At 72.7% G+C, this 57671-nt stretch carries 46 protein-coding genes (2 of these 46 cut by a window edge); 27 read left to right on the top strand and 19 right to left on the bottom strand.

What is annotated here, in order from left to right:
* On the bottom strand, nucleotides 1–4734 hold the 5' portion of the coding sequence (locus JNB62_RS19505) for a rhamnogalacturonan lyase family protein (protein ID WP_220301802.1). Its footprint begins 1575 nt before the window's first position; 4734 of the gene's 6309 nt are visible here — the first part of the coding sequence; the start codon lies at nucleotides 4732–4734; the stop codon falls past the left edge of the window.
* 361 nt (nucleotides 4735–5095) lie between these two features.
* Here JNB62_RS19505 and JNB62_RS15275 point away from each other — a divergent pair, with 361 nt between their 5' ends.
* Both JNB62_RS15275 and JNB62_RS15280 read left to right on the top strand, forming a co-directional pair.
* A complete protein-coding gene (locus tag JNB62_RS15275) occupies nucleotides 5096–6466 on the top strand; it encodes an alpha-hydroxy-acid oxidizing protein (RefSeq protein WP_220301756.1) in 1371 nt (456 codons plus the stop codon).
* An 82-nt stretch (nucleotides 6467–6548) separates the two neighbouring features.
* Nucleotides 6549–6872, top strand: coding sequence for a DUF4870 domain-containing protein (locus tag JNB62_RS15280; protein WP_220301803.1), 324 nt, complete (start codon nucleotides 6549–6551; stop codon nucleotides 6870–6872).
* Nucleotides 6873–6881: 9 nt separating this feature from the next.
* On the opposite strand, the gene JNB62_RS15285 is transcribed toward JNB62_RS15280, so the two are convergent.
* Nucleotides 6882–7538 (bottom strand): hypothetical protein, encoded by a 657-nt coding sequence (locus JNB62_RS15285; protein ID WP_220301757.1) that lies wholly within the window; start codon nucleotides 7536–7538, stop codon nucleotides 6882–6884.
* A 159-nt stretch (nucleotides 7539–7697) separates the two neighbouring features.
* Between JNB62_RS15285 and JNB62_RS15290 the strand changes: the two genes are divergently transcribed.
* From JNB62_RS15290 to JNB62_RS15300, 3 genes are all read left to right on the top strand, one after another.
* On the top strand, nucleotides 7698–9557 hold the full coding sequence (locus JNB62_RS15290) for a vWA domain-containing protein (RefSeq protein ID WP_223231183.1): 1860 nt from the start codon (nucleotides 7698–7700) through the stop codon (nucleotides 9555–9557).
* 8 nt (nucleotides 9558–9565) lie between these two features.
* Nucleotides 9566–10591, top strand: a complete 1026-nt coding sequence (locus tag JNB62_RS15295) for a hypothetical protein (protein WP_220301758.1) — start codon at nucleotides 9566–9568, stop codon at nucleotides 10589–10591.
* Between the two features lie 69 nt (nucleotides 10592–10660).
* On the top strand, nucleotides 10661–12046 hold the full coding sequence (locus JNB62_RS15300; RefSeq protein WP_220301759.1) for a glycine--tRNA ligase: 1386 nt from the start codon (nucleotides 10661–10663) through the stop codon (nucleotides 12044–12046).
* Nucleotides 12047–12407: 361 nt separating this feature from the next.
* On the opposite strand, the gene JNB62_RS15305 is transcribed toward JNB62_RS15300, so the two are convergent.
* On the bottom strand, nucleotides 12408–14231 hold the full coding sequence (locus JNB62_RS15305) for a choice-of-anchor K domain-containing protein (protein WP_220301760.1): 1824 nt from the start codon (nucleotides 14229–14231) through the stop codon (nucleotides 12408–12410).
* Between the two features lie 242 nt (nucleotides 14232–14473).
* On the opposite strand from JNB62_RS15305, the gene JNB62_RS15310 reads away from it, so the two are divergent.
* Both JNB62_RS15310 and JNB62_RS15315 read left to right on the top strand, forming a co-directional pair.
* On the top strand, nucleotides 14474–15490 hold the full coding sequence (locus tag JNB62_RS15310; RefSeq protein WP_220301761.1) for an ATP-binding cassette domain-containing protein: 1017 nt from the start codon (nucleotides 14474–14476) through the stop codon (nucleotides 15488–15490).
* A complete protein-coding gene (locus JNB62_RS15315) occupies nucleotides 15487–16308 on the top strand; it encodes an ABC transporter permease (protein ID WP_220301762.1) in 822 nt (273 codons plus the stop codon). Before JNB62_RS15310 ends, JNB62_RS15315 begins: the two co-directional genes overlap by 4 nt.
* Before the next feature lie 415 nt (nucleotides 16309–16723).
* On the opposite strand, the gene JNB62_RS15320 is transcribed toward JNB62_RS15315, so the two are convergent.
* Complete coding sequence (locus tag JNB62_RS15320; protein ID WP_220301763.1) at nucleotides 16724–17446, bottom strand: hypothetical protein; 723 nt, start codon at nucleotides 17444–17446, stop codon at nucleotides 16724–16726.
* 84 nt (nucleotides 17447–17530) lie between these two features.
* On the opposite strand from JNB62_RS15320, the gene JNB62_RS15325 reads away from it, so the two are divergent.
* Both JNB62_RS15325 and JNB62_RS15330 read left to right on the top strand, forming a co-directional pair.
* Nucleotides 17531–19117 (top strand): HNH endonuclease signature motif containing protein, encoded by a 1587-nt coding sequence (locus JNB62_RS15325; RefSeq protein ID WP_220301764.1) that lies wholly within the window; start codon nucleotides 17531–17533, stop codon nucleotides 19115–19117.
* Nucleotides 19118–19275: 158 nt separating this feature from the next.
* Nucleotides 19276–19731, top strand: a complete 456-nt coding sequence (locus JNB62_RS15330) for a DUF6176 family protein (RefSeq protein WP_220301765.1) — start codon at nucleotides 19276–19278, stop codon at nucleotides 19729–19731.
* Here JNB62_RS15330 and JNB62_RS15335 read toward each other — a convergent pair.
* The 3 genes from JNB62_RS15335 to JNB62_RS15345 all read right to left on the bottom strand — a co-directional run bounded on the left by JNB62_RS15335 (nucleotide 19714) and on the right by JNB62_RS15345 (nucleotide 24326).
* Nucleotides 19714–22701, bottom strand: a complete 2988-nt coding sequence (locus JNB62_RS15335) for an ATP-binding protein (protein ID WP_308291826.1) — start codon at nucleotides 22699–22701, stop codon at nucleotides 19714–19716. The two genes, JNB62_RS15330 and JNB62_RS15335, sit on opposite strands and share 18 nt — an antisense overlap.
* 629 nt (nucleotides 22702–23330) lie before the next feature.
* Nucleotides 23331–23756, bottom strand: a complete 426-nt coding sequence (locus tag JNB62_RS15340) for a DUF1801 domain-containing protein (RefSeq protein ID WP_220301767.1) — start codon at nucleotides 23754–23756, stop codon at nucleotides 23331–23333.
* A 3-nt stretch (nucleotides 23757–23759) separates the two neighbouring features.
* Nucleotides 23760–24326, bottom strand: a complete 567-nt coding sequence (locus JNB62_RS15345) for an HhH-GPD-type base excision DNA repair protein (RefSeq protein WP_220301768.1) — start codon at nucleotides 24324–24326, stop codon at nucleotides 23760–23762.
* Nucleotides 24327–24501: 175 nt separating this feature from the next.
* Here JNB62_RS15345 and JNB62_RS15350 point away from each other — a divergent pair, with 175 nt between their 5' ends.
* The 11 genes from JNB62_RS15350 to JNB62_RS15400 all read left to right on the top strand — a co-directional run bounded on the left by JNB62_RS15350 (nucleotide 24502) and on the right by JNB62_RS15400 (nucleotide 37833).
* Nucleotides 24502–26886: a hypothetical protein gene (locus tag JNB62_RS15350; protein ID WP_220301769.1), complete on the top strand. Its 2385-nt coding sequence runs from the start codon at nucleotides 24502–24504 to the stop codon at nucleotides 26884–26886.
* The gene (locus JNB62_RS15355) at nucleotides 26883–29630 is read left to right on the top strand and encodes an ABC transporter permease (RefSeq protein WP_220301770.1); all 2748 of its coding nucleotides are present in this window, start codon (nucleotides 26883–26885) and stop codon (nucleotides 29628–29630) included. Before JNB62_RS15350 ends, JNB62_RS15355 begins: the two co-directional genes overlap by 4 nt.
* A gap of 4 nt (nucleotides 29631–29634) precedes the next feature.
* Nucleotides 29635–30699: an ABC transporter ATP-binding protein gene (locus JNB62_RS15360; RefSeq protein ID WP_223231184.1), complete on the top strand. Its 1065-nt coding sequence runs from the start codon at nucleotides 29635–29637 to the stop codon at nucleotides 30697–30699.
* On the top strand, nucleotides 30696–31481 hold the full coding sequence (locus tag JNB62_RS15365; protein WP_220301771.1) for an ABC transporter ATP-binding protein: 786 nt from the start codon (nucleotides 30696–30698) through the stop codon (nucleotides 31479–31481). The genes JNB62_RS15360 and JNB62_RS15365 overlap by 4 nt, the downstream gene beginning before the upstream one ends.
* Nucleotides 31482–32407: 926 nt before the next feature.
* The gene (locus tag JNB62_RS15370) at nucleotides 32408–33922 is read left to right on the top strand and encodes a protoporphyrinogen/coproporphyrinogen oxidase (RefSeq protein ID WP_220301772.1); all 1515 of its coding nucleotides are present in this window, start codon (nucleotides 32408–32410) and stop codon (nucleotides 33920–33922) included.
* Between the two features lie 87 nt (nucleotides 33923–34009).
* A complete protein-coding gene (locus tag JNB62_RS15375) occupies nucleotides 34010–34393 on the top strand; it encodes a hypothetical protein (protein ID WP_220301773.1) in 384 nt (127 codons plus the stop codon).
* Nucleotide 34394: 1 nt separating this feature from the next.
* On the top strand, nucleotides 34395–34799 hold the full coding sequence (locus tag JNB62_RS15380) for a phage holin family protein (RefSeq protein WP_220301774.1): 405 nt from the start codon (nucleotides 34395–34397) through the stop codon (nucleotides 34797–34799).
* The gene (locus tag JNB62_RS15385) at nucleotides 34789–35067 is read left to right on the top strand and encodes a hypothetical protein (protein WP_220301775.1); all 279 of its coding nucleotides are present in this window, start codon (nucleotides 34789–34791) and stop codon (nucleotides 35065–35067) included. The genes JNB62_RS15380 and JNB62_RS15385 overlap by 11 nt, the downstream gene beginning before the upstream one ends.
* Nucleotides 35068–35250: 183 nt before the next feature.
* Nucleotides 35251–36096 (top strand): uroporphyrinogen-III synthase, encoded by an 846-nt coding sequence (locus JNB62_RS15390; RefSeq protein ID WP_220301776.1) that lies wholly within the window; start codon nucleotides 35251–35253, stop codon nucleotides 36094–36096.
* Nucleotides 36097–36100: 4 nt separating this feature from the next.
* Nucleotides 36101–37084, top strand: a complete 984-nt coding sequence (gene cofD, locus JNB62_RS15395; protein ID WP_220301777.1) for a 2-phospho-L-lactate transferase — start codon at nucleotides 36101–36103, stop codon at nucleotides 37082–37084.
* Nucleotides 37084–37833, top strand: coding sequence for a sulfite exporter TauE/SafE family protein (locus JNB62_RS15400; RefSeq protein WP_220301805.1), 750 nt, complete (start codon nucleotides 37084–37086; stop codon nucleotides 37831–37833). Before cofD ends, JNB62_RS15400 begins: the two co-directional genes overlap by 1 nt.
* Before the next feature lie 165 nt (nucleotides 37834–37998).
* Here the strand turns inward: JNB62_RS15400 and JNB62_RS15405 are convergent, their stop codons facing one another.
* From JNB62_RS15405 to cofG, 7 genes are read right to left on the bottom strand one after another with little or no spacing between them, the layout of a single operon-like run.
* Nucleotides 37999–38262 (bottom strand): hypothetical protein, encoded by a 264-nt coding sequence (locus JNB62_RS15405; protein WP_220301778.1) that lies wholly within the window; start codon nucleotides 38260–38262, stop codon nucleotides 37999–38001.
* A 2-nt stretch (nucleotides 38263–38264) separates the two neighbouring features.
* Nucleotides 38265–38969: a class I SAM-dependent methyltransferase gene (locus tag JNB62_RS15410; RefSeq protein WP_220301779.1), complete on the bottom strand. Its 705-nt coding sequence runs from the start codon at nucleotides 38967–38969 to the stop codon at nucleotides 38265–38267.
* Nucleotides 38966–39397, bottom strand: a complete 432-nt coding sequence (locus JNB62_RS15415; protein ID WP_220301780.1) for a cupin domain-containing protein — start codon at nucleotides 39395–39397, stop codon at nucleotides 38966–38968. Before JNB62_RS15415 ends, JNB62_RS15410 begins: the two co-directional genes overlap by 4 nt.
* Before the next feature lie 45 nt (nucleotides 39398–39442).
* Nucleotides 39443–40186, bottom strand: coding sequence for a 2-phospho-L-lactate guanylyltransferase (cofC, locus tag JNB62_RS15420; protein WP_220301781.1), 744 nt, complete (start codon nucleotides 40184–40186; stop codon nucleotides 39443–39445).
* Entirely contained in the window at nucleotides 40183–41196 is a 1014-nt protein-coding gene (gene fgd / locus JNB62_RS15425) for a glucose-6-phosphate dehydrogenase (coenzyme-F420) (RefSeq protein WP_220301782.1), read from the bottom strand. Before fgd ends, cofC begins: the two co-directional genes overlap by 4 nt.
* Complete coding sequence (locus JNB62_RS15430) at nucleotides 41193–42689, bottom strand: flavin-containing monooxygenase (RefSeq protein ID WP_220301783.1); 1497 nt, start codon at nucleotides 42687–42689, stop codon at nucleotides 41193–41195. Before JNB62_RS15430 ends, fgd begins: the two co-directional genes overlap by 4 nt.
* On the bottom strand, nucleotides 42686–45394 hold the full coding sequence (gene cofG / locus JNB62_RS19295; RefSeq protein WP_308291827.1) for a 7,8-didemethyl-8-hydroxy-5-deazariboflavin synthase CofG: 2709 nt from the start codon (nucleotides 45392–45394) through the stop codon (nucleotides 42686–42688). Before cofG ends, JNB62_RS15430 begins: the two co-directional genes overlap by 4 nt.
* Nucleotides 45395–45497: 103 nt before the next feature.
* On the opposite strand from cofG, the gene JNB62_RS15445 reads away from it, so the two are divergent.
* A complete protein-coding gene (locus tag JNB62_RS15445; RefSeq protein ID WP_220301784.1) occupies nucleotides 45498–45962 on the top strand; it encodes a hypothetical protein in 465 nt (154 codons plus the stop codon).
* A gap of 339 nt (nucleotides 45963–46301) precedes the next feature.
* Here the strand turns inward: JNB62_RS15445 and JNB62_RS15450 are convergent, their stop codons facing one another.
* Both JNB62_RS15450 and JNB62_RS15455 read right to left on the bottom strand, forming a co-directional pair.
* On the bottom strand, nucleotides 46302–47126 hold the full coding sequence (locus JNB62_RS15450; RefSeq protein ID WP_220301785.1) for an ABC transporter permease: 825 nt from the start codon (nucleotides 47124–47126) through the stop codon (nucleotides 46302–46304).
* Nucleotides 47123–49138: an ABC transporter ATP-binding protein gene (locus tag JNB62_RS15455; protein WP_220301786.1), complete on the bottom strand. Its 2016-nt coding sequence runs from the start codon at nucleotides 49136–49138 to the stop codon at nucleotides 47123–47125. The genes JNB62_RS15450 and JNB62_RS15455 overlap by 4 nt, the downstream gene beginning before the upstream one ends.
* Nucleotides 49139–49254: 116 nt before the next feature.
* Between JNB62_RS15455 and JNB62_RS15460 the strand changes: the two genes are divergently transcribed.
* The 4 genes from JNB62_RS15460 (at nucleotide 49255) to JNB62_RS15475 (ending at nucleotide 52812) form a co-directional block, all read left to right on the top strand.
* A complete protein-coding gene (locus JNB62_RS15460) occupies nucleotides 49255–50322 on the top strand; it encodes an enoyl-CoA hydratase/isomerase family protein (RefSeq protein WP_220301787.1) in 1068 nt (355 codons plus the stop codon).
* Nucleotides 50323–50335: 13 nt separating this feature from the next.
* Entirely contained in the window at nucleotides 50336–51184 is an 849-nt protein-coding gene (locus JNB62_RS15465; protein WP_220301788.1) for an LssY C-terminal domain-containing protein, read from the top strand.
* Entirely contained in the window at nucleotides 51181–51750 is a 570-nt protein-coding gene (locus JNB62_RS15470) for a hypothetical protein (RefSeq protein WP_308291828.1), read from the top strand. Before JNB62_RS15465 ends, JNB62_RS15470 begins: the two co-directional genes overlap by 4 nt.
* Before the next feature lie 147 nt (nucleotides 51751–51897).
* Nucleotides 51898–52812, top strand: coding sequence for a J domain-containing protein (locus JNB62_RS15475; protein WP_220301789.1), 915 nt, complete (start codon nucleotides 51898–51900; stop codon nucleotides 52810–52812).
* A gap of 323 nt (nucleotides 52813–53135) precedes the next feature.
* Here JNB62_RS15475 and JNB62_RS15480 read toward each other — a convergent pair whose 3' ends face one another.
* Complete coding sequence (locus JNB62_RS15480) at nucleotides 53136–53816, bottom strand: FadR/GntR family transcriptional regulator (protein ID WP_220301790.1); 681 nt, start codon at nucleotides 53814–53816, stop codon at nucleotides 53136–53138.
* A gap of 28 nt (nucleotides 53817–53844) precedes the next feature.
* On the opposite strand from JNB62_RS15480, the gene JNB62_RS15485 reads away from it, so the two are divergent.
* The gene (locus tag JNB62_RS15485) at nucleotides 53845–54696 is read left to right on the top strand and encodes an amidohydrolase family protein (protein WP_220301791.1); all 852 of its coding nucleotides are present in this window, start codon (nucleotides 53845–53847) and stop codon (nucleotides 54694–54696) included.
* 570 nt (nucleotides 54697–55266) lie between these two features.
* Here the strand turns inward: JNB62_RS15485 and JNB62_RS15490 are convergent.
* Both JNB62_RS15490 and JNB62_RS15495 read right to left on the bottom strand, forming a co-directional pair.
* Nucleotides 55267–56025, bottom strand: a complete 759-nt coding sequence (locus tag JNB62_RS15490) for an SDR family NAD(P)-dependent oxidoreductase (RefSeq protein ID WP_220301792.1) — start codon at nucleotides 56023–56025, stop codon at nucleotides 55267–55269.
* Entirely contained in the window at nucleotides 56022–56882 is an 861-nt protein-coding gene (locus tag JNB62_RS15495; protein ID WP_220301793.1) for a fumarylacetoacetate hydrolase family protein, read from the bottom strand. Before JNB62_RS15495 ends, JNB62_RS15490 begins: the two co-directional genes overlap by 4 nt.
* A 120-nt stretch (nucleotides 56883–57002) precedes the next feature.
* Here JNB62_RS15495 and JNB62_RS15500 point away from each other — a divergent pair, with 120 nt between their 5' ends.
* Nucleotides 57003–57671, top strand: partial view of an enolase C-terminal domain-like protein gene (locus JNB62_RS15500; protein WP_220301807.1) — the 5' portion only. It continues 627 nt past the right edge of the window; only the first 669 of its 1296 coding nucleotides appear in the window; its start codon is at nucleotides 57003–57005; the stop codon falls past the right edge of the window.

A 57671-nucleotide genomic window follows, 5' to 3' on the forward strand; every position in this document is an offset into this window, starting at 1 on the left:
GAGGTCCGACACGTGCAGCGCATCGCCGTGGCCGAGGCCCGTCGAATACAGCAGCGAGCCGTCGTCGTCGACCGTGGCCGAGCCGTAGACGATCTCGTCCTTGGCGTCGCCGTCCACGTCGGCCACCGACAGGTTGTGGTTGCCCATGCCGTAGAAGCCCTCGTTGCCCTCGTCGTTCGAGTCGAGCACCCAGCGCTGGTGCAGCTTCGAGCCGTCGAAGTCGTACGCCGCCATCACCGCGCGGGTGTAGTACCCGCGGCTGAAGATCGCGCTCGGGTGCTCGCCGTCGAGGTAGGCGGTGCCCGCGAGGAACCGGTCGACCCGGTTGCCGTACGTGTCTCCCCAGGCCCCGACGTCGCCGCGCGGCGGCACGTAGTCGACCGTGTCGATCGCGGCGCCGGTGAGGCCGTCGAACACCGTGAGGTACTCCGGACCGCTCAGGATGTAGCCCGAGCTGTTGCGGTAGTCGGCGCTCGCGTTGCCGATGGGCTGGCCCACGCCGTCGATCGTGCCGTCGGCGGTCTTCATCATGACCTCGGCGCGGCCGTCGCCGTCGTAGTCGTACACCTGGAACTGCGTGTAGTGCGCGCCGGCACGGATGTTCACGCCGAGATCGATGCGCCACAGCCGCGTGCCGTCGAGCCGGTAGGCGTCCAGCAGCACGTTGCCGTTGTAGCCGGCCTGCGAGTTGTCGTGCGAGCGGGCGTCCCACTTCACGATCAGCTCGTACTGCCCGTCGCCGTCGACGTCGCCGAGGCTGGTGTCGTTGGCCGTGTAGGTGTAGGGCTGACCGTCCTTCGTGTACCCGTCGGCGGGCTTGTCGAGCGACACCGACAGGTAGTCGCCGTCCTGCACGCCGAACGTCTCGGTCTCGGTGGTCTCGACGCCGTCCAGCACCTTCGTGATGAAGTACGTGGATGCCGCCGACCCGGTCGTGTCGAGATAGTTCGTCGAGTCCGTGATCGGGGTCGTGGTCAGGCGCGTGCCGTCACGGTAGACGTGGAACGCGACGCTGTCGGGGTCGGTGCCCAGCATGCGCCACGACACCAGGGTTCCCTCGTCCGTCGCCACGGCCGCCGGAGCGCGGTCGAGGTACTCGGCCTGCCGCTGCAGCACCGTCACCGCGTCCGTCTTCAGCTGTGCCGAGGCCGCGCCCACGCCGCCCGCGTTGACCGCGACCACCGTGTAGAAGTACGGGATCGTGGTGAGCACGGTGCTGTCGGTGTAGCGGCTCGCGTCGGCGACGCCCACCAGCTCTCCCTGCTCGCCCTCGACCTCGGAGCGGAACACCAGGTAGTACAGCGCGTTCAGCGGCTGCGCCCACGACAGGTCGATCGACCGCTTGTCGATGCTGTCGACCGCAAGGCCGGTGGGCGCGGTCGGCGGCGTGATCGAGGCATCCACGAACGACACCTCGACGGCCTTCGACGGAACCGACTCGAGCTTCGTCTGGTCGACGGCGGTCACGTGGTACTCGTAGTCGAGCCCGACGCGCGCCGACGTGTCGACGAACGAGGGCTGGTCGACGGATGCCACGAGCACAGGCTTCGCGTCGAACGGCGACTGGCGATAGACGTTCCACGTCAGCCCGCTCTCGCCGGTCCAGGCCAGCGCCACACTGGGCGCCGCCGGGTCGGCGTTCACGTCGGTGACCTCGAGTCCCACCGGGCCGAGCAGGATCGGCGTGATCTCGAGGCCGTTCAGGCGCGAGCCGGACGCGGCGCCGTACGCCTCGACGTTCAGCTGGCCGTCGGTGACGAGGAACGGTCCGCGCAGGGTCTCGTTGACCGAGCCCTTGCCGGCGTTGCCGCTGCCCGCCTCCTTGCCCTCGACGCGGAAGCTGGTCTTGCTCGATCCGATCCAGTCGCCCGAGTAGGTCTTCACCGAGTACGTGCCGTTCGGCACGTCCAGCGCGAAGGTCGAGCTGTCGCCCGGCAGCACGAAGTCGCGCACGAGGTCGTTCGACCCGTCGGCCGCACCGCGATCGCGGCCGGCCGTGGCGGGCAGCGTGTTGGTGAAGCCGTAGCCGCGCTCGGGGGTGTACGCCAGGTCGGGCGTGACCTCGGTGTAGCCGGGCATGAGCGGATTGCCCGCGAGCTGGAAGTCGTACTTGTACAGCGCCTGCTTGGTCGTGAAGGTCACGACGGCGCTCGGTTCGGACTCGCCGCGGCCGTTCACCGCGACCACCCGGTAGCGATAGCCGGTGCCCTCGGCGAGGCCCTGCACGATCGAGCTGGTCTGCGTCACCATGCCGACGAGCGCCCACGTGGGCTCGGGGTCGGCGACGGCCTGTCGGTAGATCTTGTAGATGTCGGCCGTGGGCGAGGCATCCCACTGCAGCGTCGCCCCACCGTTGCTGATGGCCCCGGCGACCACGTTCTGCGGTGCCACCGGCACGTCGGCGGGCGGCTCGACATCGGTCACCTTCGCGGCGAGCGGGTCATCGAGTGCCTTGACGTCCTGCGCGACGAGGCGGGCCATCTGGATCGCGCCGTACTCCTGGAAGTGCGTGTCGTCGGCGATGCCTGCGGGACGCTGCGGGAAGACGCCGGGGTCGGCGTAGAGGAACACGGCCTTGGCGGCCTCGGGGCCGATCTGGTCGAGGTAGGCGCGGCTGGAGGCCGAGAGGTCGACCAGCAGCACGTCCTCTTCGGCCGCGAGCTCCTTCATCTTGTCGACGTACTCGGGGAAGCTGACGTTGAAGAGGCCCGTGTCGGCGTTGAACGAACGGCGCGAGACCGGCGTCACGAGAATCGGGGTGGCGCCGCGCTGGCGGGCTCCTTCGACGTAGACGCGCAGATACTCCTTGTAGTCCGCGGGGCTCGCGTACCGGTCGTCGACGCCCTGGGTGGCGTCGTTGTGGCCGAACTGCACCACGAGGTAGTCGCCGGGCCGCACCGCACGCAGGATGTCGTCCAGGCGCCCCTGGCTGATGAAGTTCTTCGACGAGCGGCCGCCGATCGCCTGATTCGAGAAGGCGACGTCCGCCGCGAAGAAGCGGTCGATCATCTGCCCCCAGCCGGCCTGCGGCGCGTAGGCGATCGGGTCGTACGTCTGCACCGTCGAGTCGCCCGCGATGTACGCGGTCGGGATGGCTCCTGCGACGCGCTCGGGCAGGCGCGTGATCGTCAGGGCGTTCACGACGGGCACGTCGCCGCCGAACACGAGGGTGAGGGTGCCGTCGACGAGCGCGATCGTGAACGACATGTCGAGGTACGAGCCCGCCGTCTGCGGATTCGGCTGCACCTTGGCGATGCTCTCGGCCGTCACGGTCGTGGTCGTCGCCTCGTCGGCGTCGCCCGACACGAGGCGCACCGAGTAGTCGCCGGCGCCGAGGTCGACCTCGAAGGTCGCGCCGGCTGCCGACACGAAGTCGCCGCGCAGCGCGTCGTCGCCGCCGCGGTCGACGTCGGGCGTGGCCGACGTCGGCGCGGCCGAGAAGCCGTACCCCCACTCCGGGTCGTAGGCCGTCGTGCTCGTGACCGCGAGGGCGCCCTCGGCCACCTGGCCGGGACCGAAGTCGAACGTCACGACATCGCCGGCGGGCAGCGGTGCGGGTGCCGTGTAGATGTCCGAGGTCACCGTGGCCGACGCCGGCGACGGACCGGCCTGGTTGCGGGCGGTGACCCGGTACGTCCACTGCTGCGCGGTGTCGACGGCATCCGTGTACCCGGGTGTCGTGACGGCGGCGACGGTCGCGAACGCACCGTCGGCGCCCGCGCGCTCGACCACGTACTCGTCGCCGTTCGCGACGGCCGACCACGACAGCACCACGGCCTGCTTGGTCACCTGTGCGACGGCGAGGTCGGTGGGCGCGACGGGGGCGACGAGCGCCGGGATGGTGCCCGAGCGCACCTCGGCCGACTGCGGCGAGACCCGGTCGTAGGCGTCGACGGATGCGACGGCGTAGGCGTACGAGCCGCCCTCCGCGACGGACGCGTCGGTGTAGGCCGGATCGGTCACCTCGGCGAGCTGCGCGAACGCGCCGGTCGTGCCTCCCGTGACGTCGGCGCGCAGCACGCGGTACCCGGCGGCGCCGTCCACCGCGGCCCAGGTCAGGTCGACGCCGTTCCAGGCGACGCGCGCTGTGGCGAGGTCGGCCGGCGTCGCCGGCAGCGCCGGTGCGACGACCAGGCCGTTCACGTACGCGCCCAGGCCGGAGCCGGCGAAGCCGATCGTGAGCTGCCCGTCGGTGACGACGGCGGTGTAGGTCGCGGTGGCGTTGAGGCCCTTGCCGGACGTGAGCCGCGTCTGGGCGACGCCTTCGAGCGTCACGGTGGCGTTGGTTCCGGATGCCGAGCTCAGCCCGTCGCCGATCGTGACGGTGACCGCGTACGAGCCCTCGGGCACGCCGTCGAGCTGGAAGCCCCAGTTCGTGCCGGCCACGAAGTCGTCCTCCATGGCACCGGCGGGGGAGCCGTCGGTGCTGCGGTCGCGGTCGAACAGCGTCGCGCCGTCGGGAAGCGTGATGCCCCAGCCGGTCTCGGCGGTGTAGCGCGAACTCGTGAGCACCTGCTGGAAGCCCTCGGCCACGGCACTGGTCGCAGTTCCGAAGTCGAAGCGCCACGCGCCGTCCTCGGCGGGGGCGAGCAGGGCCGCGGCGGGCGTCGCGGTCATGAGCGCCGCGACGACGGCGGCGGCGCCGGCGATCGCGGTGAGACGCAGCCCGCGCGCGGCGCGGGATGCGCGGGCGTGTTCTGCGGGTCGCGTCGCGCCGTCGGCGCGTGCGGACACGTGGGGCACGGTTCCTCCTGTTGTCAGCATCGGCAAAGGATGGCGGCATCCCCCGCGGCGTCGCGGCGGAGTGTCGTCGTGAACCGGGCACGTACGGACTCGGGCCCTGTCCGGTCTTGCTGGGTTGGTTGCGGACGGTGCGGAAAGCGTATTCCGTTCGCGTTCGTCGGCAGTCTGGCACGAGCACCCGGCGTGGGGCAAGGATTTCGTGAAACGTTTTTGCGATCGCACGGCGTCGGCTTGTGCGTCGTCACCGACGTGGTCTATCGTCCTCGGCGAACGCTTTCCCACACCCCCGCCGTCGGTGCGCATACGGACCGCGCCGGCGGCGGGCTCCACGGATCCTCCTAGGCTGGGCGCCATGGCTCAGAGCATCGACGCTCCAGGCGACCCCGCCGCCGCCTCGCGCGGCATCTCGCGCCGCACCCAGTCCGACATCTACCGAGCCGGCATCAGCGGCACCCGCCCCCGCGTGCCCGTCGACGTCGATGCGCTCGAATCCGCCGCGCGCAAGGCGCTCAGCGCCGAGGCCTTCGCGTACATCGCCGGGGGAGCCGGCGCGGAGCGGACCGTCGCCGCCAACCGCGCCGCATTCGCCCGGTGGCAGGTGTGGCCGCGCCCCCTGCGCGACGTGTCGAGCCGCGACCTGTCGATCGACTTCCTGGGCGTGCGACGCCCGACGCCGCTCATCCTCGCGCCGCTGGGTGTCATGGAGCTCGCGCACGCCGACGCCGACCTCGCGGTGGCGCGGGCCGCGGCATCCCTCGGCGTCCCGTACACGCTCTCGAACCAGGCCTCCTTCGCGATGGAGGAGGTGAGGGACGCTTCGTCTCGTTCCTCGCTCAGCGCAAGTGGCGCACCCGCCGGCTCCCGCCTGTTCCAGCTGTACTGGTCGGCGTCGGACGAGCTCAACGCGTCGCTGCTGCGTCGGGCGGAGGCCTCCGGGTGCGAGGCGATCGTGGTGACGCTCGACACCCACCTGCTGGGCTGGCGCACGCGCGACCTCGACCTCGCCTACCTGCCGTTCACGCGGGCGATGGGCATCGCGCAGTACACGAGCGATCCGGTCTTCCAGCAGCTCGTGCGCGAACGGGCACGCGCGTCCACGGGCTCGGCGGCCGACGCGGCGCCGCCGGTCAGGGTGACTCCCAGAGCGGTGGCCGCCGGCGTGCGCATCGCGCGCAAAGGCGCCGCGCTCACCGGCTCGTCGAGCATGCGCGAGAACCTGCGCTCGCCGCTGCCGCGCGCGGCGGTCGAGACGTTCCTCGAGGTGTTCTCGACCCCGGCGCTCACGTGGGACGATCTCGCCAAGGCGCGGCAGTGGACGTCGCTGCCGCTGATCCTCAAGGGCATCGTGCACCCGGACGACGCCATTCGCGCGCTCGATGCGGGCGTCGACGGCATCTGGATCTCCAACCACGGCGGGCGGCAGATCGACCAGTCCGTGCCGACCCTGGACGTGCTGCCCACCATCGCCGAGCGGGTCGCCGGCCGCGTGCCCATCGTTTTCGACTCGGGCGTGCGACAGGGGTCCGACGCGTTCATCGCGCTGGCGCTCGGGGCGACCGCCGTGGCACTCGGGCGGCCGTACGCGTACGGTCTCGCCATAGCGGGCGAGGCCGGGGCGGCCGAGGTGATCCGCAACGTGCTGGCCGAGCTCGACATCACGCTGGGTCTCGCCGGGCTGACCTCGATCGCCGACGTCGACCGGCACGCGCTGCGGGAGGCGTGAGTCACGACGTTGCCCCTAGTCTGGGGCGGTGACCACACCCCCTCCTCCGCAGTACCCGTATGCCGCGCCGCAGCCGCAGCCGATGAGTCCCACCGACGAGAAGCTGTGGGCGACGCTCATCCACATCGGCGGCATCTTCTTCGGCTTCCTGCCCGCGCTGATCGGCTATCTCGTGCTCAAGGACCGCGGCCCGTTCGTGCGCGCCCACACCGCCACCGCACTGAACTTCCAGCTGACGCTGCTCATCGCCTATGTCGTGGGGGTCGTGCTCTCGGCTGTCGGCATCGGTGTGATCCTCCTGCTGGCGGTCTGGGTGCTCAACATCGTGTTCAGCATCATCGCCGCCGTGAAGGCCAACCGCGGCGAGTGGTACAAGTACCCGGTCGCGATCACGTTCCTCAGCTGAGAACGCGCCTCAGCGCGGGTGCCCGTCGGCGGTGAAGCCGAAGACGGGCACCGCGCCCGGCGGCTCCGACGCGGGGAGCGGGTCATGCGCGACCGGATCGTCCGGCCACCCCGGGTACAGGATCGCCGTCAGCTCGTCGGGCGCGCCGTCGAAGCACCTGGTCGTGGCCCGGACGCCGATGGCATCGGCCGATCCCTCACCGTCGCGGATCTCGATCGTGAGCGTTTCGATGCCGAAGCCCTCCACAGACGCGTGCACCTCGACGGTGCCGTCGGCGTCGGCGGCGGCATCCCGAGCAGTCCAGCCCCGGTCGGTGAGCCACCGCGCGGCCCGATGGGCGAGCGTCGGGGCATCGGCGTGTGCGTCGCCGTCGAGGGTCCAGCCCTCCGGAGTGGTGCGGCCGAGCTCGAAGCCGTAGCCCTCGTCGCAGGCGACGGGGAGGTCGCCGTACTCCTGGACCTGCCAGTCGCCGTCGTACAGATGCAGCAGGACGGTGGCGACGGTCTGCCGGAACAGCAGGTCGTGCTGCCGCGCCGACGCGTACAGGGCCTCCTCCTTACCCGTCGCGGGAGTGCAGCCCGCAAGGCCGGCGACCCCGGCAAGCACGGCGGTCGCGATCACCCATCTGCCGGGATGCCCGGCACGGCTGGCGGTGGCGATGGCCATCGGATTCTCCGATCGACCGCTTCAGGCTATGCCGCGCTGCACTCGAGCTGAAGGGGCGGCCCGACACGACACCGGCCGCGCTGCTCGACGGAGAAATGCCCGGGTGCCGGCGCTGAACCCTCGTGTGTGTCGGGACGACTTGACCCTTAGGCTTCTGCCATGCCCGCACGAACCCGGCGTTCGTCCGCCGACAGCAGCCCCCTGGTCAGGATCCGACCGCGCGCGCTCGCCGCAGCGGCGATCCTGATCGCGCCGGTCATCGCGCTCACCGGCTGCTTCGCGCCGACCCCCGACGACAGCGACTTCGGCGACGGGGACTTCGCCGACGACGGCTGCACGAGCGTCGTCGTGGCGACGTCGTCCGAGAAGGTCAACATGCTCGACGCGCTGGCCGACGCTTTCAAGGAGTCGTCGCAGCACGAGCAGCTCGACGAGTGCGCGACCGTCCACCCCATCAACGTGTCGTCGGGCGACGCGACCCGGTTCCTCACGGCGGGCGGCGACTGGCCCGACGAAGACACGCGCCGCTGGCCCACGATGTGGTCGCCGGCGTCGACGGTCTGGACCGAACGGGTGGCGGCCGCGGCATCCCCCTCCCTCGTCGGCGAGCCGGAGTCGTTCACCCACACGCCCGTCGTGTTCGGCGTGCCCGAGACGATGGCGAAGGCGCTGGGCTACCCGGGCACCGCGATCGGGATCGGAGACTTCGAGCGCCTGTGCCAGGACCCGCAGGGCTGGGCGAGCGTCGGCAAGCCGCTGTGGGGGTCGTTCAAGATCTCGAAGACGAACCCCAACACGTCGACCACGGGGCTCTCGGCCATCCTCATGCAGTCCTACGAGGCGGCGGGCAAGACCGCCGACCTGAGCGCCGACGACGTCGCCGCGGCCGCCGAGTTCTCGCGCGTGTTCGAGGAGTGCGTCATCCACTACGGCGACACCACCGGCAAGGTGCTGGCGCGGCTCTACGACGAGACGCAGAACGGCGCGGGCGGGTCGGGCTACGTCTCGGCGATCGCCCTCGAAGAGACGTCGCTGCTCAACTACAACCAGGGCAACCCCGATTCGCACACCGTGCAGCCGGGCGAGACGCTGACCCCGCCGAAAGAGAAGCTCGTCGCGGTGTATCCGTCGGGCGGGTCGATGTGGTCCGACAACCCGATCACGGTGCTCGGAGCCGATTGGGTGACGCCCGCGCAGGCCGAGGCGGGCGCGGCGTTCGCGGCGTTCCTGCAGACGGACGCGGCGCAGCGGATCCTGCCCGAGTACGGCTTCCGGCCCCTGGACCCCTCGGTGCCGCTGGGCGACCTGTTCACCGCGGAGTACGGAGTGGATGCCGCCGGCCCGGCGATCACGCTGCCCAAGCCCGCGGTCGACGTCGTGTCGGCCGCGATCGACCAGTGGACGCAGATCCGCAAGCCGTCGTCGGTGCTCGAGGTGATCGACATCTCGGGTTCGATGGACGACCCGATCGGCGACGGCCGGTCCAAGCTCGACGGCGCCATCGAGGGCGCCCAGGCGACGCTGGGCCACTTCCGCTCGACGGACGAGGTCGGCGTGTGGGCCTTCACGACGGGCGTCTCGTCCCCGGCCGGCGAGAACCTCGTCGTGCTGCGCGACGTCGAGCCGCTCGCCTCCGACCGCGAGTCGGTCGAGTCGTCGCTCGACGATCTGAAGTTCGCGACCCGCGAGGGCACGCCGCTGTACGACGCCATCGCAGCCGCGTACGACGAGATGCTCGCCCGAGCCGAACCCGGGCGCATCAACGCGATCGTCGTGCTGTCGGACGGGCAGGACACGGATTCGTCGATCTCGCTCGACTCGCTGATCGCCAAGATCGGCAAGTCGGCCCGTGAGGGCGGCGACGACGCCCCGGTGCGCATCTTCCCGATCGCCTACGGCGAGGGCGCCGACACCGGCGCGCTGCAGCGCATCGCCGAGGCGACCGGCGGTCAGTGGTTCGACGCGTCGGACGCCGCGAAGATCGACCTCGTGTTCGCCTCGGTCATCAACAACTTCTGAGGCTCCGCATGATCATCGCGACGGACGCGCAGGGCTACGTGGACGATGCCGTCGACGGCATCGCCGAGGACGGCGTGTACGTCTCGTCCGAGGTGCCCGGTGCCGCGCAGCTGCACGACCAGCTCGTCGCGCAGATCGGCGACGAGTCGATCGGCGTCGCCGTGTTCTCGGACAACGCCGCGCTCGAGGCATCCGGTCGCGACATCGTGTCGCAGCTGGCCGCCGCGCACCCCGAGTGCCAGACCATCATCGTGGCGGTCGGCGACGACCTGTCGGCCGGCTCCCGCGTGCTCGAGCAGGGCGAGGCCATGCGCATCGCGAACGAGGCCGAGACGGCGGCCGGCGACGTCGATGCCGCGCTGACAGAGACGATCCAGGGGGTCATCGCCGCGTCGCCGGCGCCGTCCGCGTCGGCGCCAGATGCCGGGCCCTTCATCGGGATCGCACTCGGGGTCGCCGCGCTCGTGGCCGCGGGCGCTGTCGTCTTCGGCGTCGCCCGTTCGCGCCGGCGCGGGCGGGCCGCCCCCGGCAGGCACCCGTTGCCCGAGCCCGTGCGCACGCACGTCCACACCCTCCAGACGCTCGCGGCCGAGTACGCGCGGGCCGGGAGCGCCGGCGTCCCTCAGGCCGGTGAGGTGGCCCACGAGGTCGCGGTGATCGCGCAGAACACGACCGAGCTGTTCGCGCGCCTCGACCGCAAGGGCGAGGAGGGGCAGCGCGCCACGGCCGCCGTCGAGTACGGCGAGACGCTGCGCAAGCTCACGGGTGCGCTGGACCGCGACTACCTGCTCGACATCCTGACGCGTCCGGATCTGTGGGACGACCCCGTCGAGCGCGTGCAGGAGGTGCGCTCCGCCGTCTCGTCGTTCTCCTCGGAGCTCGTCGAGAACATCAAGCAGGTCAACGCGCGCCGTGGGCTGCACTTCCAGGTGTCGCTCGATGGGCTGATGGGTAGGCGCAAAGAGCTGCAGGAATGGGATCGCGCCTTCGAGCGGGCCGACGGCGACGCGGGCCCGACGCCGCACGGCGACTAGAATCGACGGATGCCGGAATCCCCGGCGTCCGCACGCTCGTGCATCCCCCTCCCGACCATTGGAGCCACCGTGGCCGAGCAGTCTCGCCTCGACAAAGTCATCGCCCTCGCCCGTCACCGCGGGTTCGTGTTCCAAGCGGGTGAGATCTACGGCGGGTCCCGGTCGGCGTGGGACTACGGTCCCCTGGGCACCGAGCTGAAGGAGAACATCCGCCGCCAGTGGTGGCAGACGTTCGTGCGCGGACGCGGCGACATGGTCGGCCTCGACTCGTCGATCATCCTGCCCAAGCGCGTGTGGGAGGCCTCCGGCCACGTCGCGACCTTCACCGACCCGCTGGTCGAGTGCCTGCACTGCCACAAGCGCTTCCGCGCCGACAACCTCATCGAGGACTTCGAGGCGCGCAAGGGCCGCAAGGCCGAGAACGGCCTCGCCGACGTGCCGTGCCCCAACTGCGGCACGAAGGGCCAGTACACCGAGCCCAAGGCGTTCTCGGGTCTCGTGAAGACCTACCTCGGCGTCGTCGACGACGAGTCGGGCCTGTACTTCCTGCGCCCCGAGACCGCCCAGGGCATCTTCGTGAACTTCTCGAACGTGCTCACCGCGAGCCGCAAGAAGCCGCCGTTCGGCATCGGCCAGGTCGGCAAGGCGTTCCGCAACGAGATCACCCCCGGCAACTTCATCTTCCGCACCCGCGAGTTCGAGCAGATGGAGATCGAGTACTTCGTCCCGCCGGCCGAGGCGCAGGAATGGTTCGACCACTGGGTCGAGGAGTGCTGGAACTGGTTCGTCGACCTCGGCATCGACCCCGCCAACATGCGGCGCTTCGACGTGCCCGAAGAGGACCGCGCGCACTATTCGGACGGCACGATCGACGTCGAGTACCGCTTCGGGTTCCCCGGCAAGGAGTGGGGCGAGCTCATGGGCGTCGCCAACCGCACCGACTACGACCTCAGCAGCCACACGGAGGCGTCGGGCGCGAAGCTGCAGTACTTCGACCAGGCGTCGGGCTCGACCTACACGCCGTACGTCATCGAGCCGTCGTTCGGCCTCACCCGCAGCATGATGGCGTTCCTCGTCGACGCCTACCACGAAGAGGAGGCGCCGAACGCGAAGGGCGGCACCGACACCCGCACGGTGCTCAAGCTCGACCCGCGCCTCGCGCCGGTCAAGGCTGCCGTGCTGCCGCTGAGCCGCAACGAGCAGCTGTCACCCATCGCCCGCGAGGTCGCCGAGAGCCTGCGCGGCGACTGGAACATCGACTTCGACGACGCCGGCGCGATCGGCCGCCGTTACCGCCGTCAGGACGAGATCGGCACGCCCTTCTGCATCACGGTCGACTTCGACTCGCTCGACGACCGCGCCGTCACCGTCCGCGACCGCGACACGATGGGCCAGGAGCGTGTGCCGCTCGAGGGCTTGCACGCCTACCTCGCGGAGCGCCTGCGCGGCGCCTGACCCCCGGCGCCTGACGCCGAGAACAGTGGATGCCGCCACCCGGCCGGGTGGCGGCATCCACTGTTCTGGTCAACGAACGGGCCCGTCCGGGCCGGCGAGATCAGGAGATCTGGCGCGCGCAGGACGATTGCGCTCAGACCATCCGGTCCCCGCCAGATCTCCTGATCTCGCGGGCGGGATGGAGGATGCCGGCGGCGTGCTCGGAGGCTGACATCGGCACGGCCGACGCCGCCCTCGAACGAGCGAGCGGATGCCGCGACGTGCCTGTCGCGGCATCCGCTCCGCCGGAGCCGACGGGCTCCGGCGTGCGGGCGCAGCCGGCTGGAACCGGGGAACTGCTCTCGGCCGCGCCCGCGGTCTCTCAGCCCTGCGCCCTGCGCCGGCGCAGCAGGAGCGCCACCGCAGCCCCCAGCGCCACGAGCCCCGCGCCGGTGAGCGCGAACGGCAGCACCGGGCCGGCACCGGTCAGGGCGAGGTCGCCCGTCGGGCCACCGGCAGCGGGCGGCGCGGGCGGCGCCGGAGGGGCGGTCTCGGTCGGCGTCGGCGTGGGGTCGACCGGGGTAGGGGTGGGCGCCGGCTCCTCGCGCACGAAGCGGTTGTCGACGGTCAGCGTCGCGGCCGTGTCGGCGGTCACGATGGCGGAGGCGGCCGACACCGTGTAGCCGTCCCACGTGTACGTGTCGTCGGCGAAATCGCCAGCGTCGGCGGAGGCGGCCTCACCCGTGATGGCGCAGTCCGCACCGACCGGAAGGCCGGTCACCGTCGCAGCCGTGTCGATCGAGGCCGCGGCGGTGCCTTCGGCGACCGTCTCTCCGTCGAACGTGCACGCGTAGGCGATGTCGAACGCGCGGTCGCCGCCGCCCGTGTATCCGGCGGCGGGCGTGCCGTCGCGCGGAGTCACCGTCTTGGCGATCACGAGGTCCCCGCGCGGGTCGTACGTGTTGGTGTAGGTGCACGTGATGGGTGCGGCGGCGGCATCCCTCGCCGCCAGGTCGCCCGCGATCTCGATCCGCTCGCCGGCGGTGATGGGCAGGACGGTGCCGGTGCCGTCGACGCACACCAGGCTCGTGAACGCCCACGGCTCGGCGGTCGCGTCCTCGGCGATCGTCAGGGTCTCGCCCACGACGACGTCACGCGTGACGGACGCCGCGCCGTCGGCGCCGAGCGCCGTCGGGGTGAGCGCGAAGCCGTCGGTCCACGCCGAACCGGGCGTCCCGGCGTCGGTCGTGAAGCCGAAGGCCGGGATCCCGGCCGGCGCCGAGTGCGCGGCTTCCGCGGCCTTGACCACGGTGAGGCTGCGGACCTGCTGGATCTCGCCGTAGAGGCATCCATAGGTCGACGTCCGCTCGACCGTCTCGAAGCGGTTGATCGCCTGGCCCGGGTCGGTGAGGGTCGGCGCGCACGTGCCGTCGGGCCGCGGGGAGGCGAACCCGCTGACGACGAGGGTGTACCGGTTGCCGTCGGGGCCCTCGAACGAGTGCTCGCTGACGGTGTTCACGAACTCCAGCACGTCGTTGTTGGCGGGGTTCTCGGGCGGGTTCGCCTGGTTCGGCGTCTCGTGCAGCTGCCACGCGTACGTGAGATCCAGGCCGAGCAGCTTCACGTCCATCTCGCCGCGGAACCACTGGTTCGTCGTGTACACCGGGTTGTTGCGGTGCACCATGCGACCGAGGTTGAACGCGACCCCTGTCTCGACCGAGGCGATCGACGCGGGCGAGAAGCCCACGGCGCTCTGCGACGTCAGGTCCAGCCGGTCGCTGCAGCTGGATCCGCCACGCCCGTGGGCGGAGTAGGCCGTCGTGCCGGTGGTGACCCACGCTGCCGCGCCGTCCGACCAGGCGCTCGCCTGCGTGCCCGCCGAGCCTCCGGCGTTGTCGATCGCGCCGGACGTGACGGTGTCGGGCGCCCAGCCGTAGCGCACGCAGTCGCCGGTGGTCGGGTTCGCGGCGGTCTGGCCGTTCCACCCGGTGTGCGAGGCCATGCGCGTCTGCACCCCGTCCGCGACGGGGATCGACAGCGAAGCCGCGGCGGCGGGTGCGGCATCCATCGCGACTCCCGCGACGACGGATGCCGGGGCCACCAGCAGCACGGTGGCCAGGGCCGCCGTCAGCAGGCGCCGGGTTCGTCCGGCGCCGGCCGGCGGGTGATGGGTGAAGGCGCGCGGGCGCGCGAAGACATCATGCATGGAATTGCCCCCAGGCGGCGCCCTCGGGTAGGGCGCCCTCGAATCGGTGCACGTCGGGGTTTCGGGTCCGCCGACATGCGCTTGCACCCTGCAGGACGCGCGCTGTCCGGTTTCATGACGCCGCCGTCGCAGAATGTCCGTCGCGGCGGACGCATCCGCTGACAGCGTCGTGACAGCGCGACGGCAGTGCGAGGGATGCCGTGACACCGGTGTGACAGCACCCGGCGCGCACTCTGGGTGACATGACCAACATCAGTTCCGCATCCCGCACCCCCGCGGTCCGCGCCGAGGGGCTCGTCAAGACCTTCGGCAGCAACCGCGCGGTCGACGGCGTCGATCTGACCGTCGAGGCCGGCACCGTCTACGGCGTGCTCGGGCCCAACGGCGCGGGCAAGACCACCACCATCAGCATGCTGTCGACGCTGCTGCGTCCGGACGCCGGGAAGGCCGAGATCTTCGGCTACGACGTCGTCCGCGACGCGCAGATCGTCCGTCAGCTGATCGGCCTGACGGGGCAGTTCGCATCCGTCGACGAGACGCTGTCCGCTACCGAGAATCTCGTCATCTTCGCGCGGCTGCTCGGGCTCTCGCGCGCCGACGCGAAGCGCAAGGCCGCCGAGCTGCTCGAGGAGTTCTCGCTCACCGAGGCCGCCACCCGGCCGCTGGCGAAGTTCTCGGGCGGCATGCGCCGCCGCCTGGACCTCGCGGCATCCCTCATCGCCCAGCCGCCCCTCATCTTCCTCGACGAGCCGACGACGGGCCTCGACCCCCGCACGCGCGGGCAGATGTGGGACACGATCCGCCGCCTCGTCGCGACCGGCTCGACCGTGGTGCTCACGACGCAGTACCTCGACGAGGCCGACCAGCTCGCCGACCGCATCGCGGTCATCGACCGCGGCACCGTCGTCGCCGAGGGCACCGCGCTCGAGCTGAAGGCGTCGGTCGGCCAGTCGTCGCTGCTGCTGCGGCTGCGAGCCGGGTCCGACATCGCCGAGGCGCAGCGCGAGATCGCCCGCGTGCTGGGCGTCACCGCCATCGTCTCGCCGGAGGCGGCTCGCCTCACGGTGCCGATGAGCGACCCCGATCGCGTGGCCGACCTGCTGGTGGCGTTCCGCGCGGCCGACCTGCACCTCGAAGAGCTGAGCGTCCAGCAGCCGACGCTCGACGAGGTGTTCCTCACCCTGACCGGCAAGGGCGTGCCTGAAGCCGGCGAGGCCGCCCACATGACGGCCGACGAACTCGAAGGAGTCCGCGCATGACCGCCGTGATCACCCCCATCGTCCCGGTCGCCGAGCGCGACCTCTCCAACCGCGCGAGCCTCTCGCTCACGGTGCGCAACACGCTCACCATGGCGTGGCGCGGCATCCTCAAGATCCGCCGCACGCCCGAGCAGCTCGTCGACGTGACGGTGCAGCCCATCATCTTCACGCTGATGTTCACGTACATCTTCGGCGGCGCGATCGCCGGCGATGTGGCGAGCTACCTGCCCATCATCATCCCGGGCATCCTCGTGCAGACCGTCATCACGACCTCGGTCGTGACCGGCACGCAGCTGCGCGAAGACATGGACAAGGGCGTGTTCGACCGGTTCCGCTCGCTGCCGATCGCGCGCATCGCGCCGCTGTCGGGCGCGCTGCTGGCAGACACGATCCGCTACGCGATCGCCACGACGCTCACCTTCACGATGGGCTTCATCATGGGGTACCGCCCGGGCGGCGGTATGGGCGGCGTCCTGGCCGCCGGACTCCTCGTGATCGCCTGCTCGTGGGCCATGAGCTGGATCTTCGCGTTCTTCGGAGTCATCGCGCGCACCGCGTCGAGCGTGCAGGGCATCTCGATGCTCATCCTGTTCCCGCTGACCTTCCTGTCGAACGCGTTCGTGCCCGCCGACACCATGCCCGAGTGGCTGCAGTGGTTCGTCGACATCAACCCCGTGTCGCACCTCGTCACGGCCGTCCGCTCGCTCGCGAACGAAGGCATCGTGACAGCCGACGTGTTCACCGCCCTGCTCGGCGCGGCGGTCATCGTGGCGGTGTTCGCCCCGCTCACGGTGCGCGCGTACATGCGAAAGGCATGAGTGGATGCCGCCACCCCCGGCGGCGTGACGGGCCGAGGTCGACCGACCTCGGCCCGTCACTGTCGGTGCGGTCCGGCGCGTGACGCCACCCCGGCTGTGCGGGTGGCGCGGCCGCCGGCATCCATTCGTGATTCCCCCGGGGGGTGACGGTCGGCGTGCGCGCCCGGTCGTTGAGCGAGCATGTCGGGATGCGGGCGTCGTCGCGTTCTCGGGGCTGATGCGGCTCCCGGTCGTTGCGCGAGCGCAGCGAGACGAAACGCCGTGCAGGGGCGCGGGTGGGGCCGCCGGCATCCATTCGGGGTGGTCCCCGGCGCGTGAGGCGTCGACGGTCGGCGTGTGCGCCCGGTCGTTGAGCGAGCGCAGCGGGACGAAACGCCACGCGGGCCGTCGCGCGCGCGTATGTGTGCGGGCGGTGTCAGCTCGCGGTGGACGAACCGGTTCGGGTGGCCAGCGCGACGCGGACGTACGGCAGGTCGTCGCGCGGGATGACGGCGGTCGCGACACGGTCGGGCGCAAGGCGCACGCCGACCGCGTAGACGAATGGGTCGGTGTCGATCTCGGACGCCTCTCGCTCGACGCCGTCGACGGCGACGGTCGCGCGCGTGTTCATGGCGGCCGCGGTGACGCGCCAGCCGCCGGAGAAGGGGTCGTATCCAGGTGGCGGCGGGCCCATGGGCAAGCCGAGCTCTTCGCGGAAGCCGTTCATCAACACGTCGTTGGCGTGGTGCACGAGATGGTGGGTCAGCGTCGACCGCTCGGACGGGTCCCGGTCCCACGTGGTCCGCACGGCCTCCCTCAGCCGCGGGAAGTGGAGGCGTCGCACGTGGTCGAGGATCCAGGCGGGCCTCGGCCACGGTGGTTCGACGTCCAGCCGCTCGCGCGCGTCGTCGTCGAGGTCGGCGAGGTTGACCGGATCGTCGCGGTCGTCGGGGTTGCGCCACAGGGTGTAATTCACGCCGACGGTGATGCTCCACGCGGCGTGGGCGTCGGTCGCCTCCGCGGTGCTGAACGAGTCGAAGTCCTCGACCGCCGGCTGCGGCTCCAGGCCCATCAGCGGGAACGGCAGCGCTCGCACGCGCTTCCGCAGCTCGTCCATCGGATCGGGGGCATCGGAGGGCAGCACTCCGGCGAACCTCATGTGCAGAGCATGGCCGCGCGGCGCGGAGAGGGCAACGGTCCGGGAGAAAGTGCTTGCGAGTGTCGTAGTTATGTTCTACTCTGGATGCAGATCGAACTCGTGCCCACGTTTCGTTTGATCCTCATCGCGCTGACGTGCGCTTCTGCAGGAGGCATCGTGGGCAACCGGCTCGACACAGGCGACGCGACCTGGGGTGCGCTGGAACGCGTGGTGTCCGGCGTTCAGGCGGCCCGCGCGCAGATCGCCCGACTGCAGGCCGAAGAGGCTCGCCTGCTGGCGGACGCCGCACAGATCGTGAGCGCTCGCGAGGATGAGCGGCGCAGGGCAGGTCGAACAACCGCGCACGACCTCGCGCTGCGCGAGGTCTCGAGCGAGCTGGGCGCCGCGATGCGGCTGAGCGACCGCACGGTTCAGGCGCGCATGTCTGCGGCGAGCAGCCTCGTCGACCGATTCGCGGCGACGCATCGTGCGCTCGCTGACGGTCGCATCGATCACGCGCACGCCTCCGCGATCGTCGACTGCGGCGCGGCGCTGTTCGACGAGGCGGTCTGCGGCGAGTACGAGCGGATCCTGCTCGAAGCGGCCGAGTTCGAGACGCCGCCTCGCCTGCGGGCGATCGCCCGGGTGGTCGCGGCGCGCATCGACCCCGAGCTGGCGGCCGAGCTGCAACGGCGGGCGCGCAGCACCCGCCGGGTGCGCGTCATCGATCTGGAAGACGGCATGGCGCGGCTGATGGCCGATCTTCCGGCGGTGCTCGCCTACGCGATCTTCGACCGGCTGACACAGATGGCAGAGATCGAGTTCGAGGCCGACCGCGCGGCAGCGGAGTCTGCCTGCGCCGAGGCGGATCCGGATGCGGCAGCCGACGCCCGCGACGACGTCGAAGACGAACGACCCGCCAGGCCACGAACCGTGGACGCCGCGGTGGACGGCGGTACGGCTCACGGCGCTGCGGCCGACGGCGCTGCGGCCGACGGCGCTGCGGCGGCGGATGCAGATGCCGGCTGCGACCGCGTGGCCGAGGTGTCCACCGCGCCAGGGGCTGAACACCGATCGCGTGACGAGCTCCGTGCCGACATCCTCGCGGACCTGATGCTGACCGGAGCGCCCAGCGCACACGGCGACGCCCTGGCGTCGATCCGCGGTGAGGTGCAGATCACCATTCCGGTGCTCACTGCCGCCGGCAAGGGCGACGAGCCGGCGCTGCTGACGGGGTACGGCCCGATCGATCGTGAGACGGCGTGCGAACTCGCGGCCGGAGCCCCCGGATGGGATCGCGTCATGTACCACCCGCACACGGGGCTTCCGATGGCTGTCGACAGGTATCGGCCGAGCGCCGAACTCCGCAGGTTCCTCCGCGCCCGAGACGAACGATGTCGGTTCCCCGGTTGTGTACGCAGACCCACGCGGTGCGACGTCGACCACACGATCGACCATGCGCGGGGCGGGCGGACGAGCGCAGTCAATCTGGCGCACTTCTGCCCGCGCCACCATACGGTCAAGCACGCCACCGCGTGGCGAGTGCGGCAGGTCGGCGGGGGAGTCCTCGAATGGACCAGTCCCACCGGGCGTCGCTACCTCGATCGGCCGCCATCGGTGGTGCAGTTCGTCCCGTCTGGTGGGTTCGCGCGGCTGGCATCGGCGCACTACCAGGGCGACGCGCCGTTCTGATCGGCGCGCCGGGATGCACCCTCGCCCGCTGCGGACGGATCTGCGCGCATTGGCTTCGCCCGCCCGCCCACCGCGGAGGGCAGGCACACGGCAGGCGCACGGCAGGCACACGGCAGGTACGCGGACCGGCCGGGCCGGCGTCGTGGCAGGGTACTGGCATGGTCGACGACGTGGTTCCCCGCATTCCGTTCCGTCCCGTTCCGCGCGACTTCGAGGGCTTTCCGATGCCGCCGACGGTCCCACCCGGGTTGCGGCTCGAGCTCAGCCGCGCACGCATCGTCGACGGCAGAGAGGACGAGGTCGCCGAGTGGATGGCGATGCTCACCGAACGGTACGACGAGTGCCTGGCGACGCTTCCCGCCGAACGGGCGGTGTTCGAGGCCACCTTCCGGCACCGTGAGGCCGATGGATCGCTGTGGATCTACCACTTCGCCTTGATGGGTGAGGACGGCGGCGGACTCGACGAGTCGAACCCGGTGGATGCCGCGCACGCGGCCTACAGCAGACGTGTGAAGGAGCCCGGCTGGGAGGAGCTCGAGCCGATGTTCATGCTCACTCCCGCCCACCTGCGGGCGGCGATGGAACGGTGGGGCGCCTCAGGAGTCGCCGGGTGAGCCGAGCAGTGCGCTGAGCACGGCGACCTCGTGCTCCGCGTCGACGGCGGGGTCGGCGGTGCCGTCGACGGTCGTGACGCGTCCGGCCTCCGAGCCGGCCACGGCCGGGTCCAGCGCCTCGGTGCCGAGGCGTGCCCTCAGCACCCGGAGGAACGGCTCCTCGGCATCGGCGCCGCCCCGGATGCGCGCGGCCGCGGTCAGGGCGCGGCCGGCATCGCCGTCTCGTCCCTCGAGGGCCAGCCAGCCGGCGATCGAGACGGCCACGTCCGACACGATCGGGTGGTCGCCGCTGCCGATCGCGGCGGGCAGCGCCGACCGGAGTGCCGTCGCCGCCGCGTCGCTGCGACCCAGCAGCACGAGCGCCTGTGCGCGCTTGGACAGGGCCCACGCGACGAGCTGATCGGGGAAGGACGGCATGGCGTCGGAGTCCACCTCGTCCAGGTGCCGAAGGGCCGCAGCGCCGTCACCGACCGCGATCTCGATCGTGGCGGCGCTCATGTGCACCTGGGCGAGGCCCTGGGGCGACTCGTTGTCGCGCGCGAGCCGTTCCAGGCGGGTCAGCCGCTCGCGCGCCTCGTCGACGCGCCCGAGCCTCAGCAGCAGGCCGATGCTCTGCGCCCGCTGCTGAACGAGATCGGCGGTGGAGGTCAGCCCCGCCAGTGCTTCGCTGGAGGTGTCGGCGACATCGAGGGCCTCCTCGAGACGCCCGGCCAACTGCAGCCATTCCGAGCGCATCTGGCTCGCGAACGCCGTTCCCCACACGTCGCCGAGCCGCAGGAACGTCGCGAGCGACCGCTCGCTCTCGACGCCGAGCGTCGCGGTGTCGCCGCTGTTCTGCGCGATCGCCGAGCGCATCATGCCGACGAACGCCTTCGACCACTCCGGTGCCTCCTCAAGGCCCGTGTCGTCGATGACGGTCGTGCGCGGCCACGGCCGCCCCGGCGGCGTCTCGCGCGCGGTCGTCGCGACGCCGCGCAGGAGCGGGCCGATCACGGCCGACAGCTCGCTGCGGTGCACCGCAGCGGCGGCGATGACGGCGGGGGATTCCCGTTCCAGCAGCTCCAGGGCGTCGTTGGTGGACGGAGTGTCGGCGACCAGGTCGCTGTGCCGTGGCACGCCGTCGGCGTTCTCGTTGCGGTCCATCTCGCGACGGCTGAGGTCGAAGGCGCGCGCGAGCAGCCCGACACCCCGCACGACCACCGCGGGCTCGGAGTCGAGCGCGCCCGCTGCCGCGAAGAACGTGGTGAGGCCGGCCGAGAGCTCCTCGAACCGCTCGCGCATGAGCCAGGTCCACAGGTTGGCGCGCACGAGCCGCACGCCCACGTCGGCCAGGCCCGCCTGCTCGGCGCAGGCGCGCAGCGCGGCGCTGAGGTTCTCGTCGTCGGCATCGAACCATGCCAGTCCTTCGCGCACGGCGGGGCCACGCAGCCGGGCGTCCTCACGGGCGGCGAGCTCCGCCATCGCGCGGGCTTGGATGCCGCGGAACTCCGCCTCGTGTCCCTCACTGCGCAGGCGGTCGATGCCGTACTCCCGCACGGTCTCGAGCATCCGCAGGCGTCGCTCGGATCGGTGCAGCAGAGATTTGTCGACGAGGGCGTCGAAGGAACCGGCATCCACTCCGAACGCGCGGGCGACGACGGCGACGTCGCCGGCGGCGATGCCGTCCGGAAAGACGGCGGCCGCGAGGAGGGCGGTGCGCTCGGACCCGGTCAGGGTCTCCCAGCTCCAATCGATCAGGGCGCGGAGCGTCTGATGCCGTGCCTCGACGGCGCGCGGGCCCGTCGCGAGCAGCGCGAAGCGGTCGTCGAGGCCCGTGTCGATCTCGGCGATCGTGAGCGTGCGGGCCTTGGCGGCAGCGAGTTCGAGTGCGAGCGGCAGGCCATCGAGCCGCGTCACGATGCGCTCGACCGCCTCGGCGTCCTCGGGTGCGGGCGGGGTCCCGCGTGCGGCGCGCACGCGCCGCACGAACAGCTCGCGTGCGTCGCCCTGGGGCAGCGGCCCGAGATCGACGAACGCCTCCCCGGCGAGGCCCAGCGGTTCGCGGCTCGTCGCCAGGATGCGGGTGCCCGGCGCGCTGCGCAACACGTCGAGCGCCGCGGCGGCGGCCTCGGCCGACACGTGCTCGCAGTTGTCGAGCACCAGGAGGACGGTGCGGCCGGTGAGGGCCTCGAGCACGCGGTCGCGGGCGGTCGCCGACACCAGTTCGCCGATCCGGATGCTGCGGCCCACGGCGCCGGCGACGGCCGCCCATACCTCGCCGGGCGCCGCCGGGGCGAGTTCCACGACGACCGATCCGGGGCGCCGGCGCGCGGTCTCGAGCGCGAGGGTCGTCTTTCCGGCGCCGCCCGGACCGATGAGGGTCACCAGCCGTTCGACGCCGAGCTGCTCGTCGATCAGCGCGAGCTCGTGTTGCCTGCCGATGAGCGGCGTGAGTGCGGCGGGAACGGCGGCGACCCGCTCGGCCGCCGGCATCCCGGATTCCTCGCCTGACGGAACGGAACCGGATGCCAGCCGCTCGGCGTGGGCGCGGTCCTCGAGTAGATCGCGCACGACCCAGTCGAAGCCTTCGCCTGGCGTCCACGGGTCGCCGGTCCACAGGTCGAGCGCGGCGCGTGCGTCGGCGGCCGCCGACGCCGGGTCATCGGCGCGACGGGCGCGGTCGACGAGGTCGGCGAAGTGCGCGAGGTCGACGTCGTCGCGGTCGACCGCCAGCCGGTAGCCGCCGGGGGCTGCTTCGAGGACGCCGCGGGGCAGTGCCCGACGCAGCCGCGACGCGAGCGACTGCAGCGACGCCCGCGGATCCTCGGGCAGGTCGTCGGGCCACACATCCTCGGCGAGGGCGCGGTACGCGACCGTGCTGCCGGCGTCGAGCGCGAGCCGGAACAGCAGTGCCTCCTGGCCGCGCCCGCGGACGTCGACGGCTCGATCGCCGTCGGCGATCGAGATGCCGCCGAAGAACCGCAGTCGCACGCGGTCCACCTTAGGACCCGCCCCCGTTGCAGCACCGCTGCCGAGCCGACACCGTCACTCCCGCGACGGGAGCACGGGGCCGAGCGGCGGAGGTCGGCTGGTGGCAGCGGGCCACCGGACGCTGAGCGAGCGAGGAACGAGCGAGACGAAGCGCAGCGTGCGGACGACGGAGCCTCACGGTGCTGGACGCGCTTCGTCTCGCTGGCGCTCGCTCAGCGACCGGGGGTCGCCGTGGGCCGGGCATCGGGGTTGCGCGGGGACGCGCTTCGTCTCGCTGGCGCTCGCTCAGCGACCGGGGGGCGCGGAGGCGGGATCGCCGGACGCTGAGCGAGCGAGGAACGAGCGAGACGAAGCGCAGCGTGCGGACGACGGGAGCCTCATGGTGCTGGACGCGCTTCGTCTCGCTGGCGCTCGCTCAGCAACCGGGGGTCGCCGTGGGCCGGGCATCGGGGTTGCGCGGGGACGCGCTTCGTCTCGCTGGCGCTCGCTCAGCGACCGGGGGTGGCTGAGGCGGGATCTCCGGACGCTGAGCGAGCGAGGAACGAGCGAGACGAGCGCAGCCTCTGGACGACGGGATCCTCATGCGCCGCGGGCGCCGGCGCTCGCTCAGCGACTGGGCGGCGGGGACTTCAGCCCGCGGACGCCTCGGGGGCGCGGGTGCCGAAGGTGCCGGCGGTGAGCGTCTCGTAGGAGCGACGCACGACGGCCTCGAGCACGGTCAGGTCGATGTCGTCGAGCCTCTTGAGGTAGAGGCATCCCACCCCCGACGTGTGCGGGCCGAGCCTCGACAGGGCGTCGGCGTGGGCCGCGGTCCCGTCGGAGAGGTAGACGACCGTCGCGGTCTTGCGGGGCGCGAAACCTGCCGCGGCGGCGTCGCCCGACCGTCCCGACGCGTACTCGTAGTGGTAGCGCCCGAACGCGACGATGCCGGGATGCTGCAGAACGGGTTCCTCGCCCGTGGCGCGGCGCATCAGCTCGACGAGCGTGAGGGCATCTCGCTGCCGCACCGCCGGCGTCACGCCCGCGAGGAACTCCTCGACCTCAGCCGCGGCCACGGGTCAGCCCTTCGCCGCGGCCTTCATCGCGCGCTTGTGCTCGCGCACCTTCGCGAGCGAATCGGGCGACACGATGTCGGCGACGCTGCGGAAGGATCCGTCCTCGCCGTAGGGGGCGGATGCCTCCCGCCAGCCCTCACCCGTGAACCCGTACTGCTTGCCGAGCAGGGCCAGGAAGATCTTCGCCTTCTGCTCGCCGAAGCCCGGAAGGGCCTTCAAGCGCTTGAGGACCGTGGCGCCGTCGGGCTCGCCCTGCGTCCAGATGGCGGCCGCGTCGTCGTCCCAGTGCTCCTGGATCGCGGCGCACAGCGCCTGCACACGGGCCGCCATCGATCCGGGGAACCGGTGGACGGCGGGTGTCGCCTTGAACAGCTCGGCGAAGGCGTCGGGGTCGAAGCTCGCAAGGGCCGCGGCATCGAGCGTCCCCGCGCGTTCGGCGATCTTGAGCGGACCGGCGAACGCCGTCTCCATGGCGACCTGCTGATCCAGCAGCATGCCGATCAGCAGGGCGAGCGGGTCGTCGGTGAGCAGGGCGTCTGCGGCGATGTCTCCGGTGATGTGAAGGGCCATGGCCCCCAGTCTCCCACCGCGCGCGGCCCGCCGCCCGGCGGTCACGCGACCGGCACATGCGCGAAGCGGCGCGCCAGGTTAGGTTGGCAGGACGTGCGCCTGCATGCGTGGGCGCACGACATCTGCAACGACGACGTCGCGCACGTCGCACCCGACCCGCGGAGGACCGAGCCTGATGCCCGATCGTCGCGTGCCGGGGCAGCCGCCCGCGGCATCCGTCGCGCGGCTGCTGCTGCGCCGGTCGTCGGCGCGTGCCGGACTGCTCGCGAGCGCGGCCGCCACCGTCGCGGTCGCCGTCGCCACGGCGTGCCTCGTGCTGGCGTGGCTGGGCCGGGCCGTCGCGGTCGCGGGCGACCCGCCGCCGCCGGGAGTGGATGCCGCCGACGTCGCAGACCAGGTCGCCGCCGGCGCGGCCGCCCTCGCGTCGGCCGCCCCTGCGCTCGTCGTGCTTGTCGCGCTGCTGGCCGGCACGGCCGTCGCACAGCTCGCCCGGCTCATCGCCGCCGCACGGGAGCACGAGACCGCGACCGTCCGCGCGCGCGGATTCTCTCGCGCACAGGCCTGGACGACGGATGCCGCCGAGGGCGGTGCCGTCGCGCTCACCGGGTCGGCCGTCGGCCTGCTGGTCGCTGCCGCGGTGGCGGCGCTCGCCGGCGCCGGTCCGCTCGCGGGGCTCGCCGCGTGGCCGTGGGCGCTGGTGCTCGCCGCACTGCTCGCGGTCGTGTTCGCGGTCGCGCTGCGCCGTGGCGAAGGCCGACGCACGTCGGCGCGGGCGACGCGGGCCACCACCGCGGCGGTCGTCGTGGTGCTGCTGCTGGCGACGGGCCTCGTGGTGTGGCAGCTTCCCCTGGCGCGGGGCGCGGGCTTCGACCCGATCGTCGCGGTCGCGCCCGCCGTCGTGCTGTCGGCCGGAGCCGTCGTCGCCCTCGCCGTCTTCGGGGCCGGGGCCGTCGCGTGGGCTCGGCCGGCGGCATCCGCTCCCGGGCTCGAACCGGGCTACCCCGCGCGGCAGGTCGCACGCCGCATCCCGATCTTCGCCGTCGCGGTGCTGCTGGTCGCGCTGACGGTGGCGCAGGCCGTGTTCACGGCGGCGTACGGCGCGACCTGGACGGCCATGACCTCGGATTCCGCCGCGGTCCGTGCCGGCGCCGACCTGCGCGTCGACACGACGCCGCAGGCCGCCACACCCGCTCAGGTCGCCGATGCCGCGGCCGTTCCCGGCGTCAGCGCCGCCACCGGCGCCCTGACGACCGATGTCGAGGTCGGAGAGCTCGAGGCCCAGCTGGTGGCGGTGCCGGCGGCATCCCTCGACACCGTCGTGACCACCGCCGGCGGCCTCATCGACCCCGTCGCGCTCGAGGCGAGTGCCGACGGCGCCGTCACCGCCGATCCGGTGGAACTCGGGGATGCCGCCACCGCACTCCGCGTGACCGTCGAGGTCGCGGGACTCGACGGGGCGAGAGCGGTGCCGGTGCTGCTGTCGGCCGTCGTGCTGGACGCGACCGGCACGGCCGCCGTCGTGAGTCTCGCGGGAGACCCCGCGCCTGAAGGTCAGGGCCTCGTCTCGTACACCGCGCAGGGTGAACTGCCGGACGGCACGGCGCCGTGGCGCCTGCTGGCCCTGCTGCTCGGCACGCCGCCGAGCCCGGTGCCGCCGCAGGTGTCGGTGGCGCTCACCGCGGTGGAGGCCGTGGGCGGCGCGGACCTCGACCTCGAGGGCAGCGCCTCGCTCACGGACGGGACGCGCGAGGCCGTGCTGTGGCTCGCCGACGACGGCACCGCGGCTGCCGGTGAACAGCCGCCGGTCGCCGCCGCCGTCACGCCCGCGCTCGCCGACAGGCTCGGAATCGGGGTGGGCGAGCAGCTGGAGTTCCGGTACTCGGGCGTGGGCCGCCGCGGCGTCGCCACCGTCGCATCCATCGTGGACGCCGTGCCGGGGACGACGGCCCCGTTCGCGCTCTTCGTGCCGATGGAGACGCTCCTCGTGTCGCAGCTGCAGCGCGGCACGTCGATCGTCCCGCCCGACGCGGTGTGGGCCGCCGGCGACACCGACGCCGACGATGCGTTCAGCGCCGCTCTCGGGGACCGGCCCGTGGCCACCTCGGCCCCCGGCGTCACCGCCGAGGTCGTCGGCGCCCTGGTACCCGGGTGGTGGATCGCGACGATCGGCTCGGCCGTGCTGTCGCTGGTCGCGGCGCTCGCCATCGTGCAGACCCTCGCCATCGCGCGACGCCGGGAGCTCGGCGTGCTGCGCGTGGCCGGTGTCACGGCCTCCCGCCAGGCGCGCATGCGCGGCGCGGAGCTCGGCGGAGTGTTCGGCGCCGCCGTCGTGCTCGGCGCCGCCGCCGGCGTGCTGGTCTCGGTGCTGATCGTGCCGTCGCTCGTGCGGGCCGTGACCCCCGGCATCCTGTCGATCGCGGGCGGCGTCGAGATCGCCTGGCTGCCGCTGGGCGTCGCCGTGGCGGGCCTCGTGGTGGGCCTCGCCGCCATCGTGGCCGCGGCAGCAGCAGGGGTGCGCCGCGCCGCGCGCACCGCGACCGTGGGGGAGGAGGCGCGATGACCCGCCGCGTCAGCACCCGTGCCCTGGTCGCCCACCACCTGCGCTCGCGCGCCGGCGGTTCGGGGATCGTCGCGGCGCTCGTGCTCGTGCTGTCGCTGCTCGCGACGGCCGCGCCGATCGCGCTCGGGATCGTGGGGGATGCCGCGCTGCGCGCACGCCTTGACGGGCTCCCCGCCGCGACGCGTGACGTCGTGTCGCAGAACCCCGGCGGGTTCCCCCAGCTCCCGGACGCGGGCGCACCCGGTTCCGAGACGCCGTACTCGACGGAGGAGGTGTGGGGACCGTTCGAGGCCGCGCTGGAGGGCATCCGCGCGGACGCGGACGCGCCGCTGCCCCGCATCCTCGAGCCGGCGCGGGCCGTCACGACGAGCAGCGACAACCAGGTGCTCGAGTCGCCGCGCACCCGCGAGGTCACGCTCGCCTTCGATCCCGACTACGAAGACGAGATCGAGATCGTGGAGGGACGGATGCCGGAGGCCGCGGCATCCCGTCTTCCGGCGCCCCCGCCCGAGCCGGGGGACGAGACCACGCCGGTGCTGCAGAGCCGCATCGAGGTCGTCCTGTCGACCGACACCGCCGACGAGCTGGAGTGGGGGATCGGAGAGATCCGCACCGTCGGGCTGCCCGTGCGCCCCGTCGAGCTCGTCCTCGTCGGACTGTTCGAGCCCGTCGACGCCGACAGCGCCTACTGGCAGCACGTGCCGTCGGTGCTGACGCCGAAGGTGTTCGACGACGGCAACGGTCCGCGGAAGCTGACCGGCACGGCCTTCGCGCACCCCGCGTCGCTCGTCGCGGAGGGGCTCGTCGGCGCCTACGCGACCGTCGTCTGGTACGCCACCGACGCCGACGCGATCAGCCGCGACGACGCCGAGCAGACAGTTGCGGCCTTCACCCGGCTCACGTCGGTCTCGCACACCATCGCCTCGTCGAGCGGCGGCCCCGGCATCCTGAGCCTGCGATTCGATGCCGACATCACCGGCGAGATCGAACTCGCCCTCGCACAGGAGGCGTCGACCGCGGCGGTCATGGCGATGCTCGTCGCCGGGCCCATCGGCGTCGCGGTGGCCGTGCTGGTGCTGGGATGCCGCCTGATCCTCGAGGGGCGCCGCCCCAGCCTGCGGCTGCTGTCGGCCCGAGGCGCCTCGACCGGCCAGCTGCGCGGACTGCTCGCCGTGGAAGGCGCGATCGCCGGCGCTGTGCCCGCGGTGCTCGGCGCGGTGGTCGCCGCCCTCGTGGGCACTCTCGTCTTCGGCGGGTCGCTCACGCTCGCGGGGTTCGTGCCCGCGCTGCTGCTGGCGCTCGCACCCATCGCGATCCTCGTGGTGCTCGCTCCCTCCGCCGCCGAACGGCAGGCTCGCGCCGACCTCGGCACGCGCGGCTCGCGGCTGCGGCTCATCGCCGAGGGCGTGATCGCCGGGCTCGCCGCGGTCGCACTCGTGCTGCTGTTCATCCGCGGCTACAGCGACGGCGTCGATCTGCTGATCGCCGCCACCCCGCTGCTGCTCGCGCTGGTGGCGTGCCTCGTCACGCTGCGCGTGTACCCCCTCCCGCTGCGCGCGGTGCTCGGCCGCGCACGTGCGTCCGCGGGCGCCGACGCGTTCCTCGGTGCGGCGCGGGCCCTGCGGGAGCCCTCGATCGGCCTCACCCCGGTGCTCGCGCTCGTCGTGGGCGTCTCGGTCGCCGTGTCGTCCGGCATCCTGCTGTCGGCGCTGCAGAGCGGCGTCACCGACACCGCTCGCGCCCAGGTCGGCGCCGACGTGCGCATCACCGGGGGCACGTTCACGCGCGACCAGCTCGACCAGCTGGGCGGCGTCGACGGCGTCGCCGCGGTGACGGGCATCTCGGGCGCCGATCCGACGACGATCGACATCGACGGCGTCAAGCGCGCGACCTCGGTGTTCGTCGTGGACGCGGCCGACCTGAGCGCCGTGCAGGGCGACGGACCCGGGATGCTGCCGCCGGGCGTCTCGCTCGAACCGGGCGGCGGAAGGATGCCGATCGTCGTGGCCGGCGCCACGGCCGACCTGATCGGCGACACCGACAAGATCGACGTGGGCGGCGTCGATGCGGAGGTCGTCGGCGTCACCCGCGGGCCGGTGCCCGTGGGCGTCCGCGAGAACTGGGTGGCCCTGGACTCCTCCTACGCCGCGGACGTTCTCGGCCGCGACCCGAGCGACCGCACGGTGCTCGTGCGCCTCGACGACGGCGTCGCGCTCGCCGACGTGCAGGACGACCTCGCGGCCGTCCTCGGCGACGCGGTCACGTTCGCCACCCCCGACGGGATCGCCGCCGGCATCGAGTCGGGCCCCGCCGTGCAGGGCGTGCGGTGGGCGCTGCTGGCGGCGACCGCGGTCGCCGCGCTGCTGAGCGCCCTCGCGATCGTCATGACCCTCGCCCTGGCCTCCGCGGCCCGCGCGCGCGTCCTCGCGCTGCTGCGCACGCTGGGCGCCCCCCGCCGGGCGGCGACGTCCTTGGCACTGTGGGAGATCGGCCCGCCCGCGATCGCCGCGGTCGTCGCGGGCACGCTGTTCGGGCTGCTCGTGCCGCTCGTCGTGCTGGCGGCGGTCGACCTGCGCCCGTTCACCGGATCGTCGGTGGCCCCCGCGTACCAGGTCGATCCCGGCATCCTGCTGCTCACCCTTGGCGGGTTCCTCGCCCTCGCCGTGCTGCTCACCGCGATCGCGCTGTTCGTGTCGCGGCGCATCCGCGCCGCGGGCGCGCTGCGCACCGTGGAGGAAGGATAGGACCATGGCGGTTCGACAGGCCCGACAGGCTCCCACGGCTGCCCCGCCGCGCGTGGGGGCACCCGACGCCGACATCCTGTGCGTCGATCTCGTGCGCATCTTCAAGGTCGCTTCCGCCAGCGGTCCCGGCGTCGAGGTGCAGGCGCTCCAGGGGCTGAACCTGCGCGTCGATCCGGGCGAGCTGGTCGCCGTGGTCGGCGCCTCCGGATCCGGCAAGTCCACGCTCCTGTCGATCCTGTCGAGCCTCGACCAGCCCACCGCCGGCGTCGCCTGGGTCGCCGGCCACGACCTGCTCACCATGACGGAGAAGGAGCGGGTCGTCTTCCGCCGTCACAGCGTCGGATTCGTGTGGCAGCAGACCTCGCGCAACCTGCTGCCGTACCTGTCGGCGAGCGAGAACGTCGCAGCCGCCCTCGCGATCCCCGGTCAGGTGCGGGGCACGAGCGCGCGTCAGGCGCGCGTCGCGGAGCTGCTCGACCTGCTCGAGGTGTCGCACTGCGCCGAGCGCCGCCCCGGCGAGATGTCGGGCGGCGAGCAGCAGCGCGTCGCGATCGCCGTCGGCATCGCGAACGAGCCGCGCGTGCTGCTGGCCGACGAGCCCACCGGCGAGCTCGACGACACGGCGAGCGTCCACGTGCTCGAGGCGATGCGCTCGGTCAACCGCGAGCTCGGCGTGACGACGCTCATCGTGACCCACGACCCCGCCGTCTCGGAGCACGTCGCGCGCACCGTGCAGATCCGCGACGGCCGCACCTCGACCGAGGTGCTGCGCTCGACGCGGCTCGACGAGCACGGCGCCGAGCAGCACGTCGCCGAGGAGTACGCCGTGCTCGACCGCGTCGGCCGCCTGCAGCTGCCCGACGAGTTCGTCACCGCGCTCGATCTGCGCGAGCGCGTGCGGCTCGCCCTCGAGCCCGACCACGTCGGGGTGTGGCCCGGGCAGCAGCAATCGGCAGAGGCTTCGGTCGTTGAGCGAGCGGGGAACGAGCGAGACGAGACGCCTGGGCCGCACGACGAACCCCGGCCTGCGGCATCCACTCCCGAACCCGACCCTGAGGACCCGTCATGACCCTCGCGCTGCGCGGAGAGAAGCTCAGCCGCACGTTCTCGTCGGCCGCGGGCGACGTGCACGCGTGCGTCGACATCGACATCGAGGTGGCCGCCGGCGAGCTCGTCGTGGTGCGCGGCGCGTCCGGCGCCGGCAAGACGACGTTGCTGAACCTGCTGGGCGGACTCGACGCGCCGACGTCGGGCAAGGTCTGGATCGGCGACGTCGAGGCGACCGCGCTCGACGAGGACGCCCTCGCGGCGCTGCGGCGGGAGCGGCTGGGGTTCGTGTTCCAGTCGTTCGGGCTCATCCCGATCCTGTCGGCCGCCGAGAACGTCGAGCTGCCGCTGCGCATCGCGAAGACGCCGCCCGCCGAGCGCGACGCCCGCGTGGCCGAGGCGCTGAAGCTCGTCGGCCTCGCCGACCACGCGGCGCAGCGGCCGACCGAGCTGTCGGGCGGCCAGCAGCAGCGTGTCGGCATCGCCCGCGCGATCGCCGTGCGCCCGCACGTGCTGATCGCCGACGAGCCGACCGGCCAGCTCGACTCGCGCACCGCCGCGACCGTCATGGACCTCATCAGCGACCTCGTCCATTCGCAGGGCCTCGCCGCCGTCGTCTCGACCCACGACCCGCTGCTCGTGCAGCGCGCCGACCGGGTCATCGAGCTGCACGACGGCCGCGTCACGTCCGTGACCGGCGGATCCCTGGATGCCGTCGGCGCGGCTCCCGAGACGCCCGGGGCCGACGAGCCGCACGCTCCGCGCACGCGCGCCGAGGCGAGGGAGCAGCGTCAAGGCCACTGACGCGGCGTTGCCGGTCGTTGAGCGGAGCGCGCTCTAGCGCGCGCAGACGAAACGCGGTCTGGCTCGAGGTCGTCCGTGCGGTCGGGGCGTTTCGTCTCGCTCGTTCCTCGCTCGCTCAACGAGCGGGGGGTCGTGGTCGTTGAGCGGAGGGCGCTCTGGCGCGCGCACAGGGAGCTCGCTTGCGGAACGACCGGGGGTCGTGGTCGTTGAGCGGAGCGCGCTCTAGCGCGCGCAGACGAAACGCGGTCTGGCCCGAGGTTGTCCGTGCGGTCGGGGCGTTTCGTCTCGCTCGTTCCTCGCTCGCTCAACGAGCGGGGGGTCGTGGTCGCTGAGCGGAGGGCGCTCCGGCGCCCGGGGACGAAACGCGGCCTGGGACGAGGTCGTCCGTGCGGTCGACGCGTTTCGTCTCGCTCGTTCCTCGCTCGCTCAACGACCGGGGGTCGTGGTCGTTGAGCGGAGGGCGCTCTGGCGCGCGCAGACGAAACGCGGTCCTGGCAGGAGGCCGTCCGTGCGGTCGGGGCGTTTCGTCTCGCTCGTTCCTCGCTCGCTCAACGAGCGGGGGTGGTGGTCGTTGAGCGGAGGGCGCTCTGGCGCCCGCAGACGAAACGCGGTCTGGCACGAGGTTGTCCGTGCGGTCGGGGCGTTTCGTCTCGCTCGTGCCTCGCTCGCTCAACGAGCGGGGGTGGTGGTCGTTGAGCGGAGGGCGCTCTGGCGCCCGCAGACGAAACGCGGTCTGGCACGAGGTCGTCCGTGCGGTCGGGGCGTTTCGTCTCGCTCGTTCCTCGCTCGCTCAACGACCGGGGGGTCGTGGTCGTTGAGCGGAGGGCGCTCTGGCGCCCGGAGACGAAACGCGGTCTGGAACGGGGGCGCCGGCGAGACGAAGCGTGGCATGCGAGACCGGAAGCACGCAGCACGGCGGTGCGAGGATGGATGCCGTGACCGACCCCGTTCCGGAACCCCTGCAAGAACTCGTCGCCCACGCTCGCGACACCCGCGTGGTGGTCGTCGGCGGCGGCATCGCAGGGCTCGTGGCGGCCTGGGAGTGCGCCAAGGTCGGCATGGCCGTCACGCTGGTGGAGGCATCCCCGCGGCTCGGCGGCGTGATCGGCACCGTCGAGACGTCGGGACTGCGCCTGGACGTCGGCGCGACGTGCTGGTCCGCCCGCGGCGGAGCCGTGCGGAGGCTCATCGACGAGGTGCTGCCGGATGCCGTCGTCGTGCGTCCTCGTGACGACAGCGCGTGGATCGCCGGACTCGGCAAGGGCGCAGCGGCCCCGCTGCCGCCTGACACGCTGCTGGGCATCCCTGCGAACCCGTGGGACGAGCGCGTCCGCCGCATCATCGGATGGGGCGGGACGTGGCGCGCCTATCTCGACCGCCTGCGTCCACCGCTCACGATCGGCTCCGAGCACAGCCTCGGCCGCCTCGTGACGCGCCGCATGGGCGAGAAGGTGCGCGACCGCCTGGTCGCGCCGCTCAGCGTCGACCGGTTCGGCCTCGACCCCGACGATGTCGACGTCGAGGTCGCCGCGCCTGGGCTCAATCCCGCGCTCACGCGCACCGGCTCGCTGGGCGGCGCCGTCGCCGACCTGCTCACCGACGCCCCGGGCTCGTCGGTGGAAGGGCTGGACGGAGGGATGCCGCAGCTCGTCGCCGCGCTGAACGCGCGTCTGGCGGACCGGGGCGTCGTCGTGCACACGTCCACCCGCGCGACAGGCCTCGTCCGCGACGGCGGGCAGTGGACGGTGGTGCTCGCCCCGACCGCCGCGCACCAGGCCGACGCGCCGGACGCCGAGGATGCACCGGCCGTGCCCGCCGAACTCTCCGCGGACGCCGTGGTCGTCGCCACCGATGAGGGCGCAGCGCGCACCTTCCTCGGCGCGGCGGTCGACGACCCGGAGTTCACCGCCGCCGCGCCGGCGGGCATCGCCCGCGAGGTCGTGACGCTCGTCGTGGATGCCCCGGCCCTCGACGCGGCACCGCGCGGCGCGCACGTCCACGCCGTCCCGGGCTCGGGCGCAGCGACCGGGCTCGTGCACGAGACGGCGCGGTGGGAGTGGCTCGCGCGTGACGCGGGTGCAGGCCGCCACGTCGTGCGGGTCGCCTTCGGCGCTCCCGGCGCCGCGCCGGCCACCGCCGGGCTCGACGACACCGCGGCGTTCACGCTGGCTGCGCGGGAGGCATCCACTCTTCTCGGTGTGTCCGTCGAGCGCGTCGTCGCCGCGCACCGCGACCGCTTCACGCTGGTCCCGCCGGTCTCCGCGCGAGGGCACCAGGAACGGGCGGCCGCGGTGCGGGCGGTCGTGGCGAAGGCGCGCGGGCTCGCGGTGGTGGGCGCCTGGATCGCCGGCAGCGGGCTGGCGCAGGTGGCGGCGGACGCGCACGCGGAGGCGGACCGCCTCCGACGCGGAGCGCTGTGGGGCGACGGATCCCACGCCTGACGCTCGATGTCAAGTGGATGCCGGAATCGGCATACAGGGCTACCCTGGGGAGGGTCGTCAGGTGCACACCGAGTGTGAGGAGACCCCATGAGGGGCAAGGCTGGACTCGTCATCGGACTCGCCGTCGGGTATGTCCTGGGCACGCGCGCAGGGCGCGAGCGCTATGAGCAGATCAAGGCGCAGTGGCTGAAGGTGTGGAACCTCGACCCCGTGCAGGAGCAGGTCGGCAAGGTCAAGGACTTCGCGAAGAGCCAGGCGATGGCTCTGCCGTCGACGCTGTGGGACGCGGGTGTCAAGGTCGTGCAGGCAGCCGGCTCCAAGGGCACCCCCGGGCAGAAGCTCGACGCCGCCATCAAGGTGGGCAAGGACTCGCAGGACGAGGTGGGCAGGGCTGCGCAGACGTCGGCGCAGGCCGTGAAGGATGCCGTCGACGACGCGGTCGAAGACGCCACCGGTCGGGGCGGAGCCTGACGTGGAGACGCGCAGACGCGGATTCCGCGACCGCGCGGACGACAGCCTGCTCACGCTCCTCGGCGAGATCCCGGAGCTGATCCGCAACCTCGTCATCGCCGAGGTCGACGCCGCCAAGAAGTGGCTGGCACGCACCGCCAAGGACGGCGGCTGGGGCGCCCTGTGGGTGTTCGCGGCGCTGTTCGTGCTGTTCTGGTCGGTGCCCGTGCTCGGCACGTTCGTCATCGCCGGACTCTCGTCGTGGTGGCCCGTGTGGCTGTCGGCCCTCGTCGTGTTCTTCGCGATGCTGATCGTGACGGCGGTGCTGGCGTGGCTCGGCATCCTGCGCTTCCGCAAGATCGGCGAACGGAAGAACCCGGTCCAATCGATCGCCCAGGACGTGAAGGAGGTGCGTGATGAGCTCTGAGGCTCCCGTGCCCGTTCCCCGCACCGCCGTGCCGCTCGGCATCGCCGACCCCGTCGAGCAGGCGCGTGCCGAACTAAAGGCCGCGCTGGCGGCGATCGAAGAGAAGGCCAACGTGCCGCGCCGCGTCGGCCGCGCGGTCGATGAGCGCGTCGCCCAGGCCCGCGCGTTCCAGCGCCGCAACCCGACGATGGCCGCTGTCGCGGTCGTGGTCGGCGCGGTGGCGATCGGCGCAGCCGTGTGGGGCGCCGTCCGCCTCTACACGCGCTGATCCCCGGGCAGCCCCCTGCGGCGGACGCAGTCCGTCCGTCCAGGAACGAGGGGTATGCTCGGAGGTCGAGGCAGTGCAATGGTGCGTATGCTGCCGTTCGCGCGAACCCGATTCGAATCGCGCGTCGGCTGCTCGAACGTCATGGGCGGCCGACTGAGCACCAGCGAGAGTCGATCCCCTTTCATGAACACAGCCGCAGCATCGCACCAGCCCGTCAAGCCCCTGACCGGCTGGCGCGTCCTCGTGCCCCGCGGGGGCCCCTGGGGCGACGGCGTGGCGGCGAGCCTGCGACGGCAGGGCGCGACGCCGGTGATCGCGCCGCTCATCAACTTCGCTCCGACGAACGATCAGGCGACGCTCGAGCAGGCGCTCGCCGACCTGGCAGCCGGCGCCTTCGACTGGCTCACGGTGACCAGTGCGACCACGGTCGACGTGCTGTACGCGTACCGCGCGGTCGTTCCCGCCACCACCAAGGTCGCCGCCGTCGGCGAGACGACCGCCGCCGCGCTCCTCGCGGTGGGGTACCGCGTCGACCTCGTCCCCGAGCGTGACAACTCCGCGGCGGGCATGGCCGACCAGCTCATCGCGCTCGAGCCCGAGCCCCGCGACATCCTCACGCTCCGCAGTGAGATCGCGAAGCCCGTCCTGACCCGCCGGCTCAGCGATGCGGGACACCGCGTCCGCAGCGTCGTCGCGTACCGCACGGTCGGCGTTCCGGTCACCGAGCGCATCGCCGAGGACGTCCACTCCGGCCGCATCAACGCCATCCTCGTCACGAGCGGCTCGGTCGCCCAGCAGGTGCACGAGCAGTTCCCCGACCTCCCCGACACGACCCTCGTCGCCGCGATCGGTCCGCGCACCGCGAAGGACGCGCGCCGAGCGGGCCTCGACGTCGATGTCGTCGCCGAGGCGCAGACGGTCGACGCGCTCATCGACGCGGTCGCGAAGTTCTCGCTGCCGCACGCCGCGGACGAGTTCGCGCCGAAGACCGGCGTCCTTCCTCAGCTGCACGCGAAGCACCAGGCCTGACGCCGTGACGCGCGCGCCTCGCATCGTCGTGCTCGCCGGCGGCGTGGGCGGCTCGCGCTTCGTGCTCGGCGTGCGCGGCGCGCTGCGCGCCCGCGGCATCGCCGACACCGCGTCGGCCCTCACCGTCGTCGTCAACACGGGTGACGACCTGTGGCTGTCGGGCGTCCGTCTGCAGCCCGATGTCGACTCGATCACGTACGCGCTCGCCGGCGTCAACGACACCGAGCGCGGCTGGGGCCGGCAGGGCGACACCGAGCGCGTCAACCACGAGCTGCAGCAGTGGGGCGCCGGCTGGCCCTGGTTCACGCTCGGCGACCTCGACCTCGGGACGCACCTCGCCCGCACCGGATGGCTGCGCGAAGGCCTCACCCCGACACACGTGCTCGAGCGCATGTCGCACCGCTGGCCGCTGGGCGCGCGGCTGCTGCCCATGACCGACAGCGAGGTCGACACCATCGTGGTCCTCGGCGATGGGACGCGCCTGCACTTCCAGGAGTGGTGGACGCGCCACCGCGCGACGCTCGCCCCCGTGGCCTTCGAGAATCCTGGGGTGGCGGCATCCACCCCCGCTCCCGGCGTCGTCGAGGCCATCGCCGACGCGGACGTCGTTCTGTTGGCGCCGTCGAACCCCGTTGTATCGATCGGTCCGATCCTCGCCGTGCCCGGCGTGCGTGACGCGCTTCGCGCCACGAGTGCTCCCGTCGTCGGCGTCTCGCCGATCATCGGCGGCAAGGTCGTGCGCGGCATGGCCGACGTGTGCCTCGCCGCGATCGGCGTCGAGACCTCCGCCGCGGCGGTGGCCGAGCTGTACGGCGCGCGCGCCGACGGCGGCCTGCTCGACGCCTGGCTCATCGCCGAGGAGGACGAGCAGCTGGCGGCGGAGGTCTCGGCCCGCGGCATCCGTTCGCTCGTGCGTCCGCTGTGGATGACCGACGCGACCCGCTCGGCCGCGCTCGGCGAAGCGGCGCTCGCCGCGGCCGGGGTGTGATGCTCCCCGATCTGGCGTGGTGGGCGTGGGCCCTGCTCGGTGTCGCCGCCCTCGTCGTCGGGCTGTCGAAGACGGCCGTGCCCGGTGCGGGCACGATCGCCGTGGCGATCTTCGCCGCCGTGCTGCCGGCCAAGCAGTCCACGGGTGTGCTCCTGCTGCTGCTCATCGTGGCCGACATCTTCGCGGTGACCATGTACCGGAGGCATGCGGACTGGAAGACCCTGCTGCGCCTCGCGCCCGCCGTCGTGGTCGGCGTGCTGCTGGGGGTGGTGTTCCTGTGGTTCGCCGACAACCTGTGGGTCAAGCGCACCATCGGCGTGATCCTGCTGCTCGTGATCGCGATCACGCTGCTGCGGCGGAGGTTCGTCTCGCGCGTCGCCGCCGAGGGCGGATCGCATCGCGTGGCGGCCGCGACCTACGGCACGCTCGGCGGGTTCACCACGATGGTCGCGAACGCGGCCGGCCCGGTGATGTCGATGTACTTCCTCGCGGCGCGGTTCGAGGTGAAGGCCTTCCTCGGCACGGCCGCGTGGTTCTTCGCGATCGTCAACCTGTTCAAGGTGCCGTTCTCGATCGGCATCGGCATCATCACGGTGCCGGGACTCCTCATCGACCTCGTGCTCGTGCCGCTCGTGGTCGTGGCGGCCTTCGCCGGTCGCTGGCTCGCCGACCGCATGCCCCAGTCCGTGTTCGAGAAGCTCGTGATCGCCTTCACGATCGTCGGCGCGGTCTACCTGCTGGTCGCCTGAGGCGGGGGCGCCGGTCCGTCGCGGTGGCGGCATCCTCTCGCTGAGATCAGGAGATCCCGCGAACGCAGGACGTTGTGGGCGATTCGCTCCTGTGTCCGCGAGATCTCCTGATCCGGGCGCGGGCCAGGCGCAGAGAGGATGCCGCACGCCGAGGCTGTGCTCCCGTCAGAGGTCACGCCCGCGTCGTCGCGTCAGCCACCAGGTGAACCCTGCGAGCACGGCACTGGCGGTGAGCCACAGCCACAGGCTCGTCTCGACGCCGACCAGCGAGCGGGCGGTCGTGACGCAGTACGAGCGGCTCGCCGCGACGCTGTCTGCGCAGAAGCCACTGAACGTCACGGGCGCGAAGGCCACCGCCGCGACGACGAGAGCGCCCGTGAGCCACGTCGCCCGGCGCAGCCGGGACGGCGGGCGGGTGGCGCGCGACATCGTCAGGTCTCCGGATCAGGAGATCTCGCGAGCGCACGACGATCGGTGCCGTTTCGTCCTGTCTCCGCGAGATCTCCTGATCTCGGCACGGCGGGGTCGATCGGGAGAGGGGATGCCACGTTCCGGGCGATCACGGTGATCCATCGCTCGGCGGCCGTGGGCAGAGTCGACTCCGCGACCTGCTCAGGCGTCCAGCCGGCCATGCGGAGCGCGGCGGTGAGACCGGCCTCGTCCCAGTAGGTGAAGTGGCGGGGGTCGTCGAGCTTGACGTGCGTCCAGGCCTCGCCCTCGCCCTTCTTGAAGCTCGCGACGAGCACTCCACCGGGCCGGCAGGCGCGACGGGCGGTAGCAAGCACCCCGGGCAGATCCATGCGGGGGACGTGCAGCAGCACGGCGTTCGCGAAGACCGCATCGTACGGTCCGCCGAAGTCCTCGGCCCGCACGTCGAGCACGCGGGCCTGGTGTCCCGCCGCGCGCAGAGCGTCGACGAACGCCGTCGCCCCGTCGGTGCGGTCGACGGTGAGGCCGGCGGACTCGAGGGCCGCGGCATCCCTTCCCGGTCCGCTGCCCAGCTCGAGCACGTGTGCTCCGCGTGGAACCCGGGCGAGCAGCGCGTCGACCTCAGGAGCGGGTGCGGTCGAGGTGCCCTCGGTGTACTGCTGCACACCGCGCTCGTACGCGGCGAGGGTGGCGTCCTGCGGGTTCACGACCACGGCGACGGGCGCTCGGGGGCGCGGCGGCTGTCGTCGGGGAACTCGGGAAGCTCGGTGCCGCCCGCGCGGATGCACAGCCAGCGCAGCTGCTCGGGACTGTCGGGCAGAGCGCGCCACGTGCGGAAGACGCCCTGGCCGACGCGCACGACCGTGCCCGGTCCGACGTCGACGATGTCGTCGTCGAGCGCCATCTGGCCGCGCCCGGCGAGGAACACGTAGACCTCCTCGATGTGCTCGTGCACGTGCCAGTAGCCCGCCTCCTCACCGGGTTCGAAGGCGTTCGCGCTCATGCCGATGTACTGCATCGTCAGCTCGTGGTCGACGATGCGCCGGCCGTCGCGCGACTTCTCGGGAGTGAAGCCGCCGTAGTGCCCCCGCCACTCGTCGAGGCCGCCCATCTCCAGCACCTGGTAGTCGCTCATTCCGCCAGGCTAACGGTGAGATCCGGTCGCCAGGGCGAGCTCGGCTCAGCGACCCGCGATGTCAGCGCCGGCCAGCAGCGCGGCCGTGCGCGGGCCGAGGCCCAGGGTGCGGGCGGCGTCGAGCTGCGCGGCGGTGTCGACGTCGCGGCGGAGGGTTGAGGCATCCCGGATCTCCAGCGGAGCGCACCCGAGCGCGACGTGCCGCGCGAAGGAGCCGTCGCCGAAGGCCGACGTCCACTCCTGGCCGGCGGCGGCGGTGACGAGGGTCGAGCCCGTGCCCTCGGCGTCGGCGACCACAGCGCGGGGGAGGGATGCCGCGGCCCGCAGCGCCTCGCCCAGATCGTCCGGGCGCAGCGCGGGCAGGTCGCCGAGCAGCGCAGCGCGCGGCATCCGTCCGCCGGGGTCCACTGCCGCCACGCCTGCGGCCACCGCGGCGTCGAGGCCCGCGGCCTCGCCCTCGGGGACGAAGCGCAGCCCCGGGATCATCGCCGACTCGCGGGCGAGCGCGGCGTCGTCGGTCACCACGACGACCTGCGCGACGACGTCGCACGCGGTCGCGGCCTGCAGGGTGTCGAGGGCGATGGCGCGCGCGAGGTCCTTGCGGGCGACTCCGGCGACCTCGAGCCGCGACTTGGCGCGCGCCGACGGCTTGACGGGCACCACGACGACCCAGCGTGGCGACCGCAGCTCCTCAGAAGCGGCGGCCGACGACGCGGATCCCGGCTCGGCCTCACCCGCGCGGGCCGGCCCTGAGGAGTTGCGGTCGCGCCGGCGGAACAGCGGGCTCACGCGCCGTACTTCGCGCGCAGGCGCGGCAGGATCTCTTCGCCGTACATGCGCAGGAACGCGCCCTGGTCGTGTCCCGGGTCGTGGAACACCAGGTGGCGGAAGCCGAGGTCGATGTACCAGCCGATGCGCTCGACGTGCTCGTCGGGGTCATCCGACACGATGAAGCGCGAGGAGGTGCGCTCGATCGGCAGCTGCTCGCCGAGCCGCTGCATCTCGATGGGGTCGTCGACGCCCATCTTCTCCTCCGGTGTGAGCGCCAGAGGGGCCCAGAACCGGGTCTTCTCGCGCGCCTCGTCGAGCGTCGGCGCGAACGACACCTTCACCTCGATGAGCGTGTCGATCGCGTCGGCGGGGCGTCCGGCCTTCTCGAGTCCTTCGTGCAGCGCGGGCAGCAGCGTGTCGGTGTACAGCTCGCGCTTCTTGCCCGAGGTCGTGATGAAGCCGTCGGCGATGCGCCCGGCCAGGCGCGTCGCCGCCGGACCCGCGGCGCCGATGTAGATCGGCACGGGCTCGGGCAGCTTGTCGTAGATCGTCACGTTGCGCGCGTGGTAGTACGTGCCGTCGAAGTTCACGCGGTCTTCGGACCACAGCCGGCGGATGAGGCCGATCGCCTCTTTGAGCCGCTGGAACCGCTCGGGCGGATCGGGCCACGCGATGCCGAGGTTCGCCTCGTTGAGCGCCTCGCCGGTGCCGACGCCGAGGATCACACGCCCCGGGTACAGCACGCCGAGCGTCGCGAAGTCCTGCGCCACGACCGTCGGGTTGTAGCGGAACGTCGGCGTCAGCACCGACGTTCCGATCAGGACGCGCGACGTGCGGGCGCCGAGGGCGCCGAGCCACGGGATGGATGCCGGCGCGTGGCCGCCGTCGTGCAGCCACGGCTGCAGGTGATCCGAGATGAAGACCGAGTCGAACCCGGCCTCCTCGGCCTGCACGGCGTAGTCGAGCAGCTCGCCCGGGCCGAACTGCTCGGCCGAGGCCTTGTAGCCGAAGCGCAGCGGGATGGTCATGCGGGTCTCCCCTCGATAGCGGGTGTGAGGACGGGGTCGGGCAGGAACTCCGAGCCGTCGGCGCGTGCGAGCCGTGCACGGAAGGCGTCGACGGTCCCCGGCCACAGCAGCGTGAGGCGCCCCGAGCGGTCGTCCACGTACCAGTTGCGGCATCCGCCGGTCATCCAGCGAGTGGATGCCGCGGCCCGCGCGATCTCGTCGGTGTAGGCGCGTTCGGCGTCGGGGTCGACGCGCAGCACGCGGCGCCCGCGGCTCTGCAGCACGCGCGCGGCGTACGCGGCCTGCTCCTCGATCATGAGCACCGACGACGAGTGGCCGAGCGACGCGTTGGGACCGTTGAGGACGAAGAGGTTGGGGAACCCGGAGACCACGGTCGAGCCGAAGGCCGTCATACCCTCCGACCAGTGCTCGGCCAGGGTCTGCCCCTCGTCCCCGACGACGAGCTCCGCATACGGCTGGCGGGACGAGGCGAATCCGGTCGCGAGCACGAGGGCGTCCAGTTCGTGGCGTGTCCCGTCCGCGGCGACGACCGTCGCGCCCTCGACGCGGTCCACCGCGGCGGGCACGAGCGTGACGGCATCCGACGCGACGGCGGGGTAGAACTCGTCCGACAGCAGCACGCGCTTGCAGCCGAACGCATAGTCCGGCGTGAGCACCGCGCGCAGGACCGGGTCGGCGACCTGCGCCTCCAGGTGCGCACGGGCGACGGCTTCGGCCTCGGCGGCGGCGACGGAGTCGCCCGAGCGTGACGCGAAGCGCTCCTCGCCCTCGGCGTAGAGGTCTGCCCGGAGCGCTTCGAGGGCCTCGGGATCCGCGGCGAAGCGCTCGCGGTCGGCGTCGGAGTAGGCATCCCCGCCGCGCGGCACGATCCACGCGGGCGTGCGCTGGAACAGCGTGACGTGCGCCGCCGTGCGCGTGAGCGCGGGCACGATCTGGATCGCGCTCGCGCCCGTCCCGACGACGCCGATGCGCATGCCCTCCAGCGGCGCCGTGTGGTCCCACCGCGCCGAGTGGAACACCGGTCCCGGGAAGGTCTCGAGCCCGGGGACGGCGGGGATCGCGGGCTCGGTCAGACGCCCGCACGCCAGCACGAGGGCGTCGGCGACGACGACCTCGGGCCCATGTCCGGCGCCGCCCGCGTCGATCAGCCACACCTCGCGCGCGGCATCCCAGCGCGCAGACTGCATGGGGGTCTGCAAATGGATGCGGTCGTGCAGCCCCTCGGCGTCGACGACGTGCTGCAGGTAGGCGTGGATCTCGTCGCCGCGGGCATACGTTCCCGACCACGACGGGTTCGGGTGCGCGGCGAAGCCGTACAGGTGCGACGGCACGTCGCACGCGATGCCCGGGTAGGTGTTGTCGCGCCACGTGCCGCCCACGGAGGCTCCGCGCTCGAGCAGGACGAAGTCCTCGATGCCCGCGCGTCGCAGGGCCATCGCCATGCCGATGCCGGCGAACCCCGCTCCGACGACGGCGACCTCGACGCGCGTCATCCGGGCACCTGACCGTAGGTCGTGGTGCGCAGGCGGAAGGGGCGGAACAGCCGCGCCACCATCGCCGTCGCGTCGGCGACGGGCAGCTCCTGCCCGAACTCGATTCCGGCCTCAGGCTTGACGCGGCCGTCGAGCAGCGCGCCGCCGAGGTCGTCGCCGCCCGACTGCAGCAGCACGACCGAGGCCTCGCGGCCGAGGCGGGTCCACGGGATCTGCACGTGCGGGATGCTGCCCGACAGCAGCAGCCGCGACACGGCCACCATCGCCCGGTGCTCATCGATCGGCGCGCGCCCGGCGACGAGCGGCACCCCGCCTGCCGGGCCCGGCAGCGGGATCGGCACGAACTCGGTGAACCCGTTCGTGGCGGATTGGATCTCGCGCAGCCGGCGCAGGTGGGCGATGCGCTCGGTGGCCGTCTCAACGTGGCCGTAGAACAGCACGCTCGTCGAGCGGAAGCCGGCGCGATGGGCGGCTGTGATGCCCTCGACCCAGCGATCGATGTCGAGGTCGCCGGGTGCCACCAGCCCGCGCACGCGTTCGCTCAGCACCTTGACCCCGGTGCCGGGGACGGTGTCGACGCCCGCATCGCGCAGCGTCGCCAGCGCGCCCTCTAGCCCCAGCCCGGTGCGGTCGGCGAGATCCCACACGTCCTGCGGGCGGTAGGCATGGAGGTGGATGCCGGGCGCCCCGGTCTTCACGGCACGGGCGATGTCGACGTAGCCCGACGGGTCGGCCTCGGTCGGCAGCATCCCCTGCACGCAGATCTCGGTCGCGCCGAGGTCCCACGCGTCGGCCGCGATGGCGGCGACGTCGTCGAGCGCGAACGCCGAGCCGAGACCCGACGACGTGAGGTTGCGGTTGACGACGAGCGTCACCGCTTCGCCGACGGTGTACCGGCGCACGTCGTCGGCGGTCGCCGCGAGCACGTCGAGGTCGTCGCCGGTGGCTTCGAGCAGTGCCGTCCACTCGGCGTCGTCGAGCGCGAGCGGGTCGGCGGCGGCGGACTCGGCGAGGCGGCGCACGGGTCGCCCCGCGGAGGGCGCTCCAGCGCCCGCAGACGAAACGGGCGTGCCGTCGGTGGGCTTGGGGCCGAGGTCTTTCGTGCGGTCGGGGTGTTTCGTCTCGCTCGTGCCTCGCTCGCTCAACGGCCGGGCGGCTGCCGGTCGCCCCGCGGAGGGCGCTCCAGCGCCCGAAGACGAAACGCGCGTGCCGTCGGTGGGCTCGGGGCCGAGGTCGTTCGTGCCGTTGGGGTGTTTCGTCTCGCTCGTGCCTCGCTCGCTCGACGAGAGGGAGGCTGCCGGTCGTTGAGCGGAGGGCGCGCCAGCGACCGAAGACGAAACGCGCGCGCCGTCGGTGGGATCGGCGCCGAGGTCGTTCGTGCCGTTGGGGCGCTTCGTCTCGCTCGTGCCTCGCTCGCTCAACGAGCGGGGGATGGGGTCGGCGGCAAGCCCCGTCGCGGGGTCGGCGAGAGCCGCCACGGCCGGCTGCAGGGCCGGGTCGATCCACGTCCCGGCGCCCTGCACGAACTCGGGCTGGGCCGTCAGGCGCTCGCGCAGCTCGAAGCCCAGCTCGGCGGTCATGCGGGCGAGGTCCGACAGGTGCGGCCAGGGGCGCTCGGGGTTGACGTGGTCGGCGGTCAGCGGCGAGACGCCGCCCCAGTCGTCCGCGCCGGCGCGCACCAGCAAGCCGAACTCGGCGGCGTCCGACAGATTCGGGGGCACCTGGATCCGCATGCGCGGCCCCATCACGAGCCGCGCCACCGCGACCGCCGCGACGTACTCGAGCAGGTCCGCGTCGGGTGCGCCCTGCATCGCCGTCCGCGGCTTGGCGCGGAAGTTCTGGACGATGACCTCCTGCACGTGGCCCTGCTTCTGGTCCGCGGAGAGGCCGTCGACCTGGTGCCGCTCGTGGACGTCGCGGATCGCGACGAGCGACTCTGCGCGATCGCGCACCGTCTCTCCGATCCCGACGAGGATGCCGGTGGTGAAGGGGATGCGCTGACGCCCGGCATCCTCGATCACGGCGAGACGCACCGCGGGATCCTTGTCGGGCGACCCGAAATGCACCTGGCCGGGCTCCTCGTACAGACGGCGCGACGTGGTCTCGAGCATCATGCCCATCGACGGGGCGACCGGACGCAGCTGCGCGAGCTCGTCGGCCGACATCACGCCGGGGTTCGCGTGCGCGAGCAGCCCGGTCTCGGCGGTGACCAGGCGGGCGATGTGCGCGACGTACTCGATGGTCGACGCGAAGCCGTGCTCGTCGAGCCACGCGCGCGCCTCGGGCCACCGTTCCTCGGGCCGGTCGCCCAAGGTCAGCAGCACCTCCTTGCAGCCGAGTGCCTGGCCCTGCCGCACCACCGCGAGCACCTGCTCGGGCGACATGTAGGCCGGCTTGCGCTTCTTGAGCAGCTGCCCGGGGGTGTCGACGAACACGCAGTAGTGGCAGCGGTCGCGGCACAGCGTGGTCAGCGGGACGAAGACCTTGCGCGAGTACGTGATCACGCCGGGGCGACCGGATGCCGCGAGCCCGGCATCCCGCATCTCGGAGGCCAGCGCGAGCAGACGCTCGAAGCGCTCGCCCGTCGCGCCGAGCAGCGTCTCGGCGTCCGAGACGTCGAGGCGTTCCCCCGCCGCGGCGCGGTCGAGCACGAGGTCGACCTCGGCGGCCGACGGGGAGGCGACGATGGGGGACGCGACGGTCACTGATCCAGTCTTGCACCGAGTCCGGGGGTCGTGGCCCGGGATCGTTGCCCTCCCGTAAGCAAATCAGCCCGGAACACGGCGGGGGCGCTGGCAGACTAGGCACATGGTGACACTGCTGCTCGACTCGACGCAGCTCGAGGTCGTGCTGTCGGTGTCGGAGCGCGCCCTGTCATTCCGCAAGGGGAATGTCGTCATCGAGCGCTCGACCATCACGAAGGTGCAGCTCACCGACGACGCGTGGACGTGGCTGCGCGGCATCCCGAGTCCCGGCACGCACGTGCGCGGCGTCATCGCGATGGGCACGTGGCGCTCGGCAGGCGGCGACGATTTCGCGCTGATCCGCCGTCACCGCCCGAGCGTCGTCATCGACCTCGACGGGCATCCCGAGTTCCAGCGCGTGATCCTGACGACGCGTCACGGCCTCGCTCTCGTGCAGGCGCTGCGCGTCGAGGTCGCCGAAGAGCCGGTCGACGTCGTCGAGATCGCCGCCGAGACCGGCAACACGCCAGCGGTGCCCGAGAAGAAGCCCCGCAAGCGCAAGTCGCCCGCTCCGGCGCCGGCGGTCTGACGGGGCCCTGCCCGCCAGCGGCCGCTCCTGGCGACTCGCCAGGAACGACGCACCGACCTCGCCGTTTGTGGCGACTGGCCGGTCAGCGCGGCTCGCTCCGTTCGTCGCGACTCGCCAGGAACGACGCACCTACCTCGCCGTTCGTGGCGACTCGCCGGGTTCGGCGCACCGACCTCGCCGTTTGTGGCGACTCGCCGGGTTCGGCGCAACGACCTCGCCGTTTGTGGCGACTGGCCGGGTCAGCGCGGCTCCCTCCGTTCGTGGCGACTCGCCAGGAACGACGCACCTACCTCGCCGTTCGTGGCGACTCGCCACGACCGAGCGGCGCGCAGGCCGGCGTCAGCTGACGTCGCGGCGCCAGCTCACGATGTGGCCGAGTACGACGAACACGACGGCATAGCCGAGCAGCACCAGGCCGCCCGCCCACCATTCCAGCTGGGTCATCGTGGTCTGCACCGACATCGTGAAGACGCTCGCCCCGACGAGCGCGTCGCTCGCCGCCCCCGGCAGGAACTGCGTGAAGTCCGCCAGGCCCTCCACGAACGCGCTGGCCGCACGCCCGATCGGCTCCAGGAACTGGGTGAACACCAGCACCCCGACGATCGCGCCCACCTGGTTGCGCACGAGGGCGCCGACCCCGATGCCGATGAGTGCCCACAGCACGTAGGCGAGCAGCATCCGCCCCACCATCGCCCACGTGTCGGTGGAGGCGAACTGCGTGTCGAGCCCGAAGCCCGACAGGATCCCGGCCGACACCCCGACCGACGCGAGCACGCCGACCACTCCGAGCAGCGCGCCGAGCAGCACGCCGACGGCGAGCTTCGCCACCAGCACGCGTCCGCGACGCGGCGTCGCGAGGAACGTCGGCGTCAGCGTCTTGTGCCGGAATTCCGCCGTCACCATGAGCGTGCCCACGAGCAGCGGGAACACATACCCGACCGCGGTCGCGGTGCTGTACAGCGTCGCCGGCAGGATCTCTTCCGGAAGCGGCGGAGCGCCCGACGACCCACCCGGCAGCGAGCCCGTGGCCGACATCGAGAACACGAACGCCAGCACGCCTGCCGTGAACGCGACGTACACGAACAGCACGATCGCGAGGATCCACCAGATGCTCGTCGAGAACAGCTTGGTCGTCTCGGAGCGGGTCGCCGCGGTGAGGCTCATCGCCGGCCTCCTTCGTGCTCGTCATCGGCGGGAGTCGTGGATGCCGCCTCCCGCGGCTCCTCGGCCCGCTCGGCAACGGGCCCGGGGTCGTCCGCACCGTCGGCGCGTTTCGTCTCGCTTCGCTCGCTCAACGACCGGGGGTCGTCGGGTTCCGGTCGTTGAGCGGACGGCGCTCCGGCGGTCGAAGACGAGACGTCATCGTCCGTGGACAGGCCTTCGCCGGTGTCGAATGCAGCGAAGAAGGCGTCGGCCTCGACGTCGGCGTCGGTCTTCACGTAGTGCTCCCACGGACGGTCGTCGTCCTCGTCGGGCGGCTCGGGCGTCGACAGCTCGTCGTCGATCGCGCCCAGCTCTTCGACGTCGGGATCCGCGTCCTCCGGCGGGTCCGGCTCGTTCGCGGCGTCGGACTCCGGCGCCGGCTCGGGCGCCGGCTCCGGAGCCGGCGGCACGATGTCGATGACACCCGTGCTCGCCACCGCGAACCCGGCGCTCGTCGTCACCACGGGCTCGCCGACGGGCGCGCCCACGGTGGGGACGTCGGCGTAGGGGTCAGGTCCGAGCTCGGATGCCGCCGCCGGCTCGGGTTCGGGCTCCGGTTCGGGCGCGGAGTCGGTGCGGGACGGTTCGGGGTCCGGGTCGGGTCCGGGCGCGGCATCGGCGGGAGACGGTTCGGGTTCGGGCTCCGGCTCGGGTCCCGGTCCCGGCTCCAGCGCCGGCTCGGGCGCCGACGCGGCGGGTTCGGGCTCCGCAAGTACGTCATCCACCGGGGCGGCGGTCTCCGTCGCGGGGACAGGCTCCTCGTCCTCGCGGTCGCGCTCTGCGGCCCAGGCGGCACCGGCGGCCGCTCCGAGCGCCGCGGCGGCTCCGGGAGCCCCGGTGGCCTCGGCGTCGAGTGCCGCCGCGTCCACGACCGACTCGTCGGCCTCGCGCGAGTCGTCGGCGTCGCGGTGCTCGTCGGCCTGCCCGCCCGGTGCCGCACCAGCGGCGGCCGCCGGCGTCACCCCGGCAGCGACCGCTGCGGACCCGAACGCCGCAGCGTCGGCGGGGGATGCCTCGACCGGCGCGGTCGCGGGGGGCGCGGCATCCACCGACGAGACGCCGGCCGCGGAGGCGTGCACGCGCGTGCCGTTCACGAGGTCGAGGAAGACCTCCTCGAGCGCCGGGCCGCGCCGCTGCAGCCCCGACAGCGCGACCCCGGCGGCGGCCGCGGCCGCGCCGACAGCGGCGGGATCGGCGCCGCGCACCGTCAGCCCGGACCGCAGCACCTCGTACGGCAGGCCGGCGGCCGACAGCGCGGCGGCCAGGGCCTCGCGGTCGGGAGCGTCGACGACCGTGGCGTGCTCGGTCGGGTCGGCGAGGTCGTCGATGGATCCCTCGAACACGAGTCGCCCGCGCGAGATGATCAGCAGGGCGTCGACGGTCTGCTGCACCTCGGCCAGCAGGTGCGACGAGACGAGCACCGTGCGCCCCTCGGCCGCGAGCTGCCGCAGGAAGCCGCGCATCCAGCGGATGCCCTCGGGGTCCAAGCCGTTCGACGGCTCGTCGAGCACGAGCACGCCCGGGTCGCCGAGCAGCGCGTACGCCAGTCCGAGCCGCTGGCGCATTCCCAGCGAGTAGCCGCCGACCTTGCGCCCGCCGGCATCCCCGAGCCCGACGAGGCCGAGCACCTCGTCCACGCGGCTGCGCGGAATCCCCGCCGCCTGCGCGTAGATCGTGAGGTGGGCGGCGCCGGTGCGGCCTGGATGGAAGCTGGATGCCTCCAGCACCGCGCCGACCGTCTGCAGCGGGTGGCCGAGCTCGGCGTACCGCCTGCCGCCGATCGTCGCGTGTCCGCTCGTCGCGCGCACGAGGCCCAGCAGGATCCGCAGCGTCGTCGTCTTGCCCGCGCCGTTGGGACCGAGGAATCCGGTCACGCGGCCCGGCTCGACGCGTGCGGACAGGTCCGACACCGCGGTGACCGCGCCGAAGCGCTTGGTGACACCTGAGAACTCCAGCGACTGGCCGTCGGGCATGCGTGAACCCTCTCGTCGTGCGGGGCGATGCCGCCTCCTCGCGGCACTCCGTCCCATCCTGGCGGAAATCCCGCGTCACCGTGAGGGAAGTTGTGGCGCGCGGTAACGTTGCGCACGTGACCGACCCCGCAGCCGCCGCCGAGCCCACCGTCCTCGTCCGTGCGCGGGCAGGGCTCGGGCGTCTGACGCTCAACCGGCCGCGCGCGATCAACGCGCTCGACCTCGGCATGGTGCAGCTCATGCACGAGGCGCTGGACGCATGGGAGCGCGACACCGATGTCGACGTCGTGCTCCTCGACGGCGCCGGGGATCGCGGCCTGTGCGCGGGCGGCGACGTCCGCGGCCTCGCCCAGCAGGTCACGAGCGGCCGGGCCGACGACGCGGGCGTGTTCTTCCGCGAGGAGTACGCGCTCAACGCGCGCATCGCCGAGTACCCCAAGCCGTTCGTCGCGTTCGCCGACGGCATCACGATGGGCGGGGGGATCGGCGTCGCGGGGCACGCCTCCATCCGCGTCGTGACAGAGCGCTCGCAGCTGGCGATGCCCGAGACCCGCATCGGGTTCACGCCCGACGTCGGCGGCACGTGGCTGCTCGCTCACGCACCCGGCCGCCTGGGGGAGTACCTCGGCCTCACCGGTGCCGTCATGGACGCGTCGGACGCCATCTACGCCGGCTTCGCCGACCACTTCGTGCCGCACGAGAACCTCGAGGGCTTCCGCGACACGCTCGAGACGCGCGCCGACCCGTCGCTGGCCGAGCTCGTCTTCCTCTTCGACGAGACCCCGCCGCGCTCGAAGCTCGAAGACGCCCGCGGCTGGATCGACGACGCCTTCGCCGCCGACACCGTGCCCGGAATCGTGGAACGGCTGCGCGCGCGTCCCGAACCCGAGGCGGCGGCCACCGCCGACCTGCTGGGCGAGCTGTCGCCGACCGGCCTGGCCGTGACGCTCGCCGCCGTGCGCAGCGCCCGCGAGCTGCCCGACCTGCGTGCCGCGCTGGCACAGGAGTACGGGCTTGTGATGTGGTTCGCGACGACGCAGCCCGACCTCGCCGAGGGCATCCGGGCGCAGGTCATCGACAAGGACCGCTCCCCGCGCTGGTCGCCCGCGACCCTGGCGGACCTGCCGCCGGAGCTGGCGGCATCCGCTCTCTCGTTCCAGCCGACGATCCCGCTCTGGGACTGACGGAAGCCCGATCGTGACCCGTCGCCGCTCGTACTCGATCGGGGTCGCGATCGACTGGTTCTTCTTCGTCTTCGCGGGAGCCGCGGCGGTCTGGCTCGCGTACCTGAGCCTCAGCGAGACGTTCAACGTGGGGTGGTGGGGCATCCCGTTCTTCTTGGCGTTCTGGGGACTGCTGGCGTACCTCGTGCTGCCCCGCCTGCACCGCATCCTCACGACGATCTACGTGCCCGACTACTTCATCGGCCGCACGCGCACGTCCGACGGACTGCTGGGCGACCCGGTCAACCTCGCGTTCCTGGGCACCGGTGAGCAGATCCAGGCCGCGCTCGCCGCGGCGGGGTGGACGCGCGCCGACCCCGTCACCCTCGGCTCGTCGTGGCGGATCATCACGTCGACGCTCGCGCGCCGCAGCTATGACGAGGCGCCCGTGAGCCCGCTGTTCCTCTTCGGCCGCCAGCAGGACTTCGCGTATCAGCAGGAGGTGGCCGGCAACCCGGCTCAGCGCCACCACGTGCGGTTCTGGCGGTGCCCCGACGGCTGGCTGCTGCCAGGCGGGCGCCGCGTCGACTGGCTCGCCGCCGGCACCTTCGACACGCGCGTGGGACTGTCGCTGTTCACGCTCCAGATCACGCACAAGATCGACGCCGACACCGACGTCGAACGCGACCACATCGTGTCGACGATCCGCGCCGCGGACGCGCGCGTCGCCGTCGACGTCATCGCGGACTTCGCCACCGGGTACCACGCGCGCAACGGCGGCGGCGACAGCATCCGCACCGACGGCGACCTGCCCATCGTCGACGTGCGCGCCGTCGAGGTGGGCGCCGTCGCCGCGGGCGTCGACGACGGAGGTGCGGCGTGAGCGACGAGAGGATGCCGCAGCCCGGCGATCACCCCGGCCCGGGGGCGACGCCGCACCACCCGCACAAGCGTCCCGCCTTCGAGCCCGCCGAGCGCCTTCTGCGCCGCCCGGAGCACGACCCCGGCATGCGGCGACCCGCCTCGACGGTCGCCGGCGCGGTGCTGGTGCTGCTGCGCGCTGCGGCGGGTCTGCTGGTGATCGCGGGCCTCGCGGTCCAGTGGCCGGCGATCCTCGCCGACCCCGATGTCGACCTGGCCCTGGACGGCGTCAGCGAGGCCGAGGCGGGGCAGTGGGCGCTGTGGGTCATCGTCGCGGTGGGCGGGCTCATCGTCGTGCTCGACATCGCGTTCGCCGCCTTCGTCCTGCGCGGCAGCAACGTCGCCCGCGTCGCCGTCATGCTCATCTCGACCGTGTCGATCTCGACGACGTTCGTCGGGTGGTGGGCGCAGGGGCAGGAGATCCACGTCGACGAGACGTTCGTGTCGCTCGCCCTCGACATCCTCGTGCTGCTCGCTCTGTCGAGCCGCAGCGCCGCCGCGTACGCGCGCCGCAACGAGCAGCGCTGACGACCGGCGTCGACGCGGGGGCCGGGGCCGCGGCATCCCTCCGCCCTCACCTGGTGCGGGCGACGTGCGAGCGCCCCGGAGGAGTGACGTAATCTGAGACGGCCCGCGCGCGAGGTGCCGCGGCGCCGGCGGCCCGGGGGAGGATCCGTGTTCGACAGTCCGCTCTCGGCATCGGCCTACGAGGTGCTCGCCGTGGACGCCGGCGTAGACGACGAGACCCTGCGCAAGGCGTACCGGCTGCGGCTGCGGCAGACGCACCCCGATACCGGCGGCGATGCCGCCCTGTTCATCCAGGTGCAGCGCGCGTGGGAGCTCGTCGGCACGCCCGAGGCGCGCGCCGCCTACGACCGCGGCCACGGCTTCGGCGAGGCGGCCGCGCCCGAGTGGTCGGGCTGGCGGCCCCCCGCGGCGCGCACCGACACCCGCCCCCGCGCCCGGTCGTTCGGGCAGCCCGGCGGCTGGCGGCGCGAGCGGTACCTGACCCTCATCCGGGAGTGGGCCGGCCGCGGCGTCACGCTCGACGACCCGTACGACCCCGCGCTCGTGCGCTCGGCGCCGGTGGCGCTGCGGCGGCTGCTCGCCGACGCCCTCGCCGAAGAGGCCACCGCCCGCATCGTCGCCGACCTCGGCATGGGATACACCGTGTGGCACGACGTGGCCGCCGGAGGCTCCGACGCCAAGATCGACCACATCGTGCTCGGCCCGAGCGGGCTCTACGGCGTGCTGTCGGAGGACTTCGGGGGTCCCGTCCGGATGCGCCGCGGCGAGTTCGTCGGCGAGGGCGTGCCCGGCGCACCGATCGCCGAGCTGCTCGGGAACATGCGGGCGGTCGCCCGCGCCGCCGGCGTGCGCTTCAGCGGCGCGATCGTCGTGCTGCCCGACGAGGACGTGCTGCAGCCCATCGAGGAGCTCGGCAAGGTGCGCGGCATGCGCGTCGCCGTGGTCTCACGCGGCGCGCTGTCGACCGTCCTGCGCCGCGGCATCACCGGAGCGCGCGACATCGGCGGCAACGAGGTCTTCGACGTCCGCACCCGCCTGCAGCAGACCGTCCGCTTCGCCTAGCCGGGCGCTTCGGGGCCGGCCGGCGCCGGGGCTTGCGGCTCGGCGTCGGCCCGGGGCTGCGGATCCTTCGTTGTCGTCGACGACGTGCGTCCTCGCCGAGCACGCACGTCATCCGCGTGGACAGCGTGCGTCCTCGGCGACGACGTGCGAACTCGACGCGGCGGGACGCGCCGCCGGGTTCCGGCGCGCTGGGGCGGTGAGGGCTTCCGGCCGAGCGCGGGGTCTGGCCGCCGGCATCCCGTGTCCTCCGCACCACGCGTCGACATCGTGCGTTATCGACGGCGAACGGCGGAGGGAGCGAGAGGGATGCCGGCGGCCGAGGATCAGGTGCGGTCGCGGGCCTGGCGCAGCCAGCGCTCGATGCCCGAGATGTGCACCTGGGCCGCCGCCGTCGCGAGCTCGACGTCGTGGTCGGCGATGGCGTCGAGGATCGCCTGGTGCTCGGCGAGGGTGCGCTCGACGGCGCCCGCCTGCGTGAGCCCGCGCCAGGCGCGCGCGCGGATGGTCTGGCTCGTGAGACTCTCGAGCAGGCTCGCCAGATAGGCGTTGCCCGCGAGGCGCGCGATCGCGGCGTGGAAGCGCACGTCGTGGGTGACGAGGGCATCGACGTCGGTCTCGAGCGACGCCGCGGTGAGCTCGCCCTCGAGCTCGGCGATGTCCGCGTCGCCGGCGCGTTGCGCGGCGAGCCCGGTGGCGTGCGATTCGAGCACGCGGCGCACGGCGAAGATCTCCAGCAGCGAGTCGTCATCGTGCAGATCGACGACGAACGAGATCGCCTCCAGCAGCAGCTTCGGTTCGAGACTCGTGACGTACGTGCCGTCGCCGCGGCGGACGTCGAGCACGCGGATGACCTCGAGCGCCTTGACGGCCTCGCGCATCGAGCTGCGAGAGAGACCCAGGCGCTCGGCCAGCTCCTTCTCGGGAGGAAGCCGCGAGCCGGGGGTCAGTTCGCCGCGGACGATCATGTCTTTGATCTTCGAGATCGCTTCGTCGGTGACGGCCACGCCTCCATGGTAGACATCGGATGTCAGGATGGTGCGCATGCGCGTCGTCGACAGCCACCTGCACCTCTGGGACCCTGCGATCCTCGACTACGACTGGCTCGATGGTCCGCTCCTCCGATCTTTCGGCCCGGATGATCTCGATGCCGCCCTCGTCGACGCGCCGGCCGGCGAGTACGGCTTCGTCTTCGTACAGGCCGACTGCGCGCCCGGCCAGTCGATCGCCGAGGTGGACTGGGTGACCTCGCTGGCACCGCGCGCTCGCGTGCGCGGCATCGTCGCCCAGGCGCCCCTCGAAGACCCGGCAGCCACCGATGCGCATCTCGCTGCCTACGCCGAACGTCCCCTGGTCGTCGGGGTGCGGCGGCTGCTGCAGTCCGAGGCCGACGGCTTCGCCGCGCGGCCCGGGTTCCGCGCATCGGCGCAGGCTGTGGCATCCGCGGGGCTCACGTTCGACGCGTGCGTGCGCGCGCACCAGCTGCCCGACGTGATCGCGCTCGCCGACGCCGTGCCCGACCTCACGATCGTGCTCGACCACCTCGGCAAGCCGGCCGTGGGAGGCGTTGAGACCCCGGCCCCCGCCGCGGGAACCCCGTGGGCGACGGCGCTCACCGCCCTCGCCGAGCGGCCCAACGTCGTCTGCAAGCTGTCGGGGCTTCCGGCCGAGTCGCCCGGAGGCTGGTCGGAGGCGCAGCTGCGGCCCTTCCTCGACGTGGCGCTGGACGCCTTCGGCCCCGAGCGCCTCCTCTTCGGCGGCGACTGGCCCGTGTCGGGGCCCTACGGGCGCTGGCTCGACACCGTGTCGTCGTGGGCCGCCGATCGCCTCGGCGAGACGGACCCCGTGCTGTTCGCCAATGCGGAGCGCGTGTACCGCTTGCGCTGAGCGCGCTGGCGCGAGGTTGTTCGTGCGGTCGCGGCGTTTCGTCTCGCTCCTTCGTCGCTCGCTCAACGAGCGCGGGTGTCGGTCGTTGAGCGGAGCGCGCTCTGGCGCGCGCAGACGAAACGCGTCCTGGCCCGGGGCCGAGCGTGCGGTCGGGGCGTTTCGTCTCGCTCGTTCCTCGCTCGCTCAACGACCGGCGCGTGCGCGGACGAAACGCCCTCTTGCACGGGAGCCGACCGTGTGGCCGGGGCGTTTCGTCTCGCTCGTTCCTTCGCTCGCTCAACGGCCGGAGCGGGCGCAGACGAAACGGGCCCAACACGGGAGCCGACCGTGCGATCGGGGCGTTTCGTCTCGCTCCTTCGTCGCTCGCTCAACGGCCGGCATCCCGGTCGTTGAGCGGAGCGCGCTCTGGCGCGCGCAGACGAAACGCGGTCTGGCCCGGGGCCGACCGTGCGGTCGGGGCGTTTCGTCTCGCTCGTACCTCGCTCGCTCAACGACCGGCGGGGGGCCGGTCGCTGAGCGAGGAGCGCCAGCGACGAGACGAAGCGTCCCTCGCTCGCTCGACGACCGGGCTCAGCTGCCGGCGGGGCGGAGGCGCAGCGCGGCCATGCCGCCGTCGACCTCGATGTAGGTGCCGGTGGTCGAGCCGGAGGTCGGGCTCACGAGGTACACGACGGCTCCGGCGACCTCCTCCGGCGAGACCAGGCGGCCGTGGGGCTGGCGGGCCTCGAGGGCGGCCCGCTCGGCGGCCGGGTCGGGGGCGGAATCGAGCAGCCGGCCGACCCACGGCGTGTCGGCGGTGCCGGGGTTCACGGCGTTGACGCGGATCCCCTCGCGCAGATGGTCCGCGGCCATCGCCCGGGTCATCGACAGCACGGCGCCCTTGGACGCGCTGTACAGCGCCCGCTGCGGAAGACCCGCCGTGGCGGCGATCGACGACGTGTTGCAGACCGCGGCGGCGGGTGACCTGCGCAGCCACGGCAGCGCGGCCGACGTCACGCGCGCGATGCCGGTGACGTTGATCGACAGGACGCGCGCCCACTCGTCGTCGTCGTTCGCGGCGATGTCGCCCTGCGCGCCGATGCCCGCGTTGTTCACGACGATGTCGATGCGGCCGAAGCGCTCCGCGACGGCTGCGACGGCGGCATCCACTTCCGCCCGTGACGAGACGTCGGCGGCGAACGCGGCGAACCGCTCGTCGGCGCCGGAGGGGTCGCGGTCGAGCACGGCGACCTGCGCGCCCTCGTCGGCGAGCGCGCGGGCGATCGCCGCGCCGATCCCCGACGCGCCGCCCGTCACGATGGCGACGAGCCCGTCCAGCTGCGCGGTCATCGGGATGCCTCCCACGCGACGAACTCCTGACGCTGGGCGCCGATCCCCTCGATCTCGATGTCGACGACGTCGCCCGGCGCGAGGTACGGGAAGCGGCCCGACAGCGCCACGCCCTGCGGAGTGCCGGTGAGCACGAGGTCACCGGGCTCCAGCGTCAGGAACTGCGACAGGTGCCACACGATGTGGTCGACGGGGAAGATCATGTCGGCGGTCGACGAGTCCTGGCGGGGCTCGCCGTTGACGAAGCTGCGCAGCTGCAGCGCCTGCGGATCGACTTCGTCCGGCGTGACCAGCCACGGGCCGGTCGGATTGAAGCCCGGCGCGCACTTGCCCTTCGACCACTGACCGCCCGAGACCTCGAGCTGGAAGGTGCGCTCGGAGAGGTCGTTGGCGGTGACGTAGCCGGCGATGTGGGCGGCGGCGTCGGCGGGAGAGTCGAGGTACGACGCACGCCGGCCGATCACGACGCCGAGCTCGACCTCCCAGTCGGTCTTCTCGCTGCCGCGCGGGATCGTCACGGTGTCGTTCGGCCCGACCACCGTGTTCGGGGTCTTGAGGAACACGACCGGCACCGGCGGCGGCGCCGATCCGGACTCGGCGGCATGCGCGGCGTAGTTCATGCCGATGCACACGACGGCGCTCGGGCGGGCGATCGGAGCGCCGATGCGCAGGTCGCCGGCGCCGTCGAGCTCAGGCAGCTCGCCCGCGGCGATCGCGGCGGTCGTGCGGCCGACGGGGTCGCCGGCGAGGAAGTCTCCGTCGATGTCGGAGGTGAGGGGGCGCAGGTCGAGGTGGCGGTCCCCGTCGAGGACGACGGGGATCTCGTGACCGGCGTCGCCGAGGCGCGCGAACTTCATTGGTCTCCTGGTGGTTCCGTGGCGGATGCGCCCGCGGGCGCGATTGACAGTATAGACGTCGGATGTTTAACTGCGGGAGGTTCGATGCCCGAACCCGAGAACCGCAGGAGAACCGCCATCGTGAGCCGCATCGTCGCGTTCGAGACGACAGACATCCGATTCCCCACGTCGCTGAGCCTCGACGGCTCCGACGCGATGAACCCTGATCCGGACTATTCCGCCGCGTACCTGAGGATCGTGACCGACCACGCCGACGGCGTCGACGGGCACGCCTTCGTCTTCACCATCGGGCGCGGCAACGACGTGCAGGTGGCAGCGCTCGACGCGCTCGCCGGTCACCTCGTCGGACGCGAGCTGGAGCCGCTGCTGGACGACATGGGCGCGACCAATCGCGAGCTCATCGGCGACTCGCAGCTGCGCTGGCTCGGCCCCGAGAAGGGCGTCATGCACATGGCCATCGGCGCCGTCGTCAACGCGCTGTGGGACATCAAGGCCAAGCGCGCCGGCCTGCCGCTGTGGCAGCTGCTGTCGCGCATGACACCCGAGGAGCTCGTCGCCCTCGTCGACTTCCGCTACCTCACCAACGCCCTGACGCCCGAGGAGGCGCTCGAAATCCTGCGCGCGGCCGAGCCCGATCGCGCCGAGCGGGAGGCGGAGCTGCTGGCCACAGGCTACCCCGCGTACACCACGAGCCCGGGATGGCTCGGCTACTCCGACGAGAAGCTCGCCCGGCTGTGCCGCGAGGCGATCGCCGACGGCTTCGGGCAGATCAAGCTCAAGGTCGGCGCC

This window comes from Microbacterium jejuense (assembly GCF_019511665.1).
In the GTDB taxonomy this organism is placed as follows: Bacteria; Actinomycetota; Actinomycetes; order Actinomycetales; family Microbacteriaceae; genus Microbacterium; species Microbacterium jejuense_A.

Coding starts and splice junctions, on each gene's coding strand:
- JNB62_RS15275 (WP_220301756.1), top strand. CDS start 5,096: ATGGCTCAGAGCATCGACGCTCCAGGCGACCCCGCCGCCGCCTCGCGC.
- JNB62_RS15280 (WP_220301803.1), top strand. CDS start 6,549: ATGAGTCCCACCGACGAGAAGCTGTGGGCGACGCTCATCCACATCGGC.
- JNB62_RS15285 (WP_220301757.1), bottom strand. CDS start 7,538: ATGGCCATCGCCACCGCCAGCCGTGCCGGGCATCCCGGCAGATGGGTG.
- JNB62_RS15290 (WP_223231183.1), top strand. CDS start 7,698: ATGCCCGCACGAACCCGGCGTTCGTCCGCCGACAGCAGCCCCCTGGTC.
- JNB62_RS15295 (WP_220301758.1), top strand. CDS start 9,566: ATGATCATCGCGACGGACGCGCAGGGCTACGTGGACGATGCCGTCGAC.
- JNB62_RS15305 (WP_220301760.1), bottom strand. CDS start 14,231: ATGCATGATGTCTTCGCGCGCCCGCGCGCCTTCACCCATCACCCGCCG.
- JNB62_RS15310 (WP_220301761.1), top strand. CDS start 14,474: ATGACCAACATCAGTTCCGCATCCCGCACCCCCGCGGTCCGCGCCGAG.
- JNB62_RS15315 (WP_220301762.1), top strand. CDS start 15,487: ATGACCGCCGTGATCACCCCCATCGTCCCGGTCGCCGAGCGCGACCTC.
- JNB62_RS15320 (WP_220301763.1), bottom strand. CDS start 17,446: ATGAGGTTCGCCGGAGTGCTGCCCTCCGATGCCCCCGATCCGATGGAC.
- JNB62_RS15325 (WP_220301764.1), top strand. CDS start 17,531: ATGCAGATCGAACTCGTGCCCACGTTTCGTTTGATCCTCATCGCGCTG.
- JNB62_RS15330 (WP_220301765.1), top strand. CDS start 19,276: ATGGTCGACGACGTGGTTCCCCGCATTCCGTTCCGTCCCGTTCCGCGC.
- JNB62_RS15345 (WP_220301768.1), bottom strand. CDS start 24,326: ATGGCCCTTCACATCACCGGAGACATCGCCGCAGACGCCCTGCTCACC.
- JNB62_RS15350 (WP_220301769.1), top strand. CDS start 24,502: ATGCCCGATCGTCGCGTGCCGGGGCAGCCGCCCGCGGCATCCGTCGCG.
- JNB62_RS15355 (WP_220301770.1), top strand. CDS start 26,883: ATGACCCGCCGCGTCAGCACCCGTGCCCTGGTCGCCCACCACCTGCGC.
- JNB62_RS15360 (WP_223231184.1), top strand. CDS start 29,635: ATGGCGGTTCGACAGGCCCGACAGGCTCCCACGGCTGCCCCGCCGCGC.
- JNB62_RS15365 (WP_220301771.1), top strand. CDS start 30,696: ATGACCCTCGCGCTGCGCGGAGAGAAGCTCAGCCGCACGTTCTCGTCG.
- JNB62_RS15370 (WP_220301772.1), top strand. CDS start 32,408: ATGGATGCCGTGACCGACCCCGTTCCGGAACCCCTGCAAGAACTCGTC.
- JNB62_RS15375 (WP_220301773.1), top strand. CDS start 34,010: ATGAGGGGCAAGGCTGGACTCGTCATCGGACTCGCCGTCGGGTATGTC.
- JNB62_RS15385 (WP_220301775.1), top strand. CDS start 34,789: ATGAGCTCTGAGGCTCCCGTGCCCGTTCCCCGCACCGCCGTGCCGCTC.
- JNB62_RS15390 (WP_220301776.1), top strand. CDS start 35,251: ATGAACACAGCCGCAGCATCGCACCAGCCCGTCAAGCCCCTGACCGGC.
- JNB62_RS15400 (WP_220301805.1), top strand. CDS start 37,084: ATGCTCCCCGATCTGGCGTGGTGGGCGTGGGCCCTGCTCGGTGTCGCC.
- JNB62_RS15405 (WP_220301778.1), bottom strand. CDS start 38,262: ATGTCGCGCGCCACCCGCCCGCCGTCCCGGCTGCGCCGGGCGACGTGG.
- JNB62_RS15415 (WP_220301780.1), bottom strand. CDS start 39,397: ATGAGCGACTACCAGGTGCTGGAGATGGGCGGCCTCGACGAGTGGCGG.
- fgd (WP_220301782.1), bottom strand. CDS start 41,196: ATGACCATCCCGCTGCGCTTCGGCTACAAGGCCTCGGCCGAGCAGTTC.
- JNB62_RS15430 (WP_220301783.1), bottom strand. CDS start 42,689: ATGACGCGCGTCGAGGTCGCCGTCGTCGGAGCGGGGTTCGCCGGCATC.
- JNB62_RS15445 (WP_220301784.1), top strand. CDS start 45,498: ATGGTGACACTGCTGCTCGACTCGACGCAGCTCGAGGTCGTGCTGTCG.
- JNB62_RS15450 (WP_220301785.1), bottom strand. CDS start 47,126: ATGAGCCTCACCGCGGCGACCCGCTCCGAGACGACCAAGCTGTTCTCG.
- JNB62_RS15455 (WP_220301786.1), bottom strand. CDS start 49,138: ATGCCCGACGGCCAGTCGCTGGAGTTCTCAGGTGTCACCAAGCGCTTC.
- JNB62_RS15485 (WP_220301791.1), top strand. CDS start 53,845: ATGGTGCGCATGCGCGTCGTCGACAGCCACCTGCACCTCTGGGACCCT.
- JNB62_RS15490 (WP_220301792.1), bottom strand. CDS start 56,025: ATGACCGCGCAGCTGGACGGGCTCGTCGCCATCGTGACGGGCGGCGCG.
- JNB62_RS15495 (WP_220301793.1), bottom strand. CDS start 56,882: ATGAAGTTCGCGCGCCTCGGCGACGCCGGTCACGAGATCCCCGTCGTC.